The 56,622-nt window shown below is 62.0% G+C and carries 54 protein-coding genes (1 of these 54 only partly in view); 28 read left to right on the top strand and 26 right to left on the bottom strand.

All coding sequences use genetic code 11. The features are described 5' to 3' along the window. Positions 1-532 carry the 3' end of an MmgE/PrpD family protein gene (locus HB676_RS32100; protein WP_213742519.1) on the top strand. Its footprint begins 950 nt before the window's first position, so only the last 532 of its 1,482 coding nucleotides appear in the window; the start codon falls outside the window, past its left edge; the stop codon is at positions 530-532. A 37-nt stretch (positions 533-569) separates the two neighbouring features. On the opposite strand, the gene HB676_RS32095 is transcribed toward HB676_RS32100, so the two are convergent. Together HB676_RS32095 and HB676_RS32090 are read right to left on the bottom strand one after the other, a co-directional pair. Continuing rightward, positions 570-1,037 carry a heme-binding protein gene (locus HB676_RS32095; protein WP_213742518.1) on the bottom strand — a complete coding sequence of 156 codons (468 nt, stop codon included), beginning with the start codon at positions 1,035-1,037 and terminating at the stop codon, positions 570-572. 20 nt (positions 1,038-1,057) lie between these two features. Next, positions 1,058-2,044 carry a tripartite tricarboxylate transporter substrate binding protein gene (locus HB676_RS32090; RefSeq protein WP_213742517.1) on the bottom strand — a complete coding sequence of 329 codons (987 nt, stop codon included), beginning with the start codon at positions 2,042-2,044 and terminating at the stop codon, positions 1,058-1,060. Between the two features lie 264 nt (positions 2,045-2,308). Here HB676_RS32090 and HB676_RS32085 point away from each other — a divergent pair, with 264 nt between their 5' ends. Beyond that, positions 2,309-3,181 carry a polysaccharide deacetylase family protein gene (locus HB676_RS32085; RefSeq protein ID WP_213742516.1) on the top strand — a complete coding sequence of 291 codons (873 nt, stop codon included), beginning with the start codon at positions 2,309-2,311 and terminating at the stop codon, positions 3,179-3,181. 3 nt (positions 3,182-3,184) lie between these two features. Here HB676_RS32085 and HB676_RS32080 read toward each other — a convergent pair whose 3' ends face one another. Then, positions 3,185-3,703: a hypothetical protein gene (locus HB676_RS32080; RefSeq protein WP_213742515.1), complete on the bottom strand. Its 519-nt coding sequence runs from the start codon at positions 3,701-3,703 to the stop codon at positions 3,185-3,187. Between the two features lie 44 nt (positions 3,704-3,747). Beyond that, positions 3,748-5,235 (bottom strand): MATE family efflux transporter, encoded by a 1,488-nt coding sequence (locus HB676_RS32075; RefSeq protein WP_346347473.1) that lies wholly within the window; start codon positions 5,233-5,235, stop codon positions 3,748-3,750. A gap of 108 nt (positions 5,236-5,343) precedes the next feature. On the opposite strand from HB676_RS32075, the gene HB676_RS32070 reads away from it, so the two are divergent. Continuing rightward, entirely contained in the window at positions 5,344-5,808 is a 465-nt protein-coding gene (locus HB676_RS32070) for a MarR family winged helix-turn-helix transcriptional regulator (RefSeq protein WP_249780565.1), read from the top strand. 278 nt (positions 5,809-6,086) lie between these two features. Further along, positions 6,087-6,704, top strand: a complete 618-nt coding sequence (locus tag HB676_RS32065; RefSeq protein ID WP_213742513.1) for a hypothetical protein — start codon at positions 6,087-6,089, stop codon at positions 6,702-6,704. Between the two features lie 99 nt (positions 6,705-6,803). Here HB676_RS32065 and HB676_RS32060 read toward each other — a convergent pair whose 3' ends face one another. From HB676_RS32060 to HB676_RS32050, 3 genes are all read right to left on the bottom strand, one after another. Continuing rightward, entirely contained in the window at positions 6,804-7,520 is a 717-nt protein-coding gene (locus tag HB676_RS32060; RefSeq protein ID WP_213742512.1) for an MgtC/SapB family protein, read from the bottom strand. A gap of 59 nt (positions 7,521-7,579) precedes the next feature. After that, positions 7,580-9,280, bottom strand: coding sequence for a pilus assembly protein TadG-related protein (locus tag HB676_RS32055; RefSeq protein WP_213742511.1), 1,701 nt, complete (start codon positions 9,278-9,280; stop codon positions 7,580-7,582). Between the two features lie 102 nt (positions 9,281-9,382). After that, positions 9,383-10,399, bottom strand: coding sequence for a 2-dehydropantoate 2-reductase (locus tag HB676_RS32050; protein ID WP_213742510.1), 1,017 nt, complete (start codon positions 10,397-10,399; stop codon positions 9,383-9,385). Positions 10,400-10,561: 162 nt separating this feature from the next. Between HB676_RS32050 and HB676_RS32045 the strand changes: the two genes are divergently transcribed. Then, positions 10,562-11,146 carry a YidB family protein gene (locus tag HB676_RS32045; RefSeq protein WP_213742509.1) on the top strand — a complete coding sequence of 195 codons (585 nt, stop codon included), beginning with the start codon at positions 10,562-10,564 and terminating at the stop codon, positions 11,144-11,146. A 74-nt stretch (positions 11,147-11,220) separates the two neighbouring features. Next, a complete protein-coding gene (locus HB676_RS32040) occupies positions 11,221-11,499 on the top strand; it encodes a GlsB/YeaQ/YmgE family stress response membrane protein (protein WP_213742508.1) in 279 nt (92 codons plus the stop codon). Positions 11,500-11,615: 116 nt separating this feature from the next. Here the strand turns inward: HB676_RS32040 and HB676_RS32035 are convergent, their stop codons facing one another. Beyond that, entirely contained in the window at positions 11,616-12,398 is a 783-nt protein-coding gene (locus tag HB676_RS32035) for an SDR family NAD(P)-dependent oxidoreductase (protein WP_213742507.1), read from the bottom strand. Between the two features lie 296 nt (positions 12,399-12,694). Here HB676_RS32035 and HB676_RS32030 point away from each other — a divergent pair, with 296 nt between their 5' ends. The 3 genes from HB676_RS32030 to HB676_RS32020 are packed head-to-tail and all read left to right on the top strand — an operon-like array spanning position 12,695 to position 15,793. Further along, complete coding sequence (locus HB676_RS32030; RefSeq protein WP_213742506.1) at positions 12,695-13,759, top strand: acyl-CoA dehydrogenase family protein; 1,065 nt, start codon at positions 12,695-12,697, stop codon at positions 13,757-13,759. A 36-nt stretch (positions 13,760-13,795) separates the two neighbouring features. Continuing rightward, complete coding sequence (locus tag HB676_RS32025; RefSeq protein WP_213742505.1) at positions 13,796-14,956, top strand: acyl-CoA dehydrogenase family protein; 1,161 nt, start codon at positions 13,796-13,798, stop codon at positions 14,954-14,956. A gap of 33 nt (positions 14,957-14,989) precedes the next feature. Further along, positions 14,990-15,793 (top strand): enoyl-CoA hydratase/isomerase family protein, encoded by an 804-nt coding sequence (locus HB676_RS32020; RefSeq protein WP_213742504.1) that lies wholly within the window; start codon positions 14,990-14,992, stop codon positions 15,791-15,793. Between the two features lie 230 nt (positions 15,794-16,023). Here the strand turns inward: HB676_RS32020 and HB676_RS32015 are convergent, their stop codons facing one another. Both HB676_RS32015 and HB676_RS32010 read right to left on the bottom strand, forming a co-directional pair. Then, the gene (locus HB676_RS32015) at positions 16,024-16,812 is read right to left on the bottom strand and encodes an enoyl-CoA hydratase (protein WP_213742503.1); all 789 of its coding nucleotides are present in this window, start codon (positions 16,810-16,812) and stop codon (positions 16,024-16,026) included. A gap of 149 nt (positions 16,813-16,961) precedes the next feature. Beyond that, positions 16,962-18,167, bottom strand: coding sequence for an ABC transporter substrate-binding protein (locus tag HB676_RS32010; protein WP_213742502.1), 1,206 nt, complete (start codon positions 18,165-18,167; stop codon positions 16,962-16,964). 233 nt (positions 18,168-18,400) lie between these two features. Here HB676_RS32010 and HB676_RS32005 point away from each other — a divergent pair, with 233 nt between their 5' ends. The 3 genes from HB676_RS32005 to HB676_RS31995 all read left to right on the top strand — a co-directional run bounded on the left by HB676_RS32005 (position 18,401) and on the right by HB676_RS31995 (position 22,672). Then, on the top strand, positions 18,401-19,210 hold the full coding sequence (locus HB676_RS32005) for a thermonuclease family protein (protein WP_213742501.1): 810 nt from the start codon (positions 18,401-18,403) through the stop codon (positions 19,208-19,210). A gap of 104 nt (positions 19,211-19,314) precedes the next feature. Continuing rightward, on the top strand, positions 19,315-20,796 hold the full coding sequence (locus HB676_RS32000; protein WP_213742500.1) for a M48 family metalloprotease: 1,482 nt from the start codon (positions 19,315-19,317) through the stop codon (positions 20,794-20,796). A 403-nt stretch (positions 20,797-21,199) separates the two neighbouring features. Further along, positions 21,200-22,672, top strand: a complete 1,473-nt coding sequence (locus tag HB676_RS31995) for a diguanylate cyclase (RefSeq protein WP_213742499.1) — start codon at positions 21,200-21,202, stop codon at positions 22,670-22,672. Between the two features lie 283 nt (positions 22,673-22,955). On the opposite strand, the gene HB676_RS31990 is transcribed toward HB676_RS31995, so the two are convergent. Next, complete coding sequence (locus HB676_RS31990; RefSeq protein WP_213742498.1) at positions 22,956-23,522, bottom strand: TetR/AcrR family transcriptional regulator; 567 nt, start codon at positions 23,520-23,522, stop codon at positions 22,956-22,958. Between the two features lie 104 nt (positions 23,523-23,626). On the opposite strand from HB676_RS31990, the gene HB676_RS31985 reads away from it, so the two are divergent. After that, on the top strand, positions 23,627-24,313 hold the full coding sequence (locus tag HB676_RS31985) for a glutathione S-transferase family protein (RefSeq protein WP_213742497.1): 687 nt from the start codon (positions 23,627-23,629) through the stop codon (positions 24,311-24,313). A gap of 184 nt (positions 24,314-24,497) precedes the next feature. On the opposite strand, the gene HB676_RS31980 is transcribed toward HB676_RS31985, so the two are convergent. The 5 genes from HB676_RS31980 to HB676_RS31960 all read right to left on the bottom strand — a co-directional run bounded on the left by HB676_RS31980 (position 24,498) and on the right by HB676_RS31960 (position 31,340). Continuing rightward, the gene (locus tag HB676_RS31980; protein WP_218625913.1) at positions 24,498-25,301 is read right to left on the bottom strand and encodes a CarD family transcriptional regulator; all 804 of its coding nucleotides are present in this window, start codon (positions 25,299-25,301) and stop codon (positions 24,498-24,500) included. 447 nt (positions 25,302-25,748) lie between these two features. Further along, the gene (gene fdxA / locus HB676_RS31975; RefSeq protein ID WP_213742495.1) at positions 25,749-26,087 is read right to left on the bottom strand and encodes a ferredoxin FdxA; all 339 of its coding nucleotides are present in this window, start codon (positions 26,085-26,087) and stop codon (positions 25,749-25,751) included. A gap of 133 nt (positions 26,088-26,220) precedes the next feature. Then, positions 26,221-26,517 carry an RNA-binding S4 domain-containing protein gene (locus tag HB676_RS31970; RefSeq protein ID WP_213742494.1) on the bottom strand — a complete coding sequence of 99 codons (297 nt, stop codon included), beginning with the start codon at positions 26,515-26,517 and terminating at the stop codon, positions 26,221-26,223. 21 nt (positions 26,518-26,538) lie between these two features. Continuing rightward, complete coding sequence (locus HB676_RS31965) at positions 26,539-29,970, bottom strand: helicase-related protein (RefSeq protein ID WP_213742493.1); 3,432 nt, start codon at positions 29,968-29,970, stop codon at positions 26,539-26,541. Positions 29,971-30,560: 590 nt separating this feature from the next. Further along, positions 30,561-31,340, bottom strand: coding sequence for a DUF3108 domain-containing protein (locus HB676_RS31960; protein ID WP_249780564.1), 780 nt, complete (start codon positions 31,338-31,340; stop codon positions 30,561-30,563). Positions 31,341-31,932: 592 nt separating this feature from the next. Between HB676_RS31960 and rpmB the strand changes: the two genes are divergently transcribed. The 4 genes from rpmB (at position 31,933) to HB676_RS31940 (ending at position 33,966) form a co-directional block, all read left to right on the top strand. Further along, entirely contained in the window at positions 31,933-32,250 is a 318-nt protein-coding gene (gene rpmB, locus HB676_RS31955) for a 50S ribosomal protein L28 (protein ID WP_213742492.1), read from the top strand. Positions 32,251-32,442: 192 nt separating this feature from the next. Next, positions 32,443-33,189, top strand: coding sequence for a hypothetical protein (locus HB676_RS33985; protein WP_249780562.1), 747 nt, complete (start codon positions 32,443-32,445; stop codon positions 33,187-33,189). A 1-nt stretch (position 33,190) separates the two neighbouring features. Continuing rightward, complete coding sequence (locus HB676_RS31945; protein ID WP_213742491.1) at positions 33,191-33,538, top strand: hypothetical protein; 348 nt, start codon at positions 33,191-33,193, stop codon at positions 33,536-33,538. A 191-nt stretch (positions 33,539-33,729) separates the two neighbouring features. After that, positions 33,730-33,966 (top strand): hypothetical protein, encoded by a 237-nt coding sequence (locus HB676_RS31940; RefSeq protein ID WP_213742490.1) that lies wholly within the window; start codon positions 33,730-33,732, stop codon positions 33,964-33,966. 297 nt (positions 33,967-34,263) lie between these two features. Here the strand turns inward: HB676_RS31940 and HB676_RS31935 are convergent, their stop codons facing one another. Continuing rightward, positions 34,264-34,464 (bottom strand): hypothetical protein, encoded by a 201-nt coding sequence (locus HB676_RS31935; RefSeq protein WP_213742489.1) that lies wholly within the window; start codon positions 34,462-34,464, stop codon positions 34,264-34,266. A gap of 409 nt (positions 34,465-34,873) precedes the next feature. Between HB676_RS31935 and HB676_RS31930 the strand changes: the two genes are divergently transcribed. From HB676_RS31930 to HB676_RS31920, 3 genes are all read left to right on the top strand, one after another. Beyond that, positions 34,874-35,272 (top strand): DUF6156 family protein, encoded by a 399-nt coding sequence (locus HB676_RS31930; protein ID WP_213742488.1) that lies wholly within the window; start codon positions 34,874-34,876, stop codon positions 35,270-35,272. A 915-nt stretch (positions 35,273-36,187) separates the two neighbouring features. Continuing rightward, positions 36,188-37,198, top strand: coding sequence for a tripartite tricarboxylate transporter substrate binding protein (locus HB676_RS31925; RefSeq protein WP_213742487.1), 1,011 nt, complete (start codon positions 36,188-36,190; stop codon positions 37,196-37,198). A 97-nt stretch (positions 37,199-37,295) separates the two neighbouring features. Further along, the gene (locus HB676_RS31920; protein ID WP_213742486.1) at positions 37,296-38,006 is read left to right on the top strand and encodes a cyclase family protein; all 711 of its coding nucleotides are present in this window, start codon (positions 37,296-37,298) and stop codon (positions 38,004-38,006) included. A 217-nt stretch (positions 38,007-38,223) separates the two neighbouring features. Here the strand turns inward: HB676_RS31920 and HB676_RS31915 are convergent, their stop codons facing one another. From HB676_RS31915 to cobS, 5 genes are all read right to left on the bottom strand, one after another. Next, positions 38,224-39,336 carry an NADH:flavin oxidoreductase/NADH oxidase gene (locus tag HB676_RS31915; RefSeq protein WP_213742485.1) on the bottom strand — a complete coding sequence of 371 codons (1,113 nt, stop codon included), beginning with the start codon at positions 39,334-39,336 and terminating at the stop codon, positions 38,224-38,226. Positions 39,337-39,432: 96 nt separating this feature from the next. Further along, a complete protein-coding gene (locus HB676_RS31910; protein ID WP_213742484.1) occupies positions 39,433-40,395 on the bottom strand; it encodes a tripartite tricarboxylate transporter substrate binding protein in 963 nt (320 codons plus the stop codon). A gap of 96 nt (positions 40,396-40,491) precedes the next feature. Next, positions 40,492-41,574 carry an esterase-like activity of phytase family protein gene (locus tag HB676_RS31905; protein WP_213742483.1) on the bottom strand — a complete coding sequence of 361 codons (1,083 nt, stop codon included), beginning with the start codon at positions 41,572-41,574 and terminating at the stop codon, positions 40,492-40,494. A 6-nt stretch (positions 41,575-41,580) separates the two neighbouring features. Next, a complete protein-coding gene (cobT, locus tag HB676_RS31900) occupies positions 41,581-43,494 on the bottom strand; it encodes a cobaltochelatase subunit CobT (protein WP_213742482.1) in 1,914 nt (637 codons plus the stop codon). 63 nt (positions 43,495-43,557) lie between these two features. Continuing rightward, complete coding sequence (gene cobS, locus HB676_RS31895) at positions 43,558-44,568, bottom strand: cobaltochelatase subunit CobS (protein ID WP_213742481.1); 1,011 nt, start codon at positions 44,566-44,568, stop codon at positions 43,558-43,560. A 328-nt stretch (positions 44,569-44,896) separates the two neighbouring features. Between cobS and HB676_RS31890 the strand changes: the two genes are divergently transcribed. Then, positions 44,897-45,568, top strand: a complete 672-nt coding sequence (locus tag HB676_RS31890) for a VTT domain-containing protein (protein WP_213742480.1) — start codon at positions 44,897-44,899, stop codon at positions 45,566-45,568. A 10-nt stretch (positions 45,569-45,578) separates the two neighbouring features. On the opposite strand, the gene HB676_RS31885 is transcribed toward HB676_RS31890, so the two are convergent. Further along, positions 45,579-46,238, bottom strand: coding sequence for a DnaJ domain-containing protein (locus tag HB676_RS31885; RefSeq protein WP_213742479.1), 660 nt, complete (start codon positions 46,236-46,238; stop codon positions 45,579-45,581). Positions 46,239-46,345: 107 nt separating this feature from the next. On the opposite strand from HB676_RS31885, the gene HB676_RS31880 reads away from it, so the two are divergent. Further along, a complete protein-coding gene (locus tag HB676_RS31880; protein ID WP_213742478.1) occupies positions 46,346-46,618 on the top strand; it encodes a BolA family protein in 273 nt (90 codons plus the stop codon). A 12-nt stretch (positions 46,619-46,630) separates the two neighbouring features. Here HB676_RS31880 and HB676_RS31875 read toward each other — a convergent pair whose 3' ends face one another. The 3 genes from HB676_RS31875 to HB676_RS31865 are packed head-to-tail and all read right to left on the bottom strand — an operon-like array spanning position 46,631 to position 49,731. Then, a complete protein-coding gene (locus tag HB676_RS31875; RefSeq protein ID WP_213742477.1) occupies positions 46,631-47,938 on the bottom strand; it encodes an HlyC/CorC family transporter in 1,308 nt (435 codons plus the stop codon). 6 nt (positions 47,939-47,944) lie between these two features. Continuing rightward, a complete protein-coding gene (aroB, locus tag HB676_RS31870; protein ID WP_213742476.1) occupies positions 47,945-49,102 on the bottom strand; it encodes a 3-dehydroquinate synthase in 1,158 nt (385 codons plus the stop codon). Then, positions 49,099-49,731 (bottom strand): shikimate kinase, encoded by a 633-nt coding sequence (locus HB676_RS31865; RefSeq protein WP_213742475.1) that lies wholly within the window; start codon positions 49,729-49,731, stop codon positions 49,099-49,101. The genes aroB and HB676_RS31865 overlap by 4 nt, the downstream gene beginning before the upstream one ends. Before the next feature lie 163 nt (positions 49,732-49,894). Between HB676_RS31865 and HB676_RS31860 the strand changes: the two genes are divergently transcribed. The 6 genes from HB676_RS31860 (at position 49,895) to HB676_RS31835 (ending at position 56,559) form a co-directional block, all read left to right on the top strand. Further along, positions 49,895-50,041, top strand: coding sequence for a histidine kinase (locus tag HB676_RS31860; RefSeq protein WP_213742474.1), 147 nt, complete (start codon positions 49,895-49,897; stop codon positions 50,039-50,041). A 16-nt stretch (positions 50,042-50,057) separates the two neighbouring features. After that, a complete protein-coding gene (gene xerD / locus HB676_RS31855) occupies positions 50,058-51,017 on the top strand; it encodes a site-specific tyrosine recombinase XerD (RefSeq protein ID WP_213742473.1) in 960 nt (319 codons plus the stop codon). Between the two features lie 194 nt (positions 51,018-51,211). Next, positions 51,212-52,174 carry an acetyl-CoA carboxylase carboxyltransferase subunit alpha gene (locus tag HB676_RS31850; RefSeq protein ID WP_213742472.1) on the top strand — a complete coding sequence of 321 codons (963 nt, stop codon included), beginning with the start codon at positions 51,212-51,214 and terminating at the stop codon, positions 52,172-52,174. Positions 52,175-52,454: 280 nt separating this feature from the next. Then, positions 52,455-53,945 (top strand): murein L,D-transpeptidase family protein, encoded by a 1,491-nt coding sequence (locus HB676_RS31845; RefSeq protein ID WP_213742471.1) that lies wholly within the window; start codon positions 52,455-52,457, stop codon positions 53,943-53,945. A gap of 291 nt (positions 53,946-54,236) precedes the next feature. Further along, positions 54,237-56,186, top strand: a complete 1,950-nt coding sequence (locus HB676_RS31840; RefSeq protein ID WP_213742470.1) for a thiamine pyrophosphate-dependent enzyme — start codon at positions 54,237-54,239, stop codon at positions 56,184-56,186. A 10-nt stretch (positions 56,187-56,196) separates the two neighbouring features. Next, positions 56,197-56,559 carry a cytochrome c gene (locus HB676_RS31835; RefSeq protein WP_213742469.1) on the top strand — a complete coding sequence of 121 codons (363 nt, stop codon included), beginning with the start codon at positions 56,197-56,199 and terminating at the stop codon, positions 56,557-56,559. The last annotated feature ends 63 nt before the right edge of the window (positions 56,560-56,622 follow it).

Genomic DNA, 56,622 nt, shown 5'->3' with positions numbered 1-56,622 from the left:
GCATCCGGCGATCGATGCGGCGATCCAGCTTCGCGGCGAAGAGAAATTCACCGCCGACCAGATCAAGCGGGTTGAACTGAAAGTGCATCCGCTGGTGATTGAGCTGACCGGCAAGAAAACCCCGCAGGAAGGCCTCGAAGGCAAGTTCAGCATCTATCATGCGGTCGCCATTGCGCTGATCGAGGGCGCCGGCGGCGAGAAGCAATTCAGCGACCGCGCGGTGCGCGATCCCGCCGTGATCAGCCTGCGCAGCAAGGTCGTTCCGGTGATCACTGCCGGGATCAAGCCTGAGCAAGTCGAGATGTCGATCGAACTCAGTGACGGACGCGTGTTGCGCAAACGCATCGAGCACGCGATCGGCAGCCTGGAGAAGCCGATGAGCGACAAGGATCTGGAGCGCAAGTTCACCGATCTCGCCGAAGGCATCCTGCCCACGCAACAGACCGCCAGGATCATCGAGACCTGCTGGAAGATCGAAGCTCTTCCCGACGCCGGCGAGATCGCGCGGATGGGCGCCCGCACGGGGGCGTGAGGCGCGGTGTCAGTAATAGCTGAGGCTCACACCTCCGCTATTTCGTCTGCCTGACATTCACGCCACGTCCCATGCCGGCGCAGTCGTCGTCGGTTTTGAAGCCGGCAGCGCGGATGCCGAAGGCGGCCAGTTCTTCGTCCTTGTGCTCGGTATCGCCGGTGACGCCGACCGCGCCGACGACGTCGCCATTGTCGGCGCGGATCAGCATGCCGCCGCCTTCGGGGAAAATCTTGTTGTCGGTGGCGCTGAGCAGATAGCGCATGAAGACGGGCTTTTCCTCGTTGCGCACGCGCACCAGCGTCGAGGAGCGGCCGAGCGCAAGCGCTGCATAGGCTTTGCCAAACGCCATCTCGAAGCGAACCATCGAGGAGCCGTCCTCCTTCTGGAACGCCTTCACGATGCAGCCCGGCTCGACGACGATGACGCTCAGCGGCCGGCATTGCTGTTCGGCGCCGCGCTTGATGATGGCTTCGATAATGCGATTGGCTTGGTCCAGCGTGATCATGATTGCTCTCTTTGGGCTCCCTATTGGCGTTCCATGCCGGCGGCTTCGATAATCGGAATCAGACGCTGCCGTTCCGCGACGAGAAACGCCTCCGCGCCCGCCGGGCTGACATCGGATCTCGCTTCCAGTCCCGCGACCTGCAACGCGTCATCGAACTCCGGCTGCTTGATGACATCAGCGGTTACGCCGGCAATCCGATCGATGATCGATTGCGGCGTTCCCGCCGGCCCCAGCACGCCACAAGTCAATCCGGCGACAAGCCCGGAAAGCGTCTCGACGGCGGCGGGAATTTCCGGCGCGGCCTTGAGCCGTGCAGGAGCGCAGACCGCGAGAATGCGGACATCACCGCTGCGATGAAAACTCAGCACCTGGCTGGTGACGTTGGGCGTCATCATCGGCACCACGCCCGCGATCAGATCGATCAGGCCGGGTCCCGCGCCGCGATAAGGCACGTGCAGAATATCGGGTGTCTGGGTGAGTTGCTTGAACAACTCGCCGGCCAGATGCGTCACCGTTCCGGCGCCGGCCGAAGCGTAAGACAGCTTCTTCTGATTGGCCCTGGCGTAGGCGATGAATTCACCGAGCGTTTTGGCGGGAACGCCGGGATGCACGACGATCGCGGTCGACGACGTCGCCATCATCGAAATCGCCGCGAAATCCTTGGCCGGATCGTAAGGCGGACGTCGCATCAGATAGGGCGCGATGATCTGGCAACTGGTGTCGCCGAACAACAGCGTATAGCCGTCGACCTTGGCGTGCGCCACGGTATTGGCGCCGATCACACCGCCCCCGCCGCCCTGGTTTTCGATAATGACAGTGCCAAGCGGCGCCTTCATCCGCTCCGCCCATTGACGCGCCACGGCATCGACCACGCCACCGGGCGCGTAGGGAACCACGAGGCGGATCGTGCTCGCCGGGTATTTCGATTGCGCCAGAGCAGGCTTGCCCGGCAATAGCGGCGCAACCAGTGCAGCGCCACCCAACCGAAGACAATCACGGCGATCCATCAACCACTCCCGATTCATGCGCTGCCGGGTTCTGTTTCGCCGGAATTTCGGCCGCCCGCACTCAAGCAAGGACGCCATATATCAAGGCTTGAAGAGGTAAGTCGAGGATCGATCGGCGATATCTGCCGGCTGGCTGATCTACTCCGAAAGACGTTGACATGGGCGCGGTATTGGCGGCATCAGCGCAGTGAAATTAGGTCCATTCGCGCCTGCGGAAATACCGCCGGCCGCCAAAAAATAAAGAGCCGAAGAAAGGGACAGACCATGACCGCGCCAACAGACGCTTCCAAAGGATTCGCCTGGCCCAACGGCGCGCGGGTCGCCGTGGTGGTGACATGCCTGATGGAGAACTGGTCTGGAGACAAGGGCCCTCCTTTCTCGGTACAGACCACATCGCTCAAGCCGGGCACGCATGATCGCGCCGCGATGACCTGGGGAACCTATGGCAGCCGCAACGGGGTGTGGCGCCTTCTCAAGATTCTCAACGAGAACCAGACGCCTTCGACCTTCGTGGCCAACGCGCATTCGATGGAAATCGCGCCGGACGCGGTCGAGTGCATGCTCAAAACAGGCCACGAGATCGCCGGCCATTCCTATACGCAGGATGCGCTGATGGCCTATCTTGAGCCCGACGAGGAACGGGCATTGATCGAAAAATGCATCGGCGTGTTCAAGAAGCTGACCGGCGCGCCGCCGAAGGGATGGCTGAGCCCGGTGCTGGCGCCATCAGCCCATACCGAAGAGATCATCGCCGATACCGGCTTCCTCTGGTACGGCGATTACAACCACATCGATCTGCCGTTTTGCGTCGACACCGGCAAGGGAACGCTGGTGGCGCTGCCGCATTCGGATTTCGCCGATCACCGCGTGCTGCGCGCCAATCCGCGCGACTGGTTCGAAGTTTACAAGGACACGTTCGACTATCTCTACGCCAATGAGCCGACGTCATACCTCAACATCACGCTGCACTGCCATTTCGGCGGACGGCCGCTGATGGCCGCCCAGTTCGACCGCATCCTGAAATATATTCGCGGTTTTCCGGGCGCGTGGTTCGTGCGTCACGACGAACTGGCGCAATGGGTCAGGGATAACAAGATCGGCGAATGGACCAACCGGCAGCGCTTCTTCCCGGGCTGATGTTTACGAGCTGAACAAGGTCGCGCCGGATTGGACGGGCTGATTCGAGCGAAGCAGCAGCCGGAAAATCAACACATGCGTGACGAACAGCAGCGGCACCAGGACGGTGGGGATGAAAAACGCCGCGCCCAACATGCCCGGTGAAATCCCCACCCCGATCGCGCCCTCGTAAACCGCATGGGCGAGATCGGCAAAGCCCCAGATGTTGAACAGCCATACCAGCGGGATGGCCAAAGATGATTTCGAGCGCAGCGCGAACACCGCGATCAGCGCCAGAATAGCGGCGCCGAGATCGCCATAGGCTGCGGGTGTCGCGAAAGAAGCCTGCAACGACGGTGAAACCACGCCCGGCACCAGAAAGCTGAGGCCGATGAACCTGAACGCATGGGGAATGATCAGCGCGGTCAGCGCATCGTCCCGGTGCGTGTTTTGAAGCCGCGGCAGGATGTATAGGCTCGCAAGCACGATGCCGGTAATGAGACTCATCGCCGCGCTGAGACCGAATATAGCCGTCGTATTCATGTGTTCCTCCTCTCCAATGGTTCATCTTCGCGACTGCAGTTGGATTATTTCCGGGGGATCGGCACACCACGATCCCAACTTCGCAACCAAAGCGCCGCGGCGGTGACGACGCCATAGGTGACGGACGCCGCCGCAACCGCGATAAACAGCGCGCGCAGGCCGCCGCCGAAATGAACCACGATGATCCAGCCGATAGCAGCGGCGATGATCAGCCGCGCGGTTCCTGCCAGCACCGGCCACAGCACGCGGCCCGCGCCTTGGCCTGCGAAATACAGCAGCATGCCAAATCCAAATATCCCGTAGAACGGCGCCACCGTGTGCAGATAAAGCTCGCCGGTAGCCAATACCCCGGGCTCGGTGCTGAACAGCGACAGCCACGCGCGCGGGAAGATCGCAGCAAGTGCGCCGATGAGTTCGGTCAGGCCGGCGGCGAAGAACGCACTGATCCAGGCGATACGTTCCGCCCGCGCAACCTGACCGGCGCCGAAATTGGTTCCGACCATGGTCAGCGCGGCCGTACCCAGCGCGAACAATAGCGGGATCAGGATATAATCGAGCCGCGACGCGATGCCGTAGCCCGCGATCGCATCGGTACCGAACAATCCGACGACACCGGTCACCAGAACGACGGTAAGGTTGGCCTGGATCGCCCCCAACGCGGACAATCCACCGACACGCAGGATATCCGCGAGCCGACGCCACTTGATACGCTTTATGTTAAACGACAAATGCAGCGTGCTGCGCGCCGAGCGCAGATAGGCGATGAGTATCGTTGCGCCGATCAGATAGTACGTGACGACCGCGAGGCCGGCGCCTGCGACGCCCAATTTGGGAAAAGGTCCCCAGCCGAAAATCAGTGCGGGCGACAGCGGCAACAGCACGAACATGCCGATAAAGATCACCGTGGCCGGCACCACCGTATTGCCGGCGCCACGAAGCGCCGCAGCCATCAGGCTCACGATCCACACCAGTGCTGCGCCGGCGAAGACCGTATTGGCATAGGCCAGCGACGCCGCGAGTGTGGCGCCCTGACCGCCGAGCGCCCGGTACAGCGCGCTGCCACCGAGGAATTCGGCGGCCGAGAACGCCACACCGAACACGACAGCCAGAACCAGTGCGTTCAGCACCAGCGCATCGGCTTCATCCTTGCGCCCGGCTCCGAGCGCGCGGGCGATCGCCGAGGCGACACCGCCGCCGATCCCGCCATTCGACATCATTTGCATCAGCATCAGCACCGGAAACACCAGCGCGACGCCGGCCAGCGCGTCGGTGCCGAGAAAGCTGACGAAATAGGTTTCCGCGATGCCGACCATGGTTTGCACGACCAGCACGATCAGGGTCGGAATCGCGAGCTTGAGCATGGTCGGCAGGATCGCGCCCGTCAGCAACGTCTGACGCCGGGCCAGCATCCGGCTTCTTGCGATATAGGCCGCCACGGCCACACCGCCGGAAGAAGCGTCTTCCGCGCCGCCGCTTGCTGCGGTTCCGACCCGCGGCGCCACGGATGATGTCGACGGCGTTACCTGATCCACACTAAATAATCCGTTTGAATTGCAATTATCTGTATCTGCAGCTATATGTCTGTATATGCAGATATAGATATACGATCAACTATCTTGCCGGATAAACTAAGTGTGACCATGACTGAGCCGATCGATATCCAGGAAATCGTCAACTGCACTTGCCTGCGCGCCCGCCGGGTCACGCGGCGGCTGACCCAGATCTATGACGCCGCGCTGGAGCCGGTTCACCTGACGGCCAACCAGTTCGGGGTGCTGTCCTGTCTTTACGGCTTGACGCTTGGCGGCCACGACCATGTCTCGATCGGCGCCCTGGCAGAACGCGTCGGAAAGCATCCGACGACGTTGAACCGCGACTTGAAGCCGCTTGAGGTGCTGGGACTCGTGGCCAGCGTCGAAAATCCGGGAGATCGCCGCGTTCGCGCGATCCAGATCACGAGCAAGGGACGGGCGCATCTGCGCAAGGCCGTGACGTTCTGGCGCCAGGCGGAAAGCCGGGTCCGGAAGGAATTGGGACCCCGCTCGATGGCGGCTTTGAACGAACTGCTTGAAGCTACCGCGGTGAAACTCGGCGGCCCATCGTAGTTTTATCGAGGCCTCATATCCGCACGCGCCACGACATCAACGATCGGGTTTCGCCCAGGCTCCTTTGCGCATGGCATGACCAAAGAGCCGGCGCGCTCTGGAAGATATTTTATTCCAATGCTGTAGCTGAGGATAAATGTGTCCACTCTGTGTCATTTGAGGGGGCGGCATTTTCCGTTTGATACGGGAAAAACATTTCATTCCGGGGTGACAAATCGGCCAATAATGGCGACAATCAGCGCAATGATCTTGAATCTCGCGTTGAGGAAAAATCGTCCGTGATCGCATCGTCTCCCTCCATTCTGCTGATAGCCGCGATCGCCGGTTGCTTTGTGCTGCAGCCTTCCCGCGCGCATGCACAATGGTGGGGGTCGCGCACCCCGGTGGATTTCGAGGAATGCGCCGATAGCGCCGAAAAAGTGGCGGCCAAGGAAGCCAGGACCACGGCGCTATCGGAATGCAACGCGAAATTTGCCGGCCGGCGCAAGCCCGGTGGCGGCTATACTTATTTCGATTTCATGCAGAACCGTAACTTCGACATCGCGGGCCCCAACCCGACGCCGGAAGAACAGAGACACATCGACGAACAATACACCGCCTATCTCGACAGTCAGCGGCGCAGCACGATTGCCGCCGCGTTCGCGACCAAGCAGAAGCAGATCGAACAGACTTCGCTGAAGAGCGAAACCGAAAAGACGCCGCCGGTGACGGGAAGTATCAGCAAGCCTCTCCCGGTGGCCCGACCCGCCGCAGCGGACGTCAAGCCCATCAAGCTCACGAACTGCGCGCAGCATTCCTTCTCCTGCGACTGGCCGCGGCTTTCCGAGAGCATCAAGGATCTGAAGAAGGCGCTGTTCGGCTCGTCTTCACCGAGCAAGACGGCCAAGCGGAGCTGAGGTTAGAGCGTCTACGAAGTGAGGTTGCTCTCTTTCGCCGCGCCAGCGGCGCGCCCCTCTCCCCTGTGGGAGAGGTAAGTAAAAAGTACCCCCGCCCCGCTACTCCAGCGCGCGAACGTTCCAGGTCACGTGACGCACGCCAGGCAGGCCGGTCAGGCTGGCGACAACAGCGTCGAGTTCATCCGGTTCGATCGACAGACTGACCAGCGTTGCTGTGATTTCGGCCTCCTCTTCGGAGCGGTGGACCACGCTGGTGTCGCGCACCGGATAATTGGCGGCCTCGAGCTTTTCGAGCAGGAACTCGCGAACCGGCGCCACGGCGCCGCCATCCACCGTCACCAGCACGTCATAGAGCGCTTCGGAAGATTTCTCGTTGATCGGAATACGGTCGATCGCGTTGACCAGGGGACGCAGCAAGGTATTGCCGCCGAGCACGAACAGCGTCAGCAGCGCCGCCTGCGCGACCATATCGGCGCCGGCGCAGCAGCCCACCGCGGCCGACGCCCATAGCGTGGCGGCGGTGTTGAGGCCTCTGACATTCATGCCTTCCTTCATGATCGTGCCGGCGCCGAGAAAACCAATGCCCGAGACGACATAGGCGATGACGCGGACGCTGCCTTCCGATCCGGTGAGGCGGTTGGCCAGATCGACAAACGCCGCGGCGCCGACCGCGACCAGCACATTGGTTCGCAGACCCGCGCTGCGCTGGCGATACTGCCGCTCGGCGCCGATCACGGTCCCGAGCACGAAGGCCGTCAGCAGGCTGACCAGCGTGTCCAGGAAGTCATAAAGCTGGAAGGTCTGGATGAAGCGCATTGCGGTGGCGACCAGGGCTTAAGTGAATAGCCTCTGGTTACCACCTGCGTAAGACAGCCTCAATTCGTAATGTGCGCGACCTGGAGCGCCTGGTTGAACATCGCGGCCAGGGCCGTGGTGATATCCGCGGGCGTATTGGCCGTGAAAAAGAAGTTCACCGATGCGCAGTCCTTAAGACTGGCCGGAATATTGGCGATATTGGCGTTGGCGACGTTGTCTTCGTTGTTGAAGATCGTCGTCGGATTCTGGATCGTTTGGTAGGGAATATAGAGGACAGAGATGATGATGCCGCGATCCCTGAGCGGCTTGCACCACGACGTGCTACCGCTGGGCATCACAGTGGCGGCGTTGCTTCCGGAAAAGCCACAACAGGTTTGAAAGTTCTGGGCCCCGTCGGTCACAAGAAAAACGAAAGGCTGCGTATTGGTCGGTGAGCTGCCATCGCCGACGGAGGTGATGGTCGTATTCATGGTCTGAAACGCATTGTCGAAATGCGTCCCGCCGGAACCGAGCCCGAGATCAGGGGTATTGCCGGTATCAAGCAGCGTGGCCAGATTGGCCGCCGCATAATTGATGGTCCCGCTCGCGGTCGGAGAGTTGTTGATGCTGTCGGTAAGCGAAACATAAGTAATGAGATTTCGGATGAACGGATAGAGCCCGATCCGGAATTGCTTGCTGACGATCATTTTTTTGTTGGCCGTCGCGAACAATCCATCCACGCCGCCCGAGGCCACCGTGGCATTCAAGGCCGTACCGACCGCATCCGCGCGCAACTGGATGCAGGCGTCGGTGCCGGCGGTCGGGCAGGATGTAACCGGGGTCAGGGCGTTCGATGCACTTTTGGAGTTGCCGGCAATGATCGAATTATTGCCGGTGAGCGATGCCGTCAGATTAGTAAGGAGGCTTGACGGGAACTGCTTGCCTTTCATCGGATAATTCGAGCTGGACTGAAGCAGACCGGCATATCCGGTTTGGCTAACGCGCGAGATCAGATAGCCCAGGCAGTAGTTATTCGTCGGATAGGCCGAGTACGCAGAACCGTTGACATTGGTGGTCTGGTTCCTGGCGGGGTCGCTGCACGAGCCCGACGATTGAAAATGGCATGCGAAAGTGCACCCATTGGGATACACGCTGAAGTCGTCCGGGTTGATGTTGGACAGCCGCGTCTGCTCGTCGTTGGTCGACGGCAGGCCCATCGATCCCGAAAGATCCAGCATCAGGTAGAAATCGAGATACGGCGGCAGCGAGGCAGTCGCTTTTGAAACGCCTGTGATGGTGAGGGTTTGATATCCGAGCACCTTCATGAACACGACCGGCACGGTGGCGCTGAAATTCACGACGGAATTCAGCACGATTCCGGTTTTTTTGACGGTGGTTCCCGCGAGTGACAGGTTGCCAAATTCGGTGGTCGACGTGGTGTTGCACCCGGTGCCGCTGGTCGCATTCGCCACATTCAAATTGCCGCAGAACAGATTGTTGGCATCGGTCAGGCCGGCCGCAATCGAGCCGTTGCCGGTCATGGTCGATGCCGCGAGATAGCCGGCCGAGTTCTTGGAAATCGACGCCACCGCGGCGGCATCCGCCGCCGATTGCATCTTGGCCTTCATCCTGCTCGCGAGCGAGTAGTCGGTGGCGCATCCGATCGCGGACAAAACCGGCAACAGCGCGAGCGCGAAGGTGACCGCGATATTACCGCGCGAATCGCCGCGGAAGCGACGGGTTAAACTCGTCAGACAGCCTGCAAATCCAGCCTTTGCCATGTCAAATAAGTCCTGTTGCGAAACCGGGAACGCACGGGATCATAACGGCGAACCGTTCGCTAAATCCTACTTTGATAGCTGCATTTCTAATGCTGATGGCGTTCAGTGCTTAACAAAGTCTGAACGGACATCCCCGGGTTTCAGCTCGGGCGAGCCCCGACCCGCGGCCTCGGCGCTCTTGATCAGCGCCACGATGCGGCGCGACAACGGTGCGGCGAGATGCCGCCGGTCGGCGATCCCGGTGATGACGCCCTGCAGATAATCGATCTCGGTGCGACGGCCGCGCTGCAGGTCTTCCCACATCGACGAGCGCGCCTGCGGATCGATCTTCATGGTCCGTCCCAGCAGCGGCGAAAACAGCGCATCGGGCAGCCGGAGCAAATGCGGCAACCAGCTCACCGGGATCGGCGTCGGCGACACCGGCTTGATGCCTTCCGCTTCGATCGCGGCCAGCGCTTCGGCGATCTGGTCGGCGAACAATCGGCGCCAGGCGCGCTGCACCAACTGCTCGCGCAGCGGCAGACCGGACAACGCGTTGAGCGCGTTGTTGAGATTGACGATGAGCTTGCCCCATTGCACGCCGGCGATATCGGCGGTCGGGCGCATCGCCAGCCCCGGCACCGATAGTTGTTTCGCAGTGCCGGCATCGTCCTGCTCGATGATGATGTCGCCGGAAGTGGCGCGATGAAATCGCCCCTCGCCGGGCGCGACCACATTGAACGGCACCATGCCCGCCAATACGCGCCGTCCGGGCAATCGCTGGCGCAGCACCGGCGCATTGCCGACGCCGTTCTGCAGACTGATGACGACAGCATCGTGCGGCGCGTGCTGCGCGATCACATCGGCGATCTCTGGCGTGTCGGCGCTTTTGACCGTCACCAGCACCACGCCCACACGGCTGAGGATGTTGGGATCGTCTGATAGCGTGAGCTGGCTCGGCGCGATCAACCGCTCATCGCCCTCGAAACTGCTCAGCTTGAGTCCGTGGCTCTCGATTTCCCCGATCACGCGCGGGCGCGCCAACAGCGCAACGCGGGCTCCGCCCGCCGCCAGCATGCCGCCGACAAAACAGCCGATGCTGCCAGCCCCAGCGATCCCGATCGGCCTGTCCACCATCATACCGCCATCCCCATTCCTGAGGGGGGATTCGATAGCAGAGTTTGGCAGCCGGCGCAGGCGGAAGCCCCTGCGCACGGCAACCGGCACCGGCTGCGCCTTGTAACCGTCATAACGCACCGGTATGTTTTATGGGGCGGGGCATGCACGCGGAGGAGAACAACGATGGGCTTACTCGACATACTCAACGGGATGCAGAACGGCCCGCGGGGCCCCAGCACTCCAAGCGCATCAGGCAGCGGTAGCGGAATGTCGCCGATGACCATGGCGATCCTCGCACTGCTTGCCTACAAGGCGGTCAAGCATATCGGCGGCAGCCAAACCGGCACCACGCCGGCGCCCGCCCCCTCACCCGCCGGCGGCGGAATGGGTGGCGGTCTGGCCGGTGGCGGCAGTCTTGGTGGCGGTCTTGGCGACGTTCTCAAGGGCGGCCTTGGCGGCCTGCTCGCGGGAGGGGCGGCCGGCAGCGTCATCAGCGGCGGGCTCGGCGACCTGCTCAAACAATTCCAGCAGAGCGGCCATGGCGACACCGCCAATTCCTGGGTCAGCCCGGGTCCGAACAAGCAGATCGCACCCGGCGATCTCGCCAACGCGCTCGGCGCCGATCAGATCAACAGCCTGATGTCGCAAAGCGGCATGTCGCGCGACGAATTGCTCGCCGGTCTCAGCCAGCATCTGCCCGAGGTGATCAATCATCTCACGCCGAACGGACGGCTGCCGACCGAAGACGAAGTCGCCGACCGTCTCTGAGGTTCGGGCCGTCTCCAGGAGACGGCTCGCCTTTTCGTATTTCAAACCCTGTTTTTGAAAAGAGGACGACAATCATGGGCGGCATTCTCTGGATCATCATCGTCGGCTTCGTCGCGGGAATTATCGCCCGGCTGCTGTCGCCGGGCCCGAACAATCCCAGCGGCTTCATCCTGACCACCGTGCTCGGCATCGTCGGCGCTTTTCTCGCGACCGCCATCGGCCAGGCCATCGGCCATTACGATGCAGGACAGGGCGCCGGCTTCATCACGGCAACGATCGGCGCGCTGGTGGTGCTGTTTATCTGGAACAGGCTGGTGGCAAACGGCGTGATTCCCGACATGGGTAGGAAGTAGATTCCATCATCGTCATTCCGGGATGGTCCGAAGGACCAGACCTCAGATGCGCAATTGCGCATCGGGGAATCTCGAGATTCCGGGCTCGCTGCTTCGCATCGCCCCGGAATGACAGGCTACCCCAGCAGATGCGCGCCAGCGTCGATCCGTAAAACCTCGCCGGTCATGTTGCTCGACTGCTGCGTGGCGAGGAAACACACCACGCCGGCGACGTCTTCCGCCGTTGATGCGCGCTTGAGCGGCACTTTGGCCACCACGGCATCGCGCACCTTGGCCGCACCGTCGATGCCGCGGCCCTTGGTGAACCAGGGCGTGTCGATATAGCCGGGACATACCGCGTTGACGCGGATCAACGGCGCCAGCGCGCGCGCCATCGACAGCGTCATCGCGTTGAGCGCACCCTTGCTCGCGGCATAGGCGACCGAAGAACCGCCACCATTGATCCCCGCGACCGACGATACATTGACCACGGTGGACGCGCGGCCCGAGGCCGTAGCCCCGGCTTCCAGCAGGGACCGCGCGGCCCGCACCATCTGGAACGGTCCGATCGCGTTGACACCGAAGATGCGCTGAAAATCCTCGGCCGACAGACCATCCAGATTATGATGCGGCACGTGCTTGGTGGTGCCGGCATTGTTGATCAGTACATCGAGACGCCTCCAGGGCGCGGCGGCCGCGGCGATCTTCTTGCAATCTTCATCGCGCGACACATCGCCCTGCACCACGACGATTTCGCCGCCCGCAGCACGACAAAGATCGGCGGTCTCTTCGGCCTCCTTCTGGCTGGAGGCGTAATTGATCACGATGCGCGCGCCATTCCTGGCCAGAATGGCCGCGGTCGCAGCGCCCAGACCGGACGCCGACCCCGTTATGATCACGCACAAACCATCCTTCGACATCCGCATTTCCTCACATCGATTTTAAGAGTTTTACCGCTGCAGGGCGCTTTACCATATCGCGCGGGCAAATACCCGCAAATCCCCTAACTCCGCCATGCGGAATTGGTCGTTAAAGCCTGCTTACGCGGCCCTCTGTTGGCGTGCGCCTTTGCATGCCGCCCTTGCAGGCAGCCCCGCGGACATCAGCCTTGTCACGGCTATGGCTTTTCCTCATCATGCGCCGCAAGAAAATACCGCACCCGAAGCCCGGCAAAATGGCCGCGCGGATTGTGCGGACTGCGAAACAGGGAAACGCCGTGGCGGAAGTTGAGAATATCGTCGTCGAGACCGCGGAAAAGATATTTGCCGATCTCGCCAACGCGCAAACCATCAACCACGACACCAAAGGCAGTTGGAAAGCGCCGCTCTGGCAGGCCCTGACCGAGGCCGGCCTGCCATTGTCCTGGGTGCCGGAGGCATGCGGCGGTTCCGGCGCCAGCCTTGCCGAAGGTTTTGGCGTGCTCGGCGCGGCCGGGCGCTTTGCCATCGCGGTGCCGCTCGCCGAAACCATGCTGGCGGGATGGCTGTTGTCGCAAGCGAACATCGCTTCGCCCGAAGGCATGATGACGGTGGCGCCGTGCGGACCGAAGGACCGGATCACGCTCGGCACCGACGGCACACTTTCCGGCCGCACACGCGGCGTGCCCTTTGCCACCGATGCCAAACATATCGCGGTGCTGGCGCAAGGCTCGGGCGGTCTTTCGGTTGCACTGGTCGAGGCCAGCGCCTGCCGGATCGAGCATGGTTTTAATCTCGGCGGCGACGGCAACGACACCGTGACGTTCAGCAATTTGCAGCCGATTGCGATCAAGCCGGCGCCCAAAAGCTTCGATCACACCACACTGCTGCTGATGGGCGGCGTGGCGCGCAGCCTGCAGATCGCCGGCGCACTGGAAACGCTGCTCGATATCAGCGTGCGTTATTCGAACGAGCGCGTCGCGTTCGAGAAGAAGATTTCGAAATTCCAGGCCGTGCAGCACAATCTGGCGAAACTCGCGGGCGAGTCGGCCGCCGCACTCGCCGCCGCGACCTCGGCCGCGGATACCATCGCCAACTTTAAAACGTTCGATGACGCGGTGTTTCTGGAAGCGGCCTCGGCAAAGATCCGCGCTTCGGAGGCCGCCGAAAAGGGCGCCGCGATCGCCCATCAGGTGCACGGCGCGATCGGCTTCACCCTCGAGCACATCCTGCATCGCTATAGTCTGCGCGCGCTGGCCTGGCGCGACGATTTCGGCTCCGAAAGCTACTGGGCCGTCGAACTCGGCAAGATGGTCGCCGCGCGCGGTGCCGACGAATTATGGCCGCTGGTCGCCTCACGCTGACCGCTCGGAAAATTGGACCGCACTGGAACTGACAATATGACCGCTGCCCTTCGTTTCGATCCGATCCGCCTGCCGCCCGAATGCGAGAAGCTGCGCAAGGAAGTGCGCGCCTTTCTCGCCGACGAGATCGCCGCAGGCACGTTCGATCCGCATAAACCCAACCGCGAAGACAGCGACGCGCCGGAATTTTCCCGCCGGGTCGGCGAACGCGGCTGGCTCGGGATGACCTGGCCCAAGAAATATGGCGGCCACGAGCGCACATTTTTGGAGCGTTACGTGGTGACCGAGGAAATGCGCGTCGCCAACGCACCGACGCGGCGTTTTTTCGTCGCCGACCGGCAGAGCGGCCCGGTGCTTTTGAAATATGCGCCCGAGCGCATCAAGCTGGACATCCTGCCGCGGATCTGCCGCGGCGAAGTCTGCTTCGCGATCGGCATGAGCGAGCCGAATTCCGGCTCTGACCTTTTCGCGGCTAAAACCAAAGCGACCAAGACCGACGGCGGCTGGCTGATCAACGGCACCAAGATCTGGACGTCGTCGGCGCACATCGCCGATTACATGATCGCAATTTTCCGCACTTCACCGTCGACCAAGGAGAACCGCCGCCACGGCCTGACGCAATTCCTGGTCGACATGAAGACGCCGGGCATCAAGGTCAATCCGATCGGCCAGATCACCGGGCAATTCGAATTCAACGAAGTCGTATTCACCGACGCCTTCATGCCCGACGATCACGTGCTCGGTGAAATCGACGGCGCCTGGAAGCAGGCCACCAGCGAGCTCGCCTATGAGCGCTCCGGGCCGGAACGCTTTCTGGAGACGTACTACGTGCTGACCGAACTGGTTCGCGCCGTCGGAAAAGACCCGGACACCCGCAGCGCGGAAGGCATCGGACGCCTGGTCGCGCAGCTTCACACCATGCGACGGATGTCGGTCTCGGTCGCAGGCATGCTGCAGGCCGGCAAGGAACCGGTGGTCGAGGCCTCCATCGTCAAGGACATTGGCACGATCTGGGAGCAGCAATTGCCGCACCGGGTGCGCGATCTCGCCGCGTTCGTCGATGCGGACGCGTCGAACCACGCCACGCTGGAAGAGCAACTGGCATTCGCGATGAAGACCGCGCCCAAGCTGACGATCCAGGGCGGCACCACCGAAGTCCTGCGCGGCATCATCGCGCGCGGGCTTGGGTTGCGTTAAGCGCCAACGAAATTATTTCAATCGAGGACCACCATGACAACATTCACGGATATCGGCGTCGAGAAGACCGGCCACGTCACCACGATCGAAATTCGGCGCCCGCCGCTGAACTTCTTCGACATCTCGCTGATCAACCAGATCGCGGATGCGCTGACCGATATCGACAATGATCCGGAAGCCCGCGCGGTGGTGCTTGCCGCGCAGGGCAAGGCGTTCTGCGCCGGCGCCAATTTCAACGATCCGGCGCGGCAGGAACAGGAGGCGCGCGAGAAGGCCGATCCGGCGACGGGCCTCGGCCCAATCAGCCATCTCTATGTCCAGGCGGTGCGGATTTTTCGTAACAAGAAGCCGATCGTCGCCGCCATCCATGGCGCGGCGATCGGCGGCGGACTGGGACTGGCGGTGTCCGCGGATTTCCGCGTCACCTGCCCCGAAGCGCGCTTTGCCGCGAATTTTACCAAGCTCGGATTTCATCCCGGCTTCGGGCTGACCGTGACGCTGCCCGAACTGGTCGGCAAGAACAATGCGGAATTGATTTTCTACACCAGCCGCCGCGTCACCGGCGAAGAAGCCACCCGCATGGGCCTTGCGAACGAATGCGTGCCGCAGGATCAGGTGCGCTCCGCGGCGATGAAGCTCGCACAGGAAATCGCCGAATGCTCGCCACTCGGCCTGCTCTCGACCCGCGCCACCATGCGCGCCGGCCTCGCCGACCGCGTGCTGGCGGCGACCAACCATGAACTCGCCGAGCAGACCCGCCTGCGCGCGACCGAAGATTTCGCGGAAGGCGTCAAGGCGACCACCGAGCGGCGGCCTGCGAATTTCAAGGGAAGGTAATCTTTTCCCTTCTCCCCTTGTGGGAGAAGGTGCCCTCGCGAAGCGAGGGCGGATGAGGGGTCTGCATCTGCGGAAAGAACCCCTCACCCGTCGCGCTGCTCACTGCGTTCGCATCACGCCACCCTCTCCCACAAGGGGAGAGGGGAAGATCAAGCGTTCGCTGGGACGACGTGCTGAGGGAGATTCGGCACCATCAGGCATATCTGACGCAGCCGCAGATAGCCCACCCCTCAACGCCCCTCAAACACCGGCTTCCGCTTTTCGACGAACGCCTTGGCGGCTTCCTTGTGGTCGGCGGTCTCGCAGGCGCGGGAGTGATGGATCGCCTCGGCGTCGAAGCAGGCTTCCAGCGACATCTGCTCGGCATTGTTGATGTTGCGCTTGATGTAGCCCAGCGTCACCGAAGGGCCCTGCGCCAGCGACATCGCGAGCTCATGCGCCGCGGCTTCGACTTCGGCATCGGGCACCACCCGCGTCACCATGCCGAGCGCGAGCGCTTCCTGCGCGGTGAGCACCGGCGATAGCAGATAGAGTTCGCGCGCCTTGGCGCTACCGAGCAAATGGGTCAGGAAATAAGTGCCGCCATAGTCACCGGACAGGCCGACCTTGGCGAAGGCGGTGGTGATCTTGGCGGACGCCGAGGCCACGCGCAGATCGCAGGCCAGCGCGATCGACAGCCCGGCGCCTGCGGCCGCGCCGTCGATCTGCGCCACTACCGGCTTCTGCATCTGGTGCAGCACGCGCGAGACTTCCATGCCGCGCCGCAGATTGGTCATCTTGGCTTCGAACGGCAGCGGCGCGCGTCCCTCCGCCATCGACTTGACGTCGCCGCCGACACAGAACGTGCCGCCCGCGCCCTTGAGCAGCACCGCGCGAACCTCATGATCCTCCGCCGCCCGCCGCGCCGCCGCGACCAGACCCAGCGTCATCTCAGGATTAAGCGCATTGCGCCGGTCGGGACGGTTCATGGTGATGGTGAGCAGGCCGGAGTCGAGATCTTGCAGGACGATGTCGGACATGAGGTTTGCTTTCGTTGTTATTGGTTTTGTCCCGTCATTCCGGGATGGTGCGTTAGCACCAGACCCGGAACCTCGAGATTCCGGGCTCGATGCTACGCATCGCCCCGGAATGACGTTGTTAGTGCGGCGCGTGACGCCTTCGACCGCCTTTATTTCTTCACCAGCGGGCAGCGCGACAATTCCAGCGACTGGAACGCCTCGTTGCCGGGGATGGTCGCGAGCAGTCTGTAGTCATCCCAGCGGGCTTTGGATTCCGAAGGCTTCTTGACCTCGAACAGGTACATGTCATGCACCATGCGGCCGTCCTCGCGAATCCGGCCGTTTTTCGCAAACACATCGTTGATCGGGGTTTCCTTCATGATCTTCATGACCGCGGCCGGATCGGTGGTGCCGGCGGCCTTCACCGCTTTCAGATAATGCGTGACCGACGAATAGACGCCGACCTGCGCCGAGCCCGGCGGCCGCTTGATGCGGTCCGCGAAGCGTTTGGCAAACGCGCGCGTCTCGTCGTTGAGGTCCCAGTACCACGCTTCGGTCAGCAGCAGGCCCTGCGCGGTCTCGAGACCGACGCTGTCGATATCAGTGACAAAAGCCAGCAGCGGTGAAATCTTCTGGCCGCCCTTCATCACGCCGAATTCGGCCGCCTGCTTGATGGTGTTGATGGTGTCGCCGCCGGCATTGGCGAGTCCGATCACCTTGGCCTTGGAGGCCTGCGCCTGCAGCAGATAGGACGAGAAATCCGAACTGTTGAGCGGATGCCGGACATTGCCCAGCACCTTGCCGCCGGATTTGAGCACCACATTGGTGGTGTCCTTTTCGAGGTCCTGTCCGAACGCGTAGTCGGCCGTGATAAAGAACCAGCTATCGAGGCCGTTTTTGACCGCGGCGAGACCCGTCACATTCGCCTGCGCGAAGGTGTCGAACACATAATGCACGGTATAGGGACCGCAGGCTTCGTTGCTGAGCCGGATCGATCCCGGCCCGGAGAACATGATGATCTTGTTGCGTGCCTTGGCGATCTCACCGGCCGCCAGCGCGGTGGCCGACGCCGCGACGTCGTAGATCATCTCGACGCCCTGATTGTCGATCATGTCGCGGGCGATGTTGGCGGCGAGATCGGCCTTGTTGAGATGATCGGCCGCGAGGATTTCGATCTTGCGGCCGAGCACTTCGCCGCCAAAATCTTCCGCCGCCATTCTGGCCGCCATCTCGGCGCCGGGGCCGGTGATGTCGGCATAAAGCCCGGACATATCGAGGATTCCGCCGAGCTTGAGCGGCGGCTTGCTCTGGGCCATCGCTGCGGTCGCGGCCAGCGCGAGCGCCGTGGCAAGAACGACGGTTCGAACGCGTTTCATGCAAGCCTCCCCGTTCATGCAAGCCTCCCTGGCGACAGGCCGCATTGCCGCGCGGCCGCACTTTTTCTGTTGCCGCGATCATGCCGCAAGCGCCCGGCAGCGGCAAGCCGCCGGCCGGCCGTATCAAGCCGCGCCGCGTCCCGTGTTAAACCATCGTTTTTCCGCTAAGCGGAACGCGCCGTCCGTGTAAACATGGCGCGATGCACTCGGTCATCACGCCTGAACTTCAACACATGCGCCGGATAGCGATATCGCTCTCCGCAAGCGTCGCCATCAGTTTGCTTGCGAACGTATTGCTGGCTGCGACCAGCCCGGTCCACGCCGCCGGATGCGCGTTCGCCGCGCAAGGCGACGGCCATGTCGCAGCCATTCTCGATGCGCGCACCTTCCGCCTGCAGGATGGCCGCGAGATCCGCCTGGCCGGCATCGAACCCATAACATCAGAGAAAACATCTGCGAACCGCAGCGCGGCGCTATCGGCGATCCTGAACGGGCGCGACGTGATCGTGCGCGCCGATGACGACACGCCCGATCGTTATGGCCGCGAGCCCGCTTTCGTGTTTCTGGCCTCGCCGGAAAATTCGTCTTCCGAAACGCTGGTTCAGCGCGAACTCCTGTTGCAGGGCGAAGCGCTGGTCTCGGCGAGCGTGACCGACAAGGAATGCGCAGGGGTTCTGATGGAAGCCGAGGCAGCGGCGCGGCAGACTAAACGAGGCGTTTGGGCCGACCCCGCGGTCATAAAAAACACGGAAAGTACGGGCGATATTTTGGCCGGGATCGGGCAGTTTATGCTGGTCGAGGGCAAGGTTTTGTCCGTCCGGCAGGCGGGGGCGACGACTTATCTGAATTTCGGGCGGAACTGGACACGGGACTTTGCTGTGACTATTTCAAGGCGCATGCTACCTCTATTTGAGGCGGCCGGCATTGCGCTTAAGTCCCTCGAAAATCGACGGATTCGTGTCCGCGGATGGATCGAGGCGCGGGGCGGCCCGCGAATGGAAGTGCTCCGGGTCGGGCAGGTAGAAGTGCTTGGTGGGAATTAGCGCATAATCCGGAAAGGTGGGGACCGTTTTTCCGAAGAGATCATGCGCAAACAAGAGACTTACGAGTAGCTGACGTGGCTGGTGGTGGACGGCACGGGACAGGAATGAGCCGCGGCCTTTGGGCTGCGCCGGCCCTGCTGTGCGCCGGTTTCGCGCTGGCCGCGTGCGGCGACATCAACCGGTTCCAGACCGGGGCCGGGGCGGTCTCTTCCCCGGCGGCCTCAAATCCCACCCCAACGAAGCCCAATCGGACCGTCGCGCAAAGCCCGGCGGCCGAGCGCGAGCATGAGCGGATCCTGTCTTCCTATGGCGGATCCTATGACGATCCCAAGCTGGAAGCCCTGATCGGCAAGACGGTCGACCGGCTGGTGGCGGCATCGGATCGGCCCGATCAGGCCTACAAAGTGACGATCCTCAATTCGGGCGCGGTCAACGCGTTCGCGCTGCCGACCGGTCAGCTCTACGTCACCCGCGGCCTGATCGCGCTGGCATGCGACACCTCGGAATTGTCTTCGGTGCTGAGCCACGAGATGGCGCATGTGCTGGCCAAGCACGCCTCGATCCGGGAAGACCAGGCGCGCCAGGCCGCTGTCGTCACCCGGGTGGTCACCGAAATGGGCAGCGACCCCGATCTGACCGCGCTGGCGCTGGCGAAAACCAAACTGACGATGGCCAGCTTTTCGCGCGCCCAGGAATTCGAAGCAGATGGCATCGGCGTCGGCATTTCGGCGCGCGCGCATTTCGATCCGTTCGGCGCGTCGCGTTTCCTCACCGCGATGGAACGCAACGCCGAACTGAAAGCGGGCAAGTCGCCGTCGGTCGATCCCCGCGCGCAGGACTTCCTGTCGTCGCATCCGGCGACACCCGAGCGCGTCGAGAATGCACAGAACAGCGCGCGGCAATATTCTTCGCCCGAAGGCGGTGAGCGCGACCGCGAAGCCTATTTGGCCGCGATCGACAACATCGTCTATGGCGAGGATCCGAGCGAGGGTTTTGTGCGCGGCCGCCGCTTCCTGCATCCCAAGCTTGGCTTCACCTTTGCCGCGCCTGACAATTTCACGCTGGATAATACCGCGCAGGCCGTGATCGGCGTGCGCGAAGGCGGCACCCAGGCGATGCGCTTCGACGTCGTGCGCGTGCCGGCGGAGCAGTCGCTTGGCGACTATCTCAATTCAGGCTGGATGGAAAATGTCGACAAGGGTTCGACCGAGGACATGACCATCGGCGGCTTCCCGGCCGCCTCCGCGACCGCCCATGGCGATCAATGGCAGTTCAAGGTCTATGCGTTGCGGTTCGGCAGCGACGTCTACCGCTTTATTTTCGCCGCCAAGCAGAAGACCACCGAGAGCGAGCGCAACGCCCGCGAAACCGTCAATTCCTTCCGCCGCCTGACGCTGGAAGAAATCCAGGCCGCACGGCCGCTGCGCATCAAGGTGGTCAATGTGCAGCCCGGCGACACCGTGGAATCGCTGTCGCACCGCATGGCCGGCCTCGACCGCCCGGTGGAGCGCTTTCGTATCCTCAACGGCCTCGACGCCCGCGCCCAGGTCAAGGCGCGTGATCGTGTGAAGATCGTGGTGGATTGATCGCGGATCGTCGTTCCGGCGAACGCAGATATCGTAGGGTGGGCAAAGCCAACGGGTCGCGCGAACGCGCGCCCGATGACAGGCTCCGCGTGCCCACCATCTTCAAGCTGCATCGGAGTTTAGAGTGGTGGGCACGGCGCAAGAGCGCCTTTGCCCACCCTACGGTTTCCCGGCGTTCGCCGGGACGACACGCTGATAATTTCGATCGTCAACAGACAGAGACGACATGCTGATATTTTCAGCAACTAACCATCCATGACGACCGCCGAAATATGTAGCAATCTGGAACCTTTCCATTCCCCCTCGCCGCCGCGCGGAATGAGAGAATTCTTAACGAGTTATGCCCTAGCCTTGGAAGCACCCCGACACCGGTTATTTCGCCAAGTTATTCGCGAAGGCTTTCATGTCCGCCTTGTCCACCGATCCCGATGACAATGCCGAAATGTTCGACCTCGCACCCGTCTCGCTCTGGATCGAGGATTACAGCGCGGTTCGCCAACTGTTCGAGCAGTGGCGCGCGGACGGCGTCGACGATATCGAGGCGTTCCTGCTCGCCGACCCCAAGCGCGTCCAGCAGTGCACGGAGCGCATGCGCATCCTCAAGGTCAACCGCAAGACCCTGTCGCTGTTCGGCGCGCGCGATCTCGATCACTTGATGGCCAATCTCGGCCAGGTGATGCGCGACGACACCTTCAAGAGCCTGGTCGAGGAGATGGTCCAGCTCTGGAACGGCGAGGGCGGCTTTTCCGCCAACACCGTGAATTACACGCTGGGCGGCCGGCGTCTCGACATCCAGCTCTCCGGCACGATCCTGCCCGGTCACGAAGCGAACTGGGACCGCGTCATGATCGCGATCGAGGACGTGACCGAGCGGGAAAATGTCCGGCGCCGCCTGACGGATAGCGAGAACTACGCATTCGGCCTGTTTGCCTATTCACCGGTCTCGCTGTGGGTGGAAGATTTCAGCAGCGTGAAACGGCTGATGGACGATGTCCGCGCCCGTGGCGTCGAGGACTTCCGCGTCTTCACTGACGTGCACCAGGAATTCGTCCCGCGCTGCATCAGTGAGATTCGCGTGCTCGACGTCAACGACCGGACGCTCGAACTGTTCAACGCGCCCGACAAGGCAACCTTGTTGCGCAGCCTGCCCACCGTGTTCCGGGACGAAACCGGACCGGACTTTCGCGAGCAGCTGATCGATCTGTGGGACGGCAAGCTGTTCCAGCAGCGCGAGGTGGTGAATTATACGCTGGACGGCACCAGGCTGCATCTGCTGCTGCAATTTTCGGTGTTGCCCGGTCACGAAGGCGACTGGGCACAGGTGCTGGTAGGGCTGACCGACATCTCCGCGCGCAAGAAGGCGGAAGCCTATCTCGAATATCTCGGCACCCATGACGTGCTGACGCGCACCTTGAACCGCTCGTTCTTTGTCGACGAACTCAACCGGCTGGACCGCAAGGGGCCGCAACCCGTCACCATCATCATCGCCGACCTCAACGGGCTGAAGACCGCAAATGACGAACTCGGCCATGGCGTCGGCGACGCGCTGCTGCGCCGGGCCGGCGAAGTGTTCGGCTCGCTGGTCGCAAAGCCGGCTTCGGTGGCGCGGATCGGCGGCGACGAATTCGCGGTGCTGCTGCCGGGCACCGACGCCGCCGGCGGCGAAGCGGTTCTCGTCCAGCTCGCGAAGCTGATCGAACTCAACAATCAGTATTATCCCGATTTCGAACTCAGTATCTCCACAGGCATCGCAACCAGCCGGCCTGGCGACCGCTTGGAACAAGTCGTCAAACGCGCCGACATGAAGATGCTGCACGCCAAGCGGTTGTATTATCTGGAAGCCAATCGCGACCGCCGGATCACCGGCGCGGCGTGAGGCGGGCTGGCGCGGAGACATGCGCGGGCGAGTTGGGCCGTGGCAGCCTGAATTCTACAGCCAATTAGGCAATACGGCTTCAACAAAATCGGTGTCGTCCCTGCGAACGCAGGGACCCATAATCACAGGTGCTTGTGATTATGGAAGGTATCTCCCGCCGGCGTTCTAACGGTGGAAACGTGACCGGATAATCGAACTGATCGAGCGCGAGAATCTTGAGTGGCGCGATCTCAGGGATTTGCTGGTTTAGTGAAGCTACAGCCCCCCGAGACCGATTGAGCACTTAGCCCGGAATGAGACCGGCGACACGATAGCTTTCAACGATCCTGTCATAGACAGAAATATCGGCCCGGCTTCTCGCCGTCAGTTGGGCGCCGCCGATCGCCGCGTAGATCGCGAGCGCCCGTTCGCGCAGCATCGCGCTATCACCTGAAGTGTCCATCGAAGACAGAACCTTCGCCAGCCACGCCACATTGATGTCGGCGAAAGCCTGAACCTCGACCTTCACCGCGTCGGGCAGGTCGTCAAATTCGGCGGCCATGAATCCGCACAGGCACATGCGATTGCCGTTCTCCAATGCTTGGCGAAAGACATCGGTGTATTTCCGCAGGCAGAGGCTTGGCTCCGGCGTTTCCGCCCAAAAGCCGTCGAAAGCCGCTTTGGCTTCCTCCCAATAGCGCCGCGCCAGCGCCGCCCCCAGATCTCCCTTGGTCGGGAAATGGTAGTGGATGCTCGCGCTCTTGATGCCGACTTCCTTCGCCAGTTCCCGAAAACTCAAGCCGTTATACCCATGGGCCTGCACGGTTTTCCGGGCCACGGCCATGATCGCCTCGCGCGTATCGGACTTCATTGCCGGGCTCCATCTTAATCTACCGATAGATAGGCATTGACACCAGCCATGGAAAGTCCTTTGTATGTTTACCTATCTATCGATAGGTAAACATAGGAGCCATTATGAAGATCTATGACCGCGAAGGGGCCCCCAATCCCGCCCGCATCCGCATTGTGCTCGCCGAGAAGGGACTGGAGGATCAGGTCGAATTCGTCAGTGTCGATCTGATCGCGGCGGGACAGAAGCAGGACTCTTTCCTGGCGATGAACCCGATCGGCAAGATTCCAGTGCTCGAACTCGATGACGGGCTGCTGATCTCCGAATCAACCGCGATCACCGAATATCTCGACAATCTCGACGGCCATCCGACACTGACGGGCAGGAATCCGCGCGAAAAAGCAGTGATCCACATGATGCAGCGTCGCGCCGAGATGCTGCTGCTCGAACCCGTCGATGACTATTTTCATTACGGGACGCCGGGCCTCGGCAAGGCTTTGAGGCCGTGGCGCATGCCGGACTGGAGTGGCGCCAAGGAATGGGGCACACGGCGGGGCGCGCAGGCGGTCCGGGGCATGCCTTATTTCAACGACCTTCTTGCCAAGCAACCTTTCCTCGCGGGCGAAGCCTTTTCGATGGCCGACATCACGCTGTTCGCTGCATTGGCCTTCGCTGAGGTTTCCGGCCTGCCGATCGCCAAGGAACTGACCGCCCTCGCCGCCTGGCGCAGCAGGGTGTCTGACTTGCCCGCCGTCAAGAACCGCAGCGGTCAACATCTGCTGCCAGAGGATCTCGCCCGGCTTAGTGCGTGAGTGGGGCGGCGTATTTCTTGCTCTCGGGCGGAAGCCGATAGTTCTTCGTCATTGCGAGCGTAGCGAAGCAATCCATTCTTTCTTTGCATGGTGAGATGGATTGCTTCGCTTCGCTCGCAATGACGGCGGCCCAATAAAAAAGCCCGGCACTGCCGGGCTTTTAATTTGTAGATTCGCGAGCCGCTTACGCGGCTTCGTCCGCGACGGCGGTATCGTCGCCATCGGCATCGGCGTCGGCATCTGCTTCACCGTCGGCCTCGACTTCGGTCTCGGCCTTGGCACCGCGGCGCGGGCTCTTGGCGAGCTGGCCTTCGATTTCCTTCACCGCTTCGGTTTCGGTCACGTGCTGCACGACGGCGATTTCACGCGACAGACGATCGAGCGCGGCTTCATAGAGCTGGCGTTCGCTGTAGGACTGCTCCGGCTGCGATTCCGAGCGATAGAGATCGCGCACCACTTCGGCGATCGCGACGATATCTCCGGAATTGATCTTCGCTTCATATTCCTGCGCCCGGCGGGACCACATCGTGCGCTTGACACGGGCGCGGCCCTTGAGCGTTTCGAGCGCGCGCTTGACCAGCGCCGGATCGGACAGCTTGCGCATCCCGACATTGGCGACCTTGGCGGTCGGCACCCGCAGCGTCATCTTGTCCTTCATGAAATTGATCACGAACAGTTCAAGCTTGGCGCCGGCGATTTCCTGCTCTTCGATGGCCAGGATCTGGCCAACGCCATGGGCGGGATACACCACGAATTCGTTGGTCTTGAAGCCCTGGCGCTGGGTCAGGGCCTTCTTCGGCTCCTCGACACGCGGAGCCACGGCCACCGGCTTTGCAGCGGCGGGCTTGGCAGCGGTAACGACAGGCTTGGTGACGACCGCAGCCTTGGGGGCAGCGACCTTAGGGGCGATTTTGGGAGCAGCGACCTTCGAAGCAGTGGCCTTCGAACCCGTCGCTTTCGCGGCAGTTTTTGCAGTCTTGTTTGGCATTTCGCTTCTTTTGTTCTTAGAGGATTTTGCAGCCGAGACCTTGGTGACCTTCCTCGTATCCTTGAGAGAAGTCCGGGCACGGCTCTTGGTTGCACTACGGCTTACCGCAGCGGCTTTTTTGGAAGCCTTGGAAACAGAAGGCTTGGTAACAGAAGCCTTGGAAACACTCTTTTTACGCGTTTTCTGTGACACAGCCTGCGCGCGGAACTGCCACGCCCCTGTTGGATGTTTTCACGGGAACCCATGGGGGCCAATCAAGCAGGCTGACGGGTTCGGCTCTTTAATTTGCCGAATATAGCACATTTCCCGCAAAAATCAATGGTTTATGCCCCCTCGGAGGCTCTCCGAAGGCCGTTTCCGCCGCATCACGGGGATTAGGGTTAAGCCGAACCGTTCCAAAAGGGCACAAACGGCCCTCGCCATGGATGCAAAAAATACCGCGGGGAATTAGTCGCCGGTACCCGGTGCCGGAGAAAAATATTTCTCGAACTTGCCTTCAACGCCCTCAAACTCCTTGGCGTCGGCCGGGGAGTCCTTCTTCTGGGTGATATTCGGCCAGCTCTTGGCGTATTCGGTATTCACCTCAAGCCATTTCTCGAGACCCGGCTCGGTATCCGGCTTGATCGCGTCGGCGGGGCATTCCGGTTCGCACACGCCGCAGTCGATACATTCGTCCGGATGGATCACCAGCATGTTGTCGCCTTCGTAGAAGCAGTCTACGGGGCAGACTTCAACGCAATCGGTATATTTGCATTTGATGCAGGCTTCGGTGACGACGTAAGTCATCCAGGGCTCCGGAACGGGTCAATTTAATGGTTTGCGTAGCGCAGGAAGTGCGCAGCCGCAAGGGAAGCAAAGCGCTTCCGGGAAAGCTTGTCATGCCATCCTGCGCTGGCTGCATGGGGTGGGACGGAAATAGTTACTCCGGCGGGGGTTTTTGATCCGCTATGTCCGGTTTGGCCTGCATATCAATATAGAGAACGCGCGCCGCGGTGGCATCGCCCCGGCGTTCGGAAAATCCAACAACTTTCAGAATGCGCACCGTGCGATCGAGCCCGATGGTCAGGACGTCGCCGGGCTTCACGGCGTGGCCGGGCGCCTTTTCGCGTTCGCCGTTGATGCGGACATGACCGGCCTCGACCAGGGCGGCCGCGCTGGTGCGGGCTTTGACCACCCGCGCGTGCCACAACCATTTGTCGAGACGCTGGCGCTCCAAGCAACACCGTTTTGAGGAAGGTTAGTCCTTGCGGGCGGTGAGCTGCTCGCGTAGCGCCGCCAGTTTGGCAAAGGGCGAATTGGGATCGGCCGGGCGATCGCGTTCGCGCGGGCTGGCGCTGGTCGCGTATTGCCGGTGCGACGGCCCGCCACCCGAGCGGCCGTCACGGTCGCCCTTGTCGCGGCCGCCTTTATCCCGGTCGCGCCCGCCCTTGTCGCGGCCACCGCCGCCGAATTTGCCTTTCGGCCGGTCACCATCGCGATTGTTTCGATTGTCGCGATTGTCGTTGCCCTTGCCCTGGAAACGCTCGCGCGGCGGACGGTTGCCGCGGTCCTCGCGCGGCGCCGGCGCGCCCTCCGCTGGCGCCGCCGCGACCACACCTTCGGCCGGTGGCGTATCGGTGCGGGGCTTTCTGAAATCGTTGCGGCGACCGCGGCGATGACGCTCGTGCCTGGCGCCATCGGCCGCTTCACCGGCGACGGCCTCACCCGCTGCGGCAGGCTGGGCACCGGCGGCAGCACGATCCGGACGATGATGACGGTTGTTGTCGCGACGCGGCGGACGGCGCTCTTCAGAGCGGCCACCGGGCCGCCAGACTTCGACCAGTTCGGGCGCGGCGGCGACTTCGGGCGTGGCTTCGGCTGCGGCGGCTTCTACCGGCGCGGCATCGCTGGCAACAGCGGGTTCGGCCGTAACTTCGGCGAGTGTCTGATCGACGGCCTGCTCTTCAGGCTTTTCTTCTGCGGGCTGCGCTTCGAGGGCGACGGGCGCATCTTCGCTAGCAACGAGCAAGACATCTCGAAGCACCGTCGGTGTCGGTGCGGTGCTCTCAGCGCTGACGGGCGGTGCATCGGCCGCTACAACAGCGCTCTCCGTCGCTTCCGACGGTGTATCCGCTGTCGCTTCCATCGTCTCTGCAACCGGCGTTTCCGCTACAGCCTCAACCACCGCAGCAACCGGCTTCGGCGGCAGCGGCGGGCGGCGCTCCATGCGATAGCCCAGCGCACGCAGGATCGAGGCGAAATCTTCGCCGGCCGATCCCGTCAGCGAGGTCATCGCCTGCGTGACCACAAAACTGCGCCCATCGAACGCGCCGGCTGGTTTCTCGCCCAGTGATCCCTCGCGCCACGACAGCGCGGGACGAATGAGATCGGCGAGACGTTCGAGAATATCGACGCGTACGGCGCGTTCGCCGCATTGGCGATAACCCAGCACGCGATAGGCATCGCGATTGAGTTGTTTATCGACTGCAAACGAGGTGCGGCCGCTGCCCGCCAGATGCTGCGCGCCCGACAGTGCCGACATGTCGACATTGTCCAGCTTCTGCGCCCACAGCAGCGAGGCCAGCGCGCGCGCCGCGGGTTTCAGCAGCGGCGGCACATAGATGTGATAAGCGCCGAAGCGCACGCCGTATTTGCGCAAGGCGGCGCGCGACGGCTGATCGAGATCCTTCATCTCGGCCGCGATCTTGGAGCGCTCGAGCACGCCGAGCGCCTCGATCAACTGGAACGCAATGCCGCGGCCGATGCCGGTGATGTCTTCGGCCTTGGAAAGATCAAACAGCGGCCCCAGCAGCTTTTCGATATGCGTCTTCAGCCACAGATCGAGCCTCGTCTGTACGGCTTCGCGGGCCGGGCCGTTGAGGCGATCGTCCGAGATAATACGGATGCGCGGATGCAGCGCGTCGTCGGCCGCGACCAGCTTGGCGACGGCGTCGCCGGTCCAGCGGATGGTGCCATCCGACGCCAGCACGAACTGATCGTCCGGTGCGGCGGCGAGTTTCTCGGCACGCCCCTCGATTTCGCCGGCCAGCGCCTTGAGCGCCGCAGCCTGCAGGGCCTTGGCTTCGGAGCCGGCCTCCGCCGCATCAGGCGCAAAGGTAAATCCATCGAGCCGGCCAATCACATGGCCTTCCACGATCACTTCGCCGGTCTTGCCGATTTCCGTAGTCAAAACGCTGTTCTCCCGCAGGCGGCGCATCAATACACTGGTACGGCGATCAACGAAACGCTCCGTGAGCCGTTCATGCAGCGCATCGGACAATTTATTTTCAACTTCCCGCGCCAGCCCCTGCCAATGTTCGGGGTCGGCCAGCCAGTCCGGCCGGTTGGCCACGAACGTCCAGGTCCGGATTTGCGCAATCCTGCCTGATAAAGTGTCGATATCGCCGTCGGTACGATCGGCCTGATCGACCTGGGCGGCGAACCATGCATCGGGAATCCGGCCCTTTTGCATCAGAAAGCCATACAGCGTCGTGACCAGCTCGGCATGCGCCGCCGGCGCGATCTTGCGGTAATCCGGAATCTGGCAGGCATCCCATAGCCGCTCGATCGCGGCCGCGCCCTGCGCCATATCGCGCACCTCGGCGTCGCGTGCCGCATGATCGAGCACGCGCAGATCCTCGGCGATCGGCGCCCGGGTCAGCGCTTCATGCGTCGGCGTCAGCGCCAGCGACACCTGCAGCGCGCCCAGCGAGGAAAAATCCAGCTTCGAATTGCGCCATTGCAGGACTTTTACGCTCTCGAAGGTGTGATTCTGCAGCGCATTGACCAGTTCGGGCTCGAACGGCGCGCAGCGGCCGGTGGTGCCAAAAGTACCGTCGCGGGTGGCGCGGCCGGCCCGGCCCGCGATCTGCGCGAATTCGGACGGGTTGAGGCGGCGGAATTGATAGCCGTCATATTTGCGGTCGGACGCGAACGCGACGTGATCGACGTCGAGATTGAGACCCATCCCCACCGCATCGGTCGCGACGAGATAATCGACGTCGCCGGACTGGAACATCGCGACCTGCGCGTTGCGTGTGCGCGGGCTGAGCGAGCCCAGCACCACGGCCGCGCCGCCATGCTGGCGGCGGATCAGTTCGGCGATCGCATAGACTTCATCGGCCGAGAACGCGACGATCGCGGTGCGCCGGGGTTGGCGCGTGATCTTGCGGTCGCCGGCGAATTCGAGCTGCGACAGCCGCGGCCGGGTGACGATCGAGGCGCCGGGCAACAGCCGCTCGATGATCGGGCGCATCGTGGCCGCGCCCAATAACAGCGTTTCGTCGCGGCCGCGCCGGTTGAGGATGCGATCGGTGAAGACATGCCCGCGCTCGAGATCGGCCGCGATCTGGATTTCATCGACCGCGAGAAACGACACGTCGAGATCCCGCGGCATCGCCTCGACGGTCGAGACCCAGAACCGCGCCTTTGGCGGTTTGATCTTTTCTTCGCCGGTGATCAGCGCAACGGAATCAGGCCCGGCGCGATCGACGATCTTGTTATAGACCTCGCGCGCCAATAGCCGCAGCGGCAGGCCGATGATCCCCGACGAATGCGCCAGCATCCGCTCGATCGCCAGATGGGTCTTGCCGGTGTTGGTCGGCCCGAGCACCGCGGTAACGCCGGCACCCGGGGCCCGTTCATTGCCAAATGATTGGGCGAACGATGACGAAGAAGAAGAAAAAGCCATATTTTTCAGGGGTTTCTTTTATGGGCCGGCGCGCTCCCGACCGTCATTGCGAGCGCAGCGAAGCAATCCAAGGCGGTTCAAGGAAGGGTGGATTGCTTCGTCCCTGGCGCTCCTCGCAATGACGACGAAAAATCCCGGGTTTGTTTGGTTTCGCGCGTCTGTTGTGCGCCATTTCGTTACATTTTGCGACGCCGGTGTGGTCGATCTTTAAGTTCCGGAACGAGTCCGGAACGAATCGCGCCCGAATCGCTGACTCATGTTCACTCCGGCTTCGTTCACCGCAACATCTCGCGCTGCCCCCTGATATCGGCACTAGATCAAGTTTGGCGCAACGCGACAAGAGCAGGATTTGCGTCGAATTCCTTAAGTTCGGGACGAGGCCGGAGTCGAATCAGAAGTGAGGAAGAGTCAACAGGGATTCGGCGGGCTTCTTCTTCCCTTCTCCCCTTGTGGGAGAAGGTGGCGCGCATCGCGCGCCGGATGAGGGGTCTCTATCCGCGGAGAGAACCCCTCACCCGTCCGCGCCGCTTCGCATCGCGGCCACCCTCTCCCACAAGGGGAGAGGGGAAAGAAGTCGCGAGCCTCCGTTGTTACTGCGTCTTCGCCACCCGCGGCGGGGTCGCGGTCGTGATGAACTGCGTCGCTTCCAGCATCGCCACGCCAAGCGGCGTCGGGATCACCATGCGGAACGGGACCAGGATGCGGGTTCCCAGCACCGGCGCGAAGGCGATTTCCATGTTGCGCTGGGCGGAGAGATATTTGATCACGGGGCGATCGGGGATGTAGCCGGCGACTGGCGAGAAATACACCGCGCACACGACAACTGGCCCGGCATAGCCCTTTTCGGCCTTCACGGTTTCCATGCGCTTGAAATCGAGTTTCAGATCGTAGCGTAGCCTTCCGTCGAAAATCGCAGCCCCCGTATGGCAGGCCTCGGGGCTGAGCGGATCTGATGTGCCCGGCACGCGCAGCATCGATCCCGTCATCGGATCGAACACGTTGCGGCGATGCGCGTCGGTCACGACCACGCGGTCGGGATCGACAGGCGGTTCCGGATCGATGCCGAATTCCTTCACGCTGCCGTTGGCCAGAACCATGTGGATGGCTTCGGACTTTTTCGACGAGGTGGTGGTGGCCTGATAATTGGTCGCGACCAGCGCGCCATTGACGACGCGGCCCTGCGCCGCACCGGTGCCTGAGCCGCCGGCGAACGCCTTCAACAGCCCCGACGTGCCGCCCTGGGCGGCCGCGGAAAACGTATCGTCCAGGATTTCGATGGCCCAGGAGCCCTTGCCGACGGGAATCCCGGCCAGCGTCGCCTCATAATGCGCATCGAGCCGGCCCTGCGCCGAGGCGGCATGCGATCCCATCGCCAGCCCCACGACGGCGGCGAACAGCCCGCCCAACACCCGCAACGCCGGGCGCACCGGCCGGGGTGAAATCATGCCGTGGGTATGCACTGTCAGAACGATCCTTACATCAGCGCGATGAGGCATCATTTAAGCCAAAAAATCCGCCAAACAACGGATAAAGCCAGGGATAGCCGAAGACACCAGCGGCAATCGGCGTGCTTTTCCCGCACATCCCTAACCGATCCCGGCCGTTAAAGCGCGGAACCCATGATGTCGGTGGCGAATACGCCGTTTATATGATGAATAGCAGCGACTTCCCGGGCCTGCATGGTTCGAGACGCGCAGCCCAGCCGCGCTCCTCACCATGAGGAACTAAGACCGGACCGGTCCTCATCCTGAGGAGCATCGCAAAGCGATGCGTCTCGAAGGATGGAAACCAGGAACAACCCCTCGGAACCTGCTTTTTCTCAGGGCCCGCATGCCTCCAAAACCTTGACGCCCGGAGCGTCTCCCCCTATACGTCCGCGGTTCCCTGAATGGGCGTGAATTTGAACCCTTGGCGCTGATCCCCACGCGGGACGGAAGCCGGGATGGAAGAGGATTTTGTGCGATGTCGCGGCGCTGCGAACTAACGGCCAAGGGCCCGATGGTAGGCCACAAGGTGAGCCACTCCAATATCAAGACCAAGCGCCGGTTCCTGCCGAACCTGTGCAACGTCACCTTCATCTCCGACGCGCTCGGCCGCAACGTGCGCCTGCGCGTCTCGACCAACGCGATCAAGAGCGTCGACCACCGCGGCGGCCTCGATGCCTTCCTGGTCAAGGCCAAGGCCGACGTGCTGTCGCCCCGCGCCCTTGAGCTGAAGCGCGCGATCGAGAAGAAGCTGCCGAAGACCGAATTCGTGAAGAAGGCCGTGAAGGCGAGCTAAGCTTTTCGCGATAGCGGTTTAAGGTTTGAGAATTTTGCGGCCGGGTCGAAAGACCCGGCTGTTTTTGTTTGGGGGCTGTTGCAAGCAGCGGCGGCTCCTTTTCTTCCGCGTTCAAACGAGGTGTTAGTTGGCGACACACGTACCGTAAGTTGATACCTATCGAATCTCAAGATTCGAGCGTACCGATTACACATGCCTCTTATTCGCCCTCGATTGACCGAATTCCATGGCCTCGATCTTGCCCAAGCAAGCGTCGATTTCGCCATCCCCTTCCTACATGAAGACTTGCCGCTTTACGTTGATCCATTCCTGCTTTGGAAATCTCCATCCCTGCAAGATCAGTCGTTGCACGGAGCCATGATAGCTGCCTTTAACCGGATGGACCTGCTTTCCAAAAGCGGTCGCGCCGAGCAAGCAGTTGCGATGATCCAACAGATGTCGGAGTGCGAGGAGGTCGGATTAGGAGGCGCGACCACTAAGAAGGGAAAACGAATAGGCACGCCGATCGCGGAGCAAATACTCAAGTTATTTCGAACTATACCTAACATTCAAGCGCGAGTGTCCGTCATGAACGAAAAACAGGTCGAAGAGTTTAGAAAAATGGCAGCGCAGCTTGATGCATTGCATCACGAGGCTTCGGCTGCATCTAAGAAACATCCCGATAAACCAGTGAGTAAATTCAAAGTTAAGCTAGCAAATTCGGTTCTACTGATCGCTCGCAAAGTTCTCGGCACGTCTGCTCCAGCAATGGATTTTGACCAATTCGATATCGATGAACTTCCAACGAACAGTGACCTGAGTTTTGTCGTGACACAGTTTGTTGAATGCGCTGAGAAATTGAAAATGCAGAACGTTCAACGCATCAATGGCATTTGGTACTGGCAAGTATCGGACGATACAACTGACCTTGTTGCTACTGCTCCCAGGGGAGTGCGTTAATATGGCTCGATCACAACCGGGGAAGACGACATCGGACCGGGCAGATGCCTACAAGACACTCAATCCTTTACTAGAAGCTATGTACAGGGAATTTCAGGAGCTCTCAAAGAAGAAACAGGATGGTCAAGTCGGAAGAACGAAAGTGAAGATGGTCAATCGGCTTCTCAAGGCCATCCATGAACTCTTAAAGGATGAACCGAACCGTAGCTATCTGGATGAGTTGAACGAGGACGATCTACCACAAAACAGTGATGTTGTTCTGATCCTCAGTCAAACCTCAGCGGCGATGGATGCCTTTCAACGCCAATACTACGTATTTAACGGCGGCAAAAAGGAATGGTCGGTGTAGTAGTTGCAAAAGTAATTCCGATGCAACATGAGTTCGCCTTGCGATAAAGCTCACAGGTCTGCTGGCTACCTTAGCGCCCTTACCGTCACGTCTAGTGCGGGTGCGTCTCTCGGCAGTAATTTACCCCCCATTAACCATAATCTCCTACCCATTGAGCGTCTTCTCCCTCAGAGCCTTCGGAGAACGAGGCCATGGTCTCAGCCGTCAATAATAATCAAAGCAGCCAAAGCGTTTTCACGCCGCCGCCGGCGGCGCAGTCGCAATCTTCCTCGTCTTCGCAGAACTCGTCGTTCCAGGATGCGGTCGCGCAATATACCCAGGATACGACGGCCGGCGCCGGCGGCCAGTATGGCTCTGGCGGCACCAACAGCCCGACGCAGGCGCTGAGCAGCGATTTGATGTCGTCGTTGCTGTCGATGCAGTCCTGAGGCGGAAGCGCTGATTTTTAGTATGTCGTCCCGGCCCAGTGCGCAATTGCGCACGGGAGCCGGGACCCACAGCCACCGGCCGCTGGCATGAAGCAAGGCGTCTCACACCGAATTTGAATCGATGGGCCGCGGCGTATGGGTCCCGGCTCAAGGCCGGGACGACGAGCTGGGGTTGGTCGAGCGCCGGGACTACGATTGGTGACGACGACTGAGATTTGAACGAGAGAGGCCTGCCCCCAACGCATGCTGCAGAGAACGAAACGCCGGTCCCGCGCGCGGCTGCTATTTGACCGCCAATTATTTGACCGTCAGGGCGTCACGCGCCTTGACCAGCCGGTCGAGCTCTTCCTGCTGCGCGGCCATGCGCCCGGATGTTCGTTCTTCATCCTGCGCGCCCGACGAGGCGGCGGCCTGTTCGACCAATTGCCGGATGTTGTCCCGCAATATGGCGATGCGGTCGTTGAGTTCGGCTAGCGAAAGCGAATTGTCGTTGCTCATGGCGGTTTCCTTGATTGGCCGGGATTAAAATCTTTGTCTGTTGCGTTTTCCATCGCGAATAAGTTTACGCTATCTGCGTAAACCCGATTGCTGTGCGAACCGGTATCCACCCCGGATCAAGTCCGGGGCAGGCTTTCGCTCGAAAACGCGCCAGCTTTCGCCGCCCATCCTGCCACACCAATCGATATCCCCGCCATGGGTTCCGTGCGGGGCGGCTTGATACCGCGGACATCGCATTTAGTCTATGTCTGGACGCGTTTTCTTCACGCGAGCCGGCATCCAGTTCGCTTGAAAACGCCGTGAGTCACGCGACGACAGGACGCAGGCGCCGCGGCCGAAATCGCTTGAACCGTTCCCGCTTTGGCCGACTCCTAGTGCGACCCCGGTTCAACGAAGAGCCCGCGCCGCCATGGAGCTTGCGATCCTGCTGGTTATCCTCGCCTGCCTTGCCGCGCTGGTGGTGCGCCTGGTGCTGGCGATGGTCAAGCGCAGGCACGATCCCGTCGAATATTATACGAGCTGGGGCGGCTACCGGCATCCGATCGGGCTGCAAAACCGCATCTACAAGGAAGACGCCGATGCGCTCGCCGCGCAAGGCGCGGTCTGGCTCGCCGCCCATTACAGCGACGACAACAAACTGATGCGCGTGGTCAAGTATTTCCGCGGCGAAGTGTTCTTCGAATATGTCTATGCGTATCATCCCAACGGCCGATTGAAGAGCGCGACCGTGACGCGCGGCGGCCGCGTGACGGTGCTGGAATACGATCCGCGCGGGCGCAGGATTTCGGAAGCGAGTATTGCGTTTTGAAAATTGAATTCGCCTTCTCCCCTCCCTCCGCGCGCGTCAGCGCGTGGCGGGGAGGGAAAGCAAGGCCGGGACGACGAGTTGTGGATGTGTGCGAGTGCGGGGGTACTCGCACGGCGCTCTCTACCCGACGGGCAAATCACCTCACCTTCCACAGATCGCTTGTCCAGCCCCCTTACGAAAAATATTCTGATTTTCCGAAGACGCAAATCAAACTAAATTCCGCACCGTCTCGCGCCCACACAGAGGGGCGTTTCGCGATCGTCACGGACGTAGGACGCGAGATGCGATGGACGCCTGGTGCCGTGAGACGAACGGCATAAGGCGGACGGCGAAGTCGTGTGGTCCTGATGCCCCGACGCTGGCATCAAGTTCCTGGGAAGCAGGCTTCTCCTTGAGAAGCGGGCTTCTCGGGGGTGACGGTGGCAAAAGAGCCCGGTCACCGGGGAGAGCGCGAAATAGACCGTTAAAACCATTGCGCGGGGAATGCCGGGTGTTTCCGGTGTGACCGTGGTGACTAACGCGCGTGCTTACTACCACACCACGCGCGGCTGCGGGCGCACCAGCGCCCGGCATTCCCTGCGCCCTCTGTTTGGAGGGCACCGGATGACATGTATCACTCGGGCGCTCTGCGTCGCGATCGTTCACTTGTCATGCCCGGACTTGATCCGGGCATCCATCAATCTGCACAAGAAGTTTTTCGAAGAGGATGGATTGCCGGGTCAAGCCCGGCAATGACAAGCTTAAAATCTGCATTGGCCCTGACCATATTGAGCGACTACGTAGGGTGGGCAAAGGCGCTCTTGCGCCGTGCCCACCAACAGCGTCACAATTGCGATGGTGGGCACGCTGGCGCTTTGCCCACCCTACGAAATACGATAAAGCGACATAAAAGCCGCCTGCGGGAGAGAACAAAAAATGTCTAACAAAAAATTCAGACTCCTCACCCGCCGGCAAGTGCTGCGCTGCGCGGGCCTCGCGATGTCAGCCGCGGCCATCTCGCGGCTCGGCCTGCAAAGCGCCCGCGCGGCCACCTATCCCGAGCGCCCGATCAAGATCATCGTGCCGTTCGCGCCCGCTGGCCCCACCGACATCATGGCCAGAATTCTCGCGCAAAATCTGGGCGCGGCGATCGGCGGCAATATCATCACCGAAAATCGATCCGGCGCCGGCGGCAATCTCGGGATCGGCTATGTGTCGCATGCCGAGCCGGATGGCTACACGCTGCTGGTTTCCTCCAGCGCCTATGTCGTCAATCCCGGGCTCTATGCCAAGGTGCCTTACGATCCCTACAAGGATTTCGCGCCGGTCGCCGAGCTCGGCACCTCGCCCAATGTGATCCTGATCGATCCGAAACTCGGCATCAATTCAATTGCAGAATTGATCGCACGCGCCAAGGCGCATCCCGATGAACTGAATTACGCCAGCCCCGGCATCGGCACCACGCCGCATCTGTCCGGCGAGCTGCTCAAGATCGCGGGCGGCATCAACATCACGCATGTGCCGTTCTCGGGCGCCGCGCCCGCGATCCAGGCGCTGCTCGGCGGCGTCACGCAACTGGCGGTCGCCGCGCTGCCGCCCGCGCATCCCTATATCGAATCCGGCGCGCTGAAAGCGCTGGCGCTGACCGGCGCGCATCGCTGGTTCGATCTCAAGGATGTGCCGACGATGGTCGAGCTCGGCTACAAGGATTTTGTCGCCGAAACCTTCCAGGCACTGCTGGCGCCCGCGAAAACCCCGCCCGAGATCGTCGAAAAGCTGGCGGCGAAATCGATCGAGGTGCTGAAGCGGCCCGAGATCAACAAGCAGTTGCTCGACAACGGTTTCGAAGTCATCGCGAATGGGCCTGATGGGCTGCGCAGGCGTATCGCCGAGGAAGTGCCGAAATGGCGCGAGCTGATTGCGAAGGCTGGGATACAGCCGGTGTGAATATTTTCCGTCATTCCGGGGCGCACGAAGTGCGAACCCGGAATCTCGAGATTCCGGGCCTGGTCCTTCGGACCATCCCGGAATGACGACAAGAACAATGAATACAAGAAAGGACCCCTTCGTGAAGATCGTCGACCTCAGCCGTGAGTTGTACCACCGCACCCCGAGTTATCCCGGTCATTCCGCCATCATCCATGGCGTCTGGAAGACGCATGAGGAATCATTCGCCGATGGCGGCAATGTGCATGGGCTGGCGTCGATGTATTTCGCGATGCCCGATCACGGCGGCACCCACATCGACGCGCCCCGGCACTTTGACAAGACGGGCCAGCCGATCAACGAGTATCCGCTGGAAAATTGCATCGTGCCCGGCATCGCTCTCGATTTGCGCCACATCGCGCCGCGCGCCGAAATCACGCCCGCCGATCTCGAAGCGGCGGTGAAGAAAGCCGGCGTGGAAATTCCGAAGGGCGGCACCGTATTGCTGTGCACCGGCCATCACGAACGGACTTTTCCGCGCAAGGAATACAACACCGAAAATTCCGGCGTGAACGTCAAGGCCACGGAATGGCTGGCCAAGCACGGCATCGTCCATTTCGGCATCGACTCGATGCGGCCGGGGCCGGAGGGCAAGGAGAATTTGCTGGTGCACAAGGCCTGCTTCGATCTCGGGATCACCCACATCGAAAGCCTGTGCAACCTGGAATCGATTTTGGGCGAAGGGCCGTTTACGTTTATCGGCCTGCCGATGAAATGGCGCGGCGGCACGGGCTCGCCGATCCGCGCAGTGGCGGTGTTCGGGATGTAGAGGGGATAACGAAACGGTGCAACATCCCGCGTCATTGCGAGGAGCGAAGCGACGAAGCAATCCATTCTTTCTTTGCGCGGTAAAGATGGATTGCTTCGCTACGCTCGCAATGACGGCGAATCACGTAGCCCGGATGAGCGCAGCGATATCCGGGGCAGCCGCGCGAGGAAACCCGGATGTCGCTGCGCTCATCCGGGCTACGGGTCTCGCTCTTCCCTCACCTCGCCCCGAACGTCGTCGCGCCGAACAGCTCCTTCTGCGTCGAGGGTTGCGAGCGCCAATACTGAGGCGGCGCGTCGACCTGACCGCCGAGTTCGGCGGCAGCGTGCCAGGCCCACCGCGGGTCGTAGAGCATGCCGCGCGCCAGTGCGACCATGTCGGCCTTGCCGGACGCAACGATCTCTTCGGCCTGTTTCGCTTGCGTGATCAGGCCGACCGCCATCGTGGTGAGGCCGGTGGCTTCCCTGATGCCTTGTGCGAGCGGCACCTGATAACCGGGCGAGAGTGGAATTTTCTGCAGCGGCGACACGCCGCCGGAGGACGCATCGATCCAGTCGACGCCGCGCTTCTTCAATTCTTTCGAAAGCTCGATGGTCTGCGCGAGATCCCAGCCGCCCTCGACCCAATCGGTCGCCGACACCTTGACGCCGATGGGCTTGTGATCGGGAAACGCCGCGCGCACCGCGTCGAACACTTCGAGCGGATAGCGCATGCGGTTTTCCAAGCTCCCGCCATATTGATCAGTGCGCTTGTTGGCGATCGGCGACAGAAATTCATGCGTCAGATAGCCGTGCGCGAAATGCAATTCCAGCGCGTCGATGCCGAGCCGCTCGGCGCGCTTCGCCGCCGACACGAACGCATCGGTAATGCGCGCCATCCCCGCGGCATCGAGCGCCAGCGGCGCGGCCTCGCCTTCCTTGTGCGGCAGCGCCGACGGCGCCACGGTCTGCCAGCCGCCTTCAGAAGCTGGAATCAACTGCCCGCCTTTCCAGGGCTGGTAGCTCGATCCCTTGCGGCCGGCATGCGCCAACTGCATCGCGACCGCCGCTTTGGAATGTTTGCGGATCGATTTCAAAATTGGCTTCAGCGCGGCTTCGGTGGCATCGTTATACAGCCCGAGGCAACCCGGCGTGATGCGGCCGATCGGCTCGACATGGGTGGCCTCGATGCAGAACATCGCCGCACCCGACAGCGCCATCGTGTTCATATGCGTGAAGTGCCAGTCATTGGCCTCGCCATTATCAGCCGAATACTGGCACATCGGCGCCACCATGATGCGATTGGGAAGGGCAAGGTCGCGCAGCTTGATCGGCGAGAAGAGAGCGCTCATGGGGATTTCCTTGGGGGTGTCCTGACGGGAGGGATGGGCCGTGCTCACCCTGTATCTAGCGACGCGCCGGACGTTCCTCAACCGTGCCGGGTCGGGTCAAGGCTGAATCCCCGCGGCCTTGACCACGGCCAGGAAATCCTCGGTTTCGCGCGCCATGAACGCAGCCATCTCGGCTGTGGTCATCGGCTGGGTTTCGACGCCGAGTTTCTTCAGCGCTTCCTGCGTCGCGGGTTCGGCCAAAAGCTTTTCGCCGGCGGTGTGGAATTTCTCGACGATATCGCGCGGCGTCTTCGCGGGCATGAACACGCCGAGCCAGAACACGCTATCGGCGTTCTTCAGCCCGATATCGATCGGCGTCGGCAGATCAGGCAACTCCGCGACGCGTTTGGGCGTCGAGACCACCAGCGCGCGGACGCGGCCTTCCTGGATCAGCGGCAGCGCGGTCGCGAGCGGGCAGAAATAGAAATCGATCCGGCCGCCGAGAATATCGGCGATCACTTCGGCGCCGCCGCGATAGGGCACATGGGTGGTCTCGATGCCCGCGGCAAGGCGGAATTTCTCGGCGCTGATATGCACCGCGCTGCCGACGCCGACGGAGCCGAACACAATCGAGCCCGGCCTGGCTTTGGCGTCCGCAATGAAATCCTGAATGGTCTTCCACGGCCGCGATGGCGGTACGATCATCACATTGGCGCTGAAGCCGATCATCAAGGCCGAGGTCAGGTCTTTGTTGGGATCAAACGACAGTTTCGGATAGATAGCCGGCGCGATCGCCAGCGCCGAGGATTGGGCGAGGATGCTGTAGCCATCCGGATCGGCCTTCACCACCATCGCACTTCCGAGCGTGCCGCCGGCGCCGGGGCGATTTTCGATCACGATGGCTTGACCGATCTCGGCCGACAGCCGGTCGAACACCAGCCGCGGCACCACATCGGCTGCGCTGCCGGCACCGAACGGAATCGTCGCCCGGATCATCCGCGACGGCCAGTTCTCCGCCTGCGCCGCGGTGGCGGCGGAAAGGCATGCGAGCACGAGCAACAATGGGATGGATCTACGCATCTAAACTCCGGCTTTCATTTCAGGTCATCGGCAGGAGAACTGCAAGAACCATTCCCATATTCGTCGTCCCTGCGCACGCCGGGACGATAGAGGACTTTACTCCAGCAGCGTGAACTGCAGCAGCAAGGTGCGCTGGATCAGCGAGAAGTTATCGTCGGAGACCAGCGTCAGCACGGTCTCGCCCTCCGGCGTGACGTGGGCGTCGATGCCCTCCATATTGTCGATCTCGTCATGCAGGTCCGCATCAAAAATCGAGGGACCATCGACCACCGCGCCCGGCGCAACCGACGCCAGCGGAATGCGCCGGATGCGGATGCCGACGCCTGACAGCAGCGAGAATTTGCGCTCAAGCACCAGCAGATCGCCCGAAGGCAGCAGGACCGCGTCGCTGATGTCGAATTCTCCGGTACGACGAACGCTGAATTGCCCGGGCGTCGGGCCGCCGACCAGAAACGCGATCAGATTGCCCTTGGCATCGAGGCCTCGTTCGGACATCGCGACCAGCGTACCCGCGAGCGGCATACCCTTCGGCACGAACACCAGCGCTTCCAGCCCCTTGTTGGACGGCAATTTGGCCGCCGCAGCCGGCAACGGCACCACTTCGCCGCGTGAATGCGTAAAACCCTTGCTGAAATCGAAGCGCAGCACCTGGTGGACGCGTTCAAGGCCGATATAGACAAAGGAGCCATCGAGCGCGATCGACTCCGAATCGAACCAGCCGCGCGTGGCGATCGGCTTCTCGTCGGGACCCAGCATCGGCGCGGCCTCGACATCAGCGAGCCCGCTCATCTCGCGGCCGTTATAGACGATCTTGCCGGTGAACCAGTTTCCCTTGTCGCTGAACGAGATGAACCGCTCGCCCTTGGGGTCGAGCCGCAAGCCGGACAGCCCGCCGAAGCCGGGAAAGCGCGAGGTCAGCACCAGCCCGCTGCGATATTCCAGCGATCCAAAGCGCGTATGCGCGCGGTCGTTCGGATCAAAGGACAGTATCGGCCTCGCGTTGACCTCGATCGATACGGCTTCGGTGACCGAGAATTCATCCGGCGGAATCGGCTTTGGCGGCGGCTGCGTCGCATGCTGTGCCCGCGCGACATCCGTCAGCGCGATCGCCGAGAGCCCGAGCGCGGTGGATTTCAGGAAGCGGCGTCGGGTGAGGTCGCGAACCGGCTCACGCCTCATGGATATCTACGAATGCAATCTGCGCTTGGGGCCGCCACCGCGGCCTGTCTTGGCCGGCGCGGCACCGCTGGTCTCGCTGAACAATTCCGCGAGCTTTTCGGTGATGGCGCCGCCGAGTTCTTCGGCGTCGACGATGGTCACCGCGCGGCGATAATAGCGCGTGACGTCGTGACCGATGCCGATCGCGATCAGTTCGACCGGCGAGCGGGTCTCGATTTCCTCGATGATATGGCGCAGATGCCGCTCCAGATAATTGCCGGGATTGACCGACAGCGTGGAATCGTCGACCGGCGCGCCGTCCGAAATCATCATCAGGATCTTGCGCTGCTCGGAGCGGCCAAGCAGGCGCTTGTGCGCCCAGTCCAGCGCCTCGCCGTCGATGTTTTCCTTAAGCAGGCCTTCGCGCATCATCAGCCCGAGATTCTTCCGCGCGCGGCGCCATGGCGCATCGGCGGATTTGTAGATGATGTGGCGCAGATCGTTGAGACGGCCGGGATTGGCCGGCTTGCCGGCGGCAAGCCACGCCTCGCGCGATTGTCCGCCCTTCCAGGCGCGTGTGGTGAAGCCGAGAATCTCGACCTTGACGCCGCAGCGCTCCAGCGTGCGCGCCAGAATATCCGCGCAGGTCGCCGCCACCGTAATCGGGCGGCCGCGCATCGAACCGGAATTGTCCAGCAGCAGCGTCACCACGGTGTCGCGGAAGGTCGCTTCCTTTTCGTGCATGAACGACAGCGGATGATAGGGATCGGTGACCACGCGCGACAGCCGCGCCGGATCGAGAATGCCTTCCTCGAGATCGAATTCCCAGGCGCGGTTCTGCTGTGCCATCAAGCGACGCTGCAGCCGGTTCGCCAGCCGCGCGACGATGCCCTGCAGATGCGCGAGCTGCTTGTCCAGATAGCTGCGCAGCCGTTCCAGCTCGTCGTGATCGCAGAGGTCTTCGGCCGCGATCACCTCGTCGAATTTCGGCGCGAAGGCGTGATATTCCGGCCCGCGCGGTTCATTGGCGCCACGCGAATTCGGCCGCTGGGCTTCCCCCGGCGTCTCGTCATCGCCGAGTTCGCCGTCATCGAACGTATCGCTGGTGGACGCCTGCGCGCTCTCCATCGCGCTTTCGGACATTTCGTCCGAGGTCGCCTGGGCCTGATCGGCACTCATTTCCTGCGCGGCATCGCTGTCGGGCGAACCCTCGGCGCCGGACTGATCATTCTCGCCGTCGCGGTTCTCGTCTTCGTTCTCGTCTTCGTCGGCCTCGGCATTGCGGTCGTCGCCGAGTTCGAGCGCGGTCAACAGATCATGCACCGCATCGCCGAATCTCGCCTGATCTTCCGCGAAGCGGTCAAGCTGGTCGAGCCGCGCGCCGATCTTGTCTTCCAGCACCGGCCGCCAGAGATCGACCATCTTGCGGGCCGCCGCCGGCGGCGCGAGGCCCGTGAGGCGCTCGCGCACCAGCATTGCCAATGCGTCGGACAAGGGTGCATCGGCGCGATCGGTGATCTCGTCGAACTTGCCGCGATGGAAGTGATCGTCGAGCATCGCGGTAAGATTCTTCGCCACACCCGCCATCCGCCGCGAACCCAGCGCTTCGACGCGGGCCTGCTCGACGGCTTCGAACACACCGCGCGCCTGCGGATTTCCCGGCATCAGCTTGCGGTGCACTTTCGGATCGTGACAGGCGAGTTTCAGCGCGATTGAATCCGCATGGCCGCGCACGATAGCGGCGTCGCGCCGGGTCATCTTGCGCGCCGGCTCCGGCAGCCGCGCCTTGCCCGGAGCCAGACCGGGACGTTCGGCCGCGAACGTCACCTCAAGCTCCGGCGCTTTCGCGATCGCGCGCAGGCAGGACGTCACCGCGCGCTTGAACGGTTCGGTCGGCGCTTCCTTCGATCCGGTGCGAAATTTGGAGTTCGACGTCGTCATGTCTACCTCACCGCCGTCGTCCCTGCGACAGCGGGGACCTCACGGCGGCCGTTATGGTCGGACTTAAGAGAGCGCCACGTTCACCGAGGATTCCGCGAGTTCGGCGTTGAAGCAGCGCTGATAGAATTCAGCCACCAGCGGCCGTTCCAGCTCGTCGCACTTGTTGAGGAAGGTGACGCGGAACGCAAAACCGATGTCCGAGAAAATCTCGGCGTTTTCCGCCCAGGTGATCACGGTACGCGGGCTCATCACCGTCGACAGGTCGCCATTGGCGAAGGCGTTGCGGGTTAGATCCGCCAGCCGCACCATCTTGTTGACGATGTCGCGGCCTTCCTGGTTGCGATAGTGATGCGCCTTGGCGAGCACGATCTCGACTTCCTCGTCATGCGCCAGGTAATTCAGCGTGGTGACGATCGACCAGCGGTCCATCTGGCCCTGGTTGATCTGCTGGGTACCGTGATAGAGGCCCGAAGTATCGCCGAGGCCGACCGTGTTGGCGGTCGAGAACAACCGGAACGCCGGATGCGGCTTAATCACCTTGTTCTGGTCGAGCAGGGTCAGGCGCCCGGAAACTTCCAGCACGCGCTGGATCACGAACATCACGTCGGGACGGCCCGCGTCATATTCGTCAAACACCAGCGCGATATTGTTCTGCAACGCCCAGGGCAGAATGCCGTCGCGGAATTCCGTGACCTGCTTGCCGTCGCGCACCACGATGGAGTCCTTGCCGACCAGATCGATACGGCTGATGTGGCTGTCGAGGTTGACGCGCACGCAAGGCCAGTTGAGCCGCGCCGCAACCTGCTCGATATGGGTCGATTTGCCGGTGCCGTGATAGCCGGTGACCATGACGCGGCGGTTCTTGGCAAAGCCGGCGAGGATCGCAAGCGTGGTGGCGCGATCGAAACGGTAATCGGCATCGACATCCGGCACATGCGGATCGACCGTGGAATAAGCGGGGACCTCGAGATCACTGTCGATCCCGAATACCTGCCGAACCGACACCTTCATATCGGGCAGACCGGCAGGTGCCCCAGCGTGTTCTTGCGATTTGGTCATGGCGGCGGTCGTCATCAATCCTCCGAGGTCTCGGACGCTCCCGAAACCAGATTTTATGGTGTGGCTGCGGATGGGTGCTGGAATAAACCTATCAGAGAGCCGCGGCGGGCAGAAGCCCGCGGCTTAATCAAAGTTCCGTTGCTATATCATCAAGATAGGCACTGAGCCCGGTTTTTGGAAGGCTGCCCTGCGAATCACGCCGTACTTTCGCCGGCATAGCCGGTCAGCCCGGCCCAGGGAGCGTTCATTGGCGTCCATGGGGCCCAATGGCACTTTCCACCCTCGCCGCGAGTTGTGCTAGGTCTGCTTTGAGACCGGCCCATAACGTCATTACGGGAACTTTGTGACTTCATTTATTGACCCATTAATTGCGTTCGTTTCAACGCATCCCGGACTTGCCTATCTGACGCTGTTCCTTGCAGCCCTGCTGGAAGCCGTTCCGGTTGTCGGCGCGGTGATTCCAGGCTCGACCATCATCTTTGCGCTGAGCGCGCTGGTGCCGGGCGGCGAGTTGAAGCTTGAATGGGTGCTGATCGCCGCAGGCGCAGGCGCCTTGCTCGGCGATGGCTCTGCGTTCTGGATCGGACATCGCAGCCAGCGCGAAATCCTCAACGCCTGGCCGCTCTCGAATTACCCGAGCGTCGTTGCGCAGAGCGAGGCGTTCTTCAATCGCTGGGGCGCGCTGGCGGTATTTTTTGCCCGCTTCGTGCCGCCGATACGCGCCTTCGTACCGGTCACCGCGGGCGCACTCGGCATGTCGCGGAGGATGTTTTACGCGGTGAATATCCCGGCGATCCTGCTATGGGCGCCCGCCCATGTGCTGCCCGGCGTGCTCGCGGTCTCCGCGCTTCACAAGTACGGCGGATTTGCACCCCATTCCGGCCTCGCCAAGCATTACTGGATGCTGTTCGTGATCGGCGCCGCCGCGATTATCGCGCTGGTGGTCTGGATAATCCACCGCCGGCAGGGCGGCGGCGTGGTCGAGCCAGCAGCGCCGGCTCGGAAGAATCCGTGACGCACGACTCTCAGGTCGCGCCGCGCACAACCGTCTTCAGGTAATTATACGCCTTGATGATTTCGATCAGGCGATCCTCGGTGGAGCGGTCGCCGCCATTGGCGTCGGGATGGTGCTGTTTCACCAAAGCCTTGTACTTGGCCTTGACGGTCTCGAGCGTCGCGTCGGCGCCGAGCCCCATCACCTGCAGCGCCTTGCGTTCGGCGTTGAAAATCTTCCGGGTTTCGACCTTGGCTTCCGCACCCGCACCGGGTCCCGGCCGCCAGCTACCGCGGCCGTTCAGCTCGCTGAACATGCTGAAGGGATCGGACGCACCTTCGAGATCGGCTTCGGGGCTGCCCTTGCCCTTCTTGGCACTGGTATTGGCGCCCATTTTCCAGGTCGGGCGATGGCCGGTCAGCGCATCCTTCTGGTAACGCGCAACCGCGTCCGCATTCATGCCCGAGAAGAAATTATAGGACTGGTTATATTCGCGGACGTGATTGAGGCAGAAGTGCCAATATTCCTTGTCATTGGCACGGCCCTTGGGCGCCCGGTGCGGCCCCTTGTTCTTGCAATCGGGCCATTCACACATCGCGGCTTCTTCACGCGCCTGCGCCTGCTGCTTGGCGCTCAGCTTGTTCGGCTTGATCCGGATGGAGTCGAAGAATTTGGATGAATCAATTGGCATGGCTGACTATGACAACGCAATGCGAAAGGCTTCAAGTCTTGACATTGCGATTCCCTCACTCTCGATGCGCCATTGACGCAGAACGGTCATGGACGTATTGCCGCGCCATGAGCACCAAAGACACTATCATCAACAAGTTGCGCGAAGCTTTCTCCCCGGAGAGCCTCGACGTAGCAGACGAATCACATCTTCATGAAGGCCATGCTGGCCATAGGCCGGGCGGCGAGACCCATTTCAGGGTCTATATTGTATCGCCTGCCTTTGAAGGGAAGAGCCGGATCGAGCGCCACCGGATGATAAATTCAGCGCTGGCGGCGGAACTGGCCGGCTCCGTGCACGCTTTGGCGCTCAAGGCGCAGGCGCCCGGGGAAGCCAAATAGGCCGGCAAGCAGTTAGAACGCCGTACCGGCGCGCTTCGGCTTTTTCTCCTCGATCTCGGCCTCGCGCGGCACCGCGACAATTCGTAGCGCCGTGATGCGGTTGCGCTCACGCCGCAGCACCCGAAACCGGAAGCCGTGGAAGGTAAAACTCTGGCCGCGTTCCGGGATCGAACGCGCCTCATGAATCACGAGACCGGCAACGGTGGTCGCCTCCTCGTCCGGCAGATGCCAGTCCATCGCGCGGTTGAGATCGCGGATCGGCACCGAACCATCGACTACGACGGAGCCATCGGGCTGGGCGCGAACGCCGGCCACCACCACGTCGTGTTCGTCGGAAATATCGCCGACGATTTCTTCCAGAATGTCTTCCAGCGTCACCATGCCTTCGACTTCGCCGTATTCGTCGACCACCAGCGCGAAGTGGGTCTTGCGGCGGCGGAATGCCTTGAGCTGTTCGGACACCGGGCGCATCTCCGGCACGAACCATGGCGGCAGCGCAATGGTCGAGACGTCGATACTGGCGGTATCGCCCTCGGCGGCGCGGATCGCACGCAGCAGATCCTTGGCGTGCAAGACGCCGATGATATTTTCTGGCTTTTCCCGCCACAGCGGAATCCGGGTGTATTCGGTCGCCAATACCTCGCGCACCAGTTCCTCCGGCGGCAGGTCGGCATTGATCATCACCATTTCGGTGCGATGGACCATCACGTCGGAGACCTGAAGCTCGCGCAGATCGAGCAATCCGCCGAACATGTCGCGGTCCTGCTTTTCGACCTTGCCCTCGTGATGCAGCAGATCGACCGCACCGCGCAGACGTTCGGTCGGCGACAGGATCGGCTGGTTGTGACCGATCTTGATGCCTAAAAGCCGCATCAGGACGCGAACGACCGCTTCGATCACCGTGAGAAGCGGTCCGAACACATAGACCATCAGCTTCATCGGCCGCGCGACCAGAAGCGAGACCCGATCCGGTGCATTGATCGCGATGGTCTTCGGCAGCACTTCGGCGAAGATCACGACCATCACCGTCATCACGCCGGTGGCATAGAGCACGCCGACCTCGCCGAACCACGCCGTAAAGATGCCGGTCGCCAATGCGGAGGCGCCGATATTGGCGATGTTATTGCCCAGCAACAGCGCGCCGATCATCCGTTCGCGCATTGCAAACAGGCTGGAAACCACGCCGGCATCGCGATTGCCCTGCTTTGACAGCCGCAACATGCTGGCGCGCGAAGCGCCGGTCAGCGCGGTCTCGCTCGCCGAAAAGAACGCCGAGACCAACAGACAGGCAATGACGACGGAAGGTGTAAACCAGTCCATGACGCGTTATTCACTTCGCCCGTTTGATTGCAGTTTCGCTTTGAGGAAATCACGAACCAGTGACGGCTCCACGTCGGGCGCGATCACCGCGCGCCCAACCGCCTCCAGCAGGATGAAGGTGAGCCGCCCGCGCTTGACCTTCTTGTCCTGTGCCATCAGCGTCATCAGCGCATCGGCGTCGGCCAACCCTTCCTGGGTAAATCCGGCGATGTCCTGCAGCCGGGTCGGCAGGCCCACTTCGGCCAGATGATGCCGGACCCGCGTGGCGTCCTTTTCAGAAATCATCCCGAGTTGCGCGGATAATTCCGCCGCCAGCACCATGCCGACGGAAACGCCTTCGCCGTGGAACAGCCGGTCAGAGAAACCAGTCGCGGCTTCCAGCGCGTGTCCAAACGTATGACCAAGATTGAGCAACGCGCGCTCGCCGGTTTCGCGCTCGTCGCGCGACACGATCGCGGCCTTGGCGCGGCAGGAGGTCGCGATCGCGTGTTCACGGGCGCCGCTTCCTGAGAAAATACCGGCGTGATTGGCCTCGAGCCAGGCGAAAAACGCTTCGTCGCCGAGCACGCCGTATTTGGCGACTTCGGCATAGCCGGCGCGGAACTGGCGCGGCGACAGCGTGTCGAGCACCGCGGTATCCGCAACCACCAGCACCGGCTGGTGAAACGCGCCGAGCAGGTTTTTACCCCTAGGCGAGTTGATCCCGGTCTTGCCGCCTACGGAAGAGTCGACCTGCGCCAGCAGCGAGGTCGGCACTTGAACGAAATCGACGCCACGGCGCAGGATCGCGGCCGCGAAACCCGCGAGGTCGCCGACCACGCCGCCACCCAGTGCGATCACGAGATCATTGCGTTCGATCTTCGCTGCGATCAAAGCCTCGCTGACCTGTTCGAGACCGGCATAGCTTTTCGAACCCTCGCCTTCCTCGACCACGACGCGCGACGTCACGATTCCGGCGGAAGCCAGCGAAGCCTCGGTTTTTTCCAGCCAGTATTTTGCGACGGTGCGATCGGTGACGATCGCCGTGCGCGCGCCCGGCCGCAACGCCGCAACGCGTGCGCCCAGCGACGACAGCACATCGCGGCCGATGATGATGTCATAGGCGCGCTCGCCGAGCGCGACATCGACCGTGATCGGATCGGAATGTTTCAGCGGCACGGTCATGGCGTGGCACCCATCGTGCCCGACGCTTGCACAGCAACCGTCGCGCCGCCGCACAAGCGGCCATACAGCGCTTCGATACACTCCTCGACGATTTTTTCGTGCGGCACGTCGCGCGACCAGACCGTCAGATCGGCATGCTGATAGATCGGCTCACGTTCGCTGAGCAGACGTCCGACGGTTGCTTCAGGGTCGGCAGTCTGCAGCAGCGGACGGTCGGCGCGGCGCTTGACCCGGCGCATGATGATCTCGGCGTCGGCCTTGAGCCAGATCGAGATCGCCTTGTCGCGGATACGATTGCGGGTTTCCTCGCGCATGAACGCGCCGCCACCGGTCGCAATCACACTGGGACCATTGTCGAGCAGTCGCGCGATCACCCGCGCCTCGCCGTCCCTGAAAGCCGGCTCGCCGCGGTCCTCGAAAATATCCGGGATCGACATGCCCGCCGCCGTCTCGATTTCGGTATCGGCGTCCAGAAACGGCAGCCGCAGCCGCGCCGACAGCCGCCGTCCGATGGTGGATTTGCCGGCCCCCATCATACCCACCAGCACGACCGAACGCATTCCCAGCGCCGCGGTAATTTCGGCATCCTGGGGTGTGCTGGCGCTGGCCGATATGGCTGTCTCAGACATCTCTTCGCTCGGTTGCCGCAAATGCGGCCGGTTCGGGGTCACCATACTACCCCCGCCGATATGCTTGCCAGAGACTCTTGCAACGAAGGGGGGAACATGTAGGTAGTCAGATCAGGCTATCCCCGATGATTTCAATAGTTAATTCGCCGCCTGAGGCTCCGAGATGCCCAGCCTGTTCCGGTTTCTGACGGTCGTCGCTGTCATCGGCGGGGTCATCTATGGCACGATTTTCGCGCTGGCGAATTTCGTTAACCCGAAACCGCGGGAAATGACCATCAACATCCCCCCAGACAAGTTCCTCAAGAAATAGGCGCTAGGGTTGGCGGATGAACGCCAGCAAGACCTCCGACACCAAACTGACCAACCTGTTCCTCGACATGCTCGCGGCCGAGCAAGGCGCCGGCAACAATACGCTCGATGCGTACCGCCGCGACCTGACCGATTTTTCGGAATTTCTTAGGTCTTCGGGACAGGATTTTGCCGGCGCGCAAACGCAAGGCTTGCGGGACTACCTCGCCGACCTTGACGCGCGCGGCTTCAAATCATCGAGCGTCGCGCGCCGGCTGTCGGCGATGCGGCATCTGTTTCGTTTCCTGCTGAACGAGCGGATTCGCGGCGACGATCCCGCCGCGATCCTGTCCGGGCCAAAGCGCGGCCGCGGCCTGCCGAAAGTACTGACGATATCGGAGGTCGATCGCCTGCTGGTTCACGCCAAGACGCTGACGACAGCCCCCGAAGTCTCCGCGCCGCAGCGGCTTCGCGCGCTGCGCCTCTATTGTCTGCTCGAAGTGCTCTACGCCACCGGTCTGCGGGTCTCCGAACTGGTGTCGCTGCCGCGCACGGCGGCGCGCCGCGACGCGCGCATGATCGTGGTGCGCGGCAAGGGCAACAAGGAACGGCTGGTGCCGCTGAACGAGCCGTCGCGGCAGGCGATGGCGGACTATCTCGCGGCGATCGAGGCGCTCAAAACCGAAAAGAAGAAAAACGCGGCGAACTCGAAATGGCTGTTTCCATCCTCCGGCGAAAGCGGTCATTTGACACGACAGCATTTCGCGCGCGACCTCAAGGAACTGGCGGCGGCCGCTGGCTTGGCGCCGAGGCTGGTCAGCCCGCATGTGCTGCGCCATGCCTTTGCGAGCCATCTTCTGCATAACGGCGCTGATTTGCGAATCGTGCAGACGCTGCTCGGCCACACCGATATCTCGACCACGCAGATCTACACCCATGTGGTCGAGGAACGCCTGAAAAGCCTGGTGCGCGACCTGCATCCCCTGGCCGAGAAATGACGCCGCGCGCGGCCATCTTGACTTCGCCGGCTTCTCACCTGAAAGAGCCACATCCTGCCGGCGACTTTGGCGTGCGCTGACAAAAGGCAGCTCATTCCACCTCGGAATGCGCGCTAAATAGTTGAAGATACTTGCTTTCTTCACGCGAACCGGAAGCCGCTTCGCTCCTGCGGCTTCGTCCTTATATTGAGTTGATGCCGGATCCCATGCGCAGTTACCTCGATTTCGAAAAACCCGTCGCCGAACTCGACGCCAAGGTCGATGAATTGCGCGCGCTCGCGGCGACCGGCAGCGATATCGGCGAAGAGATTGCGCGGATCGAAGACAAGGCCGCGCAGGCGCTGAGCGATCTCTACGCCAATCTGACGCCGTGGCAGAAAACCCTGGTCGCGCGCCATCCGCAGCGGCCGCATCTGACCGATTTCATCGCCGCGCTGATCACCGACTTCACCCCGATGGCAGGCGACCGCAAATTCGGCGAGGACGAAGCGCTGGTGGGCGGATTCGGCCGTTTCCGCGGCGAGAGCATCTGCGTGATCGGCCAGGAAAAGGGCGCCACCACCGAATCCCGCATCAAGCATAATTTCGGCATGGCGCGGCCGGAAGGCTACCGCAAGGCGGTCCGGCTGATGGAGATGGCGGATCGATTCGGGATTCCCGTGCTGTCGATCGTCGACTCCGCCGGCGCCTATCCCGGCATCGGCGCCGAGGAACGCGGCCAGGCCGAAGCCATTGCGCGCTCGACCGATGCCTGTCTGTCGCTCGGCGTACCCAATGTCGCGATCATCACCGGCGAGGGCATGTCGGGCGGCGCCATCGCGATTACGACGGCCAACCGCGTGCTGATGTTCGAACACGCGATCTACAGCGTGATTTCGCCGGAGGCCGCCTCCTCGATCCTGTGGCGCGATGGAACCAAGGCCCAGGAAGCTGCGACCAGCATGAAAATCACCGCGCAGGACATGCTGCGTTTCGGCGTGATCGATTCGATCCTGAAGGAGCCCTCGGGCGGCGCGCATCGCGATCCCGCCGCCATGATCGCCACCACCGGCGACGCCATCGCCCAGGCCTTCGCCGATCTGCGCCCCCTCGACACCGACGCGATTCGCAAGCTGCGGCGGCAGAAATTCCTCGATATCGGCCGAAAGCTGGGCTGAAGCCCGGCCTTGGCCGAGGCGGAAACGCCTCCGAGGGACGCGTTTGGGGCATTTTGACCCCGGTCTTTGCGAAATTCAGCCCTTTTGGCCGCAATTAGGCCCGGACCGCCTTATTTAATATCTGTTCACCACGCCTGAGGTGGATCCTGCCGCAATGCCTCCGTCGGCTTGCGACAAAGGGGGCTTAAGGATAATATTTTATTCAATGGCTTCAGGGCATGGATGCCGTTCTTGGTTGCTTTTGGGGTGCAACATTGCCCGTCGGGTGTGGAGCTCTGCATTGATAAATCGCACGCTGGTTCGCGCGGTCCTCACATCAGTCGCGCTGGCGGCCGGTGCGCTGTTGGCTAGCTGCAACAGCGACGAGATATCGCTCGCCAATAATGCCAAGGCCAACCAGCCCGTTTCCGCCAAGCTCGTCGCCGAGATGGCGGCCAAGAACATGGACCTGCAATCGCCGATGCTGGTCCGCCTGTTCAAGCAGGAAGCCGAACTCGAAGTCTGGAAGCAGGATCGCACCGGCCGCTTCGCGCTCCTGAAGACCTACCCGATCTGCCGCTGGTCGGGAGACCTCGGCCCCAAGGTTCGTGAAGGCGACCGTCAGGCGCCGGAGGGCTTCTACGCGATTTCGCCGAGCCAGATGAATCCGCAATCGGCCTATTATCTTTCGTTCAACACCGGCTACCCCAACGCTTACGACCGCTCGCTCGGACACACCGGCTCGGAGCTGATGGTGCATGGCGACTGCTCGTCGCGCGGCTGCTACGCGATGACCGACGAGCAGATCGCGGAAATCTATTCGCTGGGGCGTGAATCCTTCTTCGGCGGCCAGAAGTCGTTCCAGTTTCAGGCGTATCCGTTCAAGATGACGCCGGTCAACATGGCGAAGCATCGCAACAATCCGAACATGCCGTTCTGGAAAATGATCAAGGAAGGCTATGATCATTTCGAAGTGACGAAGCAGGAGCCGAAGGTCGATTTCTGCGAAAAGAAATATGTGTTCGATGCGGTGAAGTCGCCGGACGCCAAGCGCGATCCGGTGTTTGAGGCCTCGGCAAAATGCCCGGCCTACGTCATTCCGGATGAAGTCGCCGACGCGGTGCGCGAGAGGCAGCGTGAGGAAGAAGCCGAGACCGCCAAGCTGGTCGCCAAGGGAACGCCGGTCGCCCGGATGAACACCGGCATCGACGGCGGCATGAACCGGGTGTTCGCCGCCCGTATCCCCGACGGCAACACCGGATTGTCGGATGGCGGCAGCGGCCAGGGCCTGCAGCTCGCGTTTTCACAACAACGGGCGCCGGGCACCATTCCCGCGGGCGTCAATCCGCCGCGCGGTCAAGTGACGTCGCCGGACGAACCGTTATTGGCCTCTACGGCTTCGACCCCGCCAGCGACGCGCGTCGCCTCGGCGGCACCGTCCTCATCCCAATCCGACGAAGGCTTCTTCAGCAGCCTCGCACGCAAGGTCGGCCTCGGCAACGCCACCGCGGATACCACCGCCACGGCCGCGCCGGCCCCCACTGCCCCATCAGCCAAGCCGAAGCCGTCGCGTCCGGATGGGTCGATTCCGAAGACCGCCGCAGCGACCAAGCCGGATATCAAGACGGACACCAAACAGGCCGCCGCCCGTCCGCCGCTAAAGCCGACAGTGACCGACAGCGCAGCGGCGCCCGCAGTCGCCGCGCCTGCGGCCGGCAACAGCCTGGTCGCCGGCGCTCAGCCGATCGTATCGACAAACTCGTTCGACAGCCGCTTCTCGGCCACGAAGTAGAGACTCTTGCCGTTCGCCTGAGCGGAACGGCGGGTCGCACACCTCCCGACAAACACACCAGATCGTAGGGTGGGCAAAGCGAAGCGTGCCCACCACTTTAACATGCTCTGACCATCATCGAGTTCAATGGTGGGCACGGCGCAAGCGCGCCTTTGCCCACCCTACGATCTCGGCACTCACCATCTGGCTAAGATGCCGATCGTGCGTTAGCCTCCTCATCCGCTGCTACAAAAATCTCGAAACTTAGATCTCGAAGGTCTGGGTTTACGAGGCAAAAAACGGAGGATGACCATGACTGACCCCGAATCGGGTGCCCTGCACCGTCGTCGATTTCTGAAAGGGGTGGTCATCGCCGGCGGCGCCACCATCGCGGCTCCCGCGGCCGTTCAGGCGCAAACACCAGACAAGCCAAAAGCCAACGCCGCGCCGCCCACCGCCGCCGCAAAAGCCAGCGAGCGCGAACATCCGCCGGAAGTCGAACGGCTGACGACGGAAAAGACCGGTTCCGACTTCATGGTCGACGTCTGCAAGACGCTCAGTATCGACTACATGGCCTCCTGCCCCGGTTCGACATTTCGCGCGCTGCAGGAAAGCTTCATCAACTACGGACAGAACAAAAGTCCGGAGTGGCTGACCTGCATGCATGAGGAAGTCTCCGTCGGCATGGCGCATGGCTATGCCAAGGTCGCCGGCAAGCCGATGGCCGCCATCGTGCATGGAACGGTCGGCACGCAGCATGCGGCCATGGCCATTTACAACGCCTATTGCGACCGCGTGCCGATCATGGTGTTCACCGGCAATGCCGGACCGCTCGATGAGCGCCGGCCCGGCGTCGAGTGGTTCCACAGCGTGCAGGATCCCGCCGTCACCGTGCGCGACTTCGTCAAATGGGACGACTATCCGATGTCGCTTCAGCATTTTGCCGAGTCGACCGTGCGTGGCTATGCGCTGGCTTGCGCGCAACCTGCGGCACCGGTGTTCATCACCGCGGAGGCCAAGCTGCAGGAAGAACCGCTGGAGGAGCGTGAGCTGCGCAAGCTCTCCATTCCGCGCCTGACCAGAGCATCGCAAGCCGTCGGCGACGCCAATGCCTTGCGCGAAGCCGCCAAGATGCTGATCGCGGCCGAAGCGCCCGTCATCATCGTGGATCGTTATGCGCGCTCCCAGCAGGCGATGGACGATCTCGTCAAGCTCGCCGAGCTTTTACAGACGCCCGTCGTCGACAATCGCGGGCGCATGAACATGCCGAACACGCATTATCTTTGCCAGTCGGAGCGCGGGCCCGCATTGATCGCGCAGGCCGACTGCATCCTGTCGCTTGAGCCGGTCGATCTCTATGGCCAGCTCAATGTCATGCGCGATCAGTTGGAGCGCACGGTCAGTTCAAAGGTCAAAAAGGGCGTCAAGGTCATCAGCATCTCGACCCATGATTTGCTGACCCATTCCAATTACCAGGATTTTCAGCGCTATGCGGCCGCCGACATTAACATGACAGCGGACGCGCAGACGACGCTGCCGTTCCTGATCGAAGCTATCAAACGCGAAATGACGTCCGGCGGCAGCGCCTTCGAGGCGCGTGGCCAGAAAATGCGCGGAGCCTTTAACGGCTTCGCAGACCGCGCCCGCAAGGAAGCCGCGCTCTCATGGGACGCCACGCCGATCTCGTCGGCGCGGATGTATATGGAGCTCTGGGAGCATCTCAAGAAAGAGGATTGGGCGCTGGTTTCGGACAGCGACTTCTCGTCGAACTGGCCCTACCGGCTGTGGCCGATGGAAAAACACTATCGTGCCATCGGCGGCTCGGGCGCTTATGGGGTCGGCTATCAGCCCGTCGCAGCACTCGGGGCCGCGCTGGCGCATCGCGACGCCGGTGGTGGACGCGTCGCGGTCAGCATCACCGGTGACGGCGAGTTCAACATGGCGCCGCACACGCTGTGGACTGCCGCCCATCACAACATTCCGTACCTGACCATCATCCAGAACAACCGCGCCTATCACCAGGAGGTCATGCACGTCCAGCGCATGGCCAACCGGCACAATCGCGGCGTGCGCAACGTGCCGATCGGCACCACCATCGACAATCCGAACATCGATTACGCCAAGATCGCGCAGGGATATGGCGCGGTCGGCATCGGCCCGATCAACGATCCCAACGATCTGTCCGAGGCGATCCGCAAGGGCATCGCCGCCGTCAAGTCAGGGCAGCCCGCGCTGATCGACGTCGTCATGCAGCCGCGTTGAGGAGAGAACCATGAGACATGTTATTCTCGCCTTCACAGGCCTGATGCTGGCGGCCGGTCCGGTCTGCGCCCAGCAGGACTCAGCGCCGGCCGGCAACGCCGCGAACGGCAAGACGCTCTATAATCAGGTGGGTTGTTATCAATGCCATGGCCAGGCAGGCCAGGGCGCACGGATGACCGGCCCAAGCGTTTCGCGAACGCAGTTTCCGTTCGAAGGCTTTCTGTATCAGCTTCGCCATCCGGCCAACCAGATGCCGCCCTATGAAGCCGCGATTGTCTCCGACCAGGAAGCCGCGGATATCTACGCGTATCTCCGGCAAATGCCGGCGCCGCGCGATCCCAACGGCATTCCCCTGCTCAAGGCGGAGCATTGAGCGTTTATCGGGAACGTTTCTGATTCACCTGTTCCAGCTTCTCATGGTTCGAGACGCGCGAAA

The organism is Bradyrhizobium sp. dw_411 (assembly GCF_018449695.1).
Taxonomy (GTDB): Bacteria; Pseudomonadota; Alphaproteobacteria; order Rhizobiales; family Xanthobacteraceae; genus Bradyrhizobium.
Note: the sequence above shows the minus strand (reverse complement) of the source record. Positions and strands in the feature narration are given on the sequence as shown.

What these genes read in the sequence shown, in the direction of transcription:
- HB676_RS31860 (WP_213742474.1), top strand. Translation starts at nt 49,895, where the DNA reads ATGCCCAGCCTGTTCCGGTTTCTGACGGTCGTCGCTGTCATCGGCGGG.
- HB676_RS31840 (WP_213742470.1), top strand. Translation starts at nt 54,237, where the DNA reads ATGACTGACCCCGAATCGGGTGCCCTGCACCGTCGTCGATTTCTGAAA.
- rpmB (WP_213742492.1), top strand. Translation starts at nt 31,933, where the DNA reads ATGTCGCGGCGCTGCGAACTAACGGCCAAGGGCCCGATGGTAGGCCAC.
- HB676_RS31925 (WP_213742487.1), top strand. Translation starts at nt 36,188, where the DNA reads ATGTCTAACAAAAAATTCAGACTCCTCACCCGCCGGCAAGTGCTGCGC.
- HB676_RS31930 (WP_213742488.1), top strand. Translation starts at nt 34,874, where the DNA reads ATGGAGCTTGCGATCCTGCTGGTTATCCTCGCCTGCCTTGCCGCGCTG.
- HB676_RS31980 (WP_218625913.1), bottom strand. Translation starts at nt 25,301, where the DNA reads ATGCCAAACAAGACTGCAAAAACTGCCGCGAAAGCGACGGGTTCGAAG.
- HB676_RS31945 (WP_213742491.1), top strand. Translation starts at nt 33,191, where the DNA reads ATGGCTCGATCACAACCGGGGAAGACGACATCGGACCGGGCAGATGCC.
- HB676_RS32005 (WP_213742501.1), top strand. Translation starts at nt 18,401, where the DNA reads ATGCGCCGGATAGCGATATCGCTCTCCGCAAGCGTCGCCATCAGTTTG.
- HB676_RS33985 (WP_249780562.1), top strand. Translation starts at nt 32,443, where the DNA reads ATGCCTCTTATTCGCCCTCGATTGACCGAATTCCATGGCCTCGATCTT.
- HB676_RS31995 (WP_213742499.1), top strand. Translation starts at nt 21,200, where the DNA reads ATGTCCGCCTTGTCCACCGATCCCGATGACAATGCCGAAATGTTCGAC.
- HB676_RS32015 (WP_213742503.1), bottom strand. Translation starts at nt 16,812, where the DNA reads ATGTCCGACATCGTCCTGCAAGATCTCGACTCCGGCCTGCTCACCATC.
- HB676_RS31865 (WP_213742475.1), bottom strand. Translation starts at nt 49,731, where the DNA reads ATGTCTGAGACAGCCATATCGGCCAGCGCCAGCACACCCCAGGATGCC.
- HB676_RS31835 (WP_213742469.1), top strand. Translation starts at nt 56,197, where the DNA reads ATGAGACATGTTATTCTCGCCTTCACAGGCCTGATGCTGGCGGCCGGT.
- HB676_RS32045 (WP_213742509.1), top strand. Translation starts at nt 10,562, where the DNA reads ATGGGCTTACTCGACATACTCAACGGGATGCAGAACGGCCCGCGGGGC.
- HB676_RS32095 (WP_213742518.1), bottom strand. Translation starts at nt 1,037, where the DNA reads ATGATCACGCTGGACCAAGCCAATCGCATTATCGAAGCCATCATCAAG.
- xerD (WP_213742473.1), top strand. Translation starts at nt 50,058, where the DNA reads ATGAACGCCAGCAAGACCTCCGACACCAAACTGACCAACCTGTTCCTC.
- HB676_RS31985 (WP_213742497.1), top strand. Translation starts at nt 23,627, where the DNA reads ATGAAGATCTATGACCGCGAAGGGGCCCCCAATCCCGCCCGCATCCGC.
- HB676_RS31935 (WP_213742489.1), bottom strand. Translation starts at nt 34,464, where the DNA reads ATGAGCAACGACAATTCGCTTTCGCTAGCCGAACTCAACGACCGCATC.
- HB676_RS32050 (WP_213742510.1), bottom strand. Translation starts at nt 10,399, where the DNA reads ATGATGGTGGACAGGCCGATCGGGATCGCTGGGGCTGGCAGCATCGGC.
- HB676_RS31880 (WP_213742478.1), top strand. Translation starts at nt 46,346, where the DNA reads ATGAGCACCAAAGACACTATCATCAACAAGTTGCGCGAAGCTTTCTCC.
- HB676_RS31910 (WP_213742484.1), bottom strand. Translation starts at nt 40,395, where the DNA reads ATGCGTAGATCCATCCCATTGTTGCTCGTGCTCGCATGCCTTTCCGCC.
- HB676_RS31965 (WP_213742493.1), bottom strand. Translation starts at nt 29,970, where the DNA reads ATGGCTTTTTCTTCTTCTTCGTCATCGTTCGCCCAATCATTTGGCAAT.
- HB676_RS32020 (WP_213742504.1), top strand. Translation starts at nt 14,990, where the DNA reads ATGACAACATTCACGGATATCGGCGTCGAGAAGACCGGCCACGTCACC.
- HB676_RS32040 (WP_213742508.1), top strand. Translation starts at nt 11,221, where the DNA reads ATGGGCGGCATTCTCTGGATCATCATCGTCGGCTTCGTCGCGGGAATT.
- HB676_RS32055 (WP_213742511.1), bottom strand. Translation starts at nt 9,280, where the DNA reads ATGGCAAAGGCTGGATTTGCAGGCTGTCTGACGAGTTTAACCCGTCGC.
- HB676_RS31960 (WP_249780564.1), bottom strand. Translation starts at nt 31,340, where the DNA reads ATGGGATCGCATGCCGCCTCGGCGCAGGGCCGGCTCGATGCGCATTAT.
- HB676_RS32035 (WP_213742507.1), bottom strand. Translation starts at nt 12,398, where the DNA reads ATGTCGAAGGATGGTTTGTGCGTGATCATAACGGGGTCGGCGTCCGGT.
- HB676_RS31875 (WP_213742477.1), bottom strand. Translation starts at nt 47,938, where the DNA reads ATGGACTGGTTTACACCTTCCGTCGTCATTGCCTGTCTGTTGGTCTCG.
- HB676_RS31885 (WP_213742479.1), bottom strand. Translation starts at nt 46,238, where the DNA reads ATGCCAATTGATTCATCCAAATTCTTCGACTCCATCCGGATCAAGCCG.
- HB676_RS32085 (WP_213742516.1), top strand. Translation starts at nt 2,309, where the DNA reads ATGACCGCGCCAACAGACGCTTCCAAAGGATTCGCCTGGCCCAACGGC.
- HB676_RS31940 (WP_213742490.1), top strand. Translation starts at nt 33,730, where the DNA reads ATGGTCTCAGCCGTCAATAATAATCAAAGCAGCCAAAGCGTTTTCACG.
- aroB (WP_213742476.1), bottom strand. Translation starts at nt 49,102, where the DNA reads ATGACCGTGCCGCTGAAACATTCCGATCCGATCACGGTCGATGTCGCG.
- cobT (WP_213742482.1), bottom strand. Translation starts at nt 43,494, where the DNA reads ATGACGACGTCGAACTCCAAATTTCGCACCGGATCGAAGGAAGCGCCG.
- HB676_RS32010 (WP_213742502.1), bottom strand. Translation starts at nt 18,167, where the DNA reads ATGAAACGCGTTCGAACCGTCGTTCTTGCCACGGCGCTCGCGCTGGCC.
- HB676_RS31850 (WP_213742472.1), top strand. Translation starts at nt 51,212, where the DNA reads ATGCCGGATCCCATGCGCAGTTACCTCGATTTCGAAAAACCCGTCGCC.
- HB676_RS32025 (WP_213742505.1), top strand. Translation starts at nt 13,796, where the DNA reads ATGACCGCTGCCCTTCGTTTCGATCCGATCCGCCTGCCGCCCGAATGC.
- HB676_RS31915 (WP_213742485.1), bottom strand. Translation starts at nt 39,336, where the DNA reads ATGAGCGCTCTCTTCTCGCCGATCAAGCTGCGCGACCTTGCCCTTCCC.
- HB676_RS32000 (WP_213742500.1), top strand. Translation starts at nt 19,315, where the DNA reads ATGAGCCGCGGCCTTTGGGCTGCGCCGGCCCTGCTGTGCGCCGGTTTC.
- fdxA (WP_213742495.1), bottom strand. Translation starts at nt 26,087, where the DNA reads ATGACTTACGTCGTCACCGAAGCCTGCATCAAATGCAAATATACCGAT.
- HB676_RS31905 (WP_213742483.1), bottom strand. Translation starts at nt 41,574, where the DNA reads ATGAGGCGTGAGCCGGTTCGCGACCTCACCCGACGCCGCTTCCTGAAA.
- cobS (WP_213742481.1), bottom strand. Translation starts at nt 44,568, where the DNA reads ATGACGACCGCCGCCATGACCAAATCGCAAGAACACGCTGGGGCACCT.
- HB676_RS32080 (WP_213742515.1), bottom strand. Translation starts at nt 3,703, where the DNA reads ATGAATACGACGGCTATATTCGGTCTCAGCGCGGCGATGAGTCTCATT.
- HB676_RS31920 (WP_213742486.1), top strand. Translation starts at nt 37,296, where the DNA reads ATGAATACAAGAAAGGACCCCTTCGTGAAGATCGTCGACCTCAGCCGT.
- HB676_RS32060 (WP_213742512.1), bottom strand. Translation starts at nt 7,520, where the DNA reads ATGCGCTTCATCCAGACCTTCCAGCTTTATGACTTCCTGGACACGCTG.
- HB676_RS32090 (WP_213742517.1), bottom strand. Translation starts at nt 2,044, where the DNA reads ATGGATCGCCGTGATTGTCTTCGGTTGGGTGGCGCTGCACTGGTTGCG.
- HB676_RS32070 (WP_249780565.1), top strand. Translation starts at nt 5,344, where the DNA reads ATGACTGAGCCGATCGATATCCAGGAAATCGTCAACTGCACTTGCCTG.
- HB676_RS31990 (WP_213742498.1), bottom strand. Translation starts at nt 23,522, where the DNA reads ATGAAGTCCGATACGCGCGAGGCGATCATGGCCGTGGCCCGGAAAACC.